Source organism: Enterobacter cloacae complex sp. P18RS, from assembly GCF_014982105.1.
In the GTDB taxonomy this organism is placed as follows: domain Bacteria; phylum Pseudomonadota; class Gammaproteobacteria; order Enterobacterales; family Enterobacteriaceae; genus Enterobacter; species Enterobacter hormaechei_C.
Window position 1 is genome coordinate 1 of sequence record NZ_JADCKV010000006.1, and the last position, 56,632, is coordinate 56,632.

A 56,632-nucleotide genomic window follows, 5' to 3' on the forward strand; every position below is an offset into this window, starting at 1 on the left:
TGCCTGATAAAAAGGATGAATGGCTACGTGATGTCGACCCGTTACGATGAGAAGTTGATACCCCGCTTCCTGGGCTCGTTTGAGGGCCTCAAGAGAAGAGGGGAGCAGGGTTTTCTGAGGGGTAAGCAGTGTTCCGTCTAAATCCAGGGCAATCACTCGCGAGGTCATTTTTTCTTCCGGGTTAATGTTGAATTTAAGGTCTGTCGGGATGGTACACCGAGAGCGGAACCCTGCAAAATCCCGGACTACAATTCAGCATTCACCGTTAAAAATAATCAGGAGTATTCATGAAACAAACCGTTTATACCGCCAGTCCTGAAAGTCAGCAGATCCATGTCTGGCGTTTGAATACAGAAGGTTCGCTTACGCTGGTTCAGGTTGTTGATGTGCCAGGCCAGGTGCAGCCGATGGTCGTCAGCCCGGATAAACGTTTTCTTTATGTCGGCGTACGCCCGGAATTCCGCGTGCTGGCATACCGCATCTCCCCGGACGACGGCGCGCTGACCTATACCGCAGAAGCCCCGCTGCCGGGCAGCCCGACCCATATTTCCACTGACCATAAAGGCAACTTTATCTTCAGCGGCTCCTACAATGCAGGCTGCGTGAGCGTCACCCGCCTGGAAGACGGTATTCCCGTTGAAACCGTCGACGTGGTAGAAGGGCTAGAAGGTTGCCACTCCGCCAACATTTCGCCGGATAACCGCACGCTGTGGGTGCCAGCGCTTAAGCAGGACCGCATCTGCCTGTTCACCCTGAGCGATGACGGCCATCTGGTCGCGCAGAGCCCGGCGGAAGTCACCACCGTGGAAGGCGCAGGCCCGCGCCACATGGTCTTCCATCCGAATCAGCAGTATGCCTATGTCGTTAACGAGCTGAACAGCTCGGTAGACGTGTGGGAGCTGAACGATCCTAACGGGCAGATCGAGTGCGTACAGACGCTGGACATGATGCCATCTGATTTCTCCGACACACGCTGGGCGGCAGACATTCACATTACGCCGGATGGCCGTCACCTGTATGCCTGTGACCGTACCTCCAGTCTGATCACCGTCTTCAGCGTCTCCGAAGACGGCAGCGTTCTGGCAGTTGAGGGCTTCCAGCCGACAGAAACCCAGCCGCGCGGCTTTAATGTCGATCACAGCGGCAAATACCTGATTGCGGCGGGGCAGAAATCCCACCACATTGCGCTCTATGAAATCCAGGGCGTGCAGGGTCTACTGGAAGAGAAAGGACGCTATGCGGTCGGACAAGGGCCGATGTGGGTTGTAATTAACGCTCATTGATCCGTAGACGAAAAAAAACCTCGCAAATGCGAGGTTTTTTTATGCGCGGTTAATGCATGAGGTAGGCCGGGTAAGGCGCAGCCGCCACCCGGCAGCAGACATTTTACTGCTTCGGCTCAGCAACCACTTTGCTACCCAGACCGCGGTTGTTGTATTCCCACATGCGGTTAAAGTTAGCGTCGTTCAGGTTACGCTGCACATTGTCTTTATCATCCACCGTGCCGGTGTTGCCGGAGAAAGGACGTTTCGAGATCGCCGCATCCGCCCACGGTTTTGCCATGTTAAAGCCTTCGTTAATCACGCTGTCGCGGATCACGACCTGGCCGTTAGTGGCGGAGTCCACGTCCAGAGAGCGACCAAGCTGCGCCACGCCATCGCCAGCAGCAGTAAAGCGGCTATTCACGGCCAGGAAGCCATAGAACAGGTTAGACTGCGTGGCCGGGGCAAAGACGTAACCTTCCTGCTGCGTACGTGAATTCACCACGCGGAAGTCGGTGTTATCAAATACCACCGCGCCGCGGCCAGAGACCATATCCACGTCGCCTTCAATGTAGCTGTTGGTGACCAGAGTACGCGTCAGACGGTTGTTCTGAAGGGTATTCTGCACGCCGCTGTTGGTCACGAAGAAGGTGTTCTGGCGGCCCAGGATATTGACGTTGTTAATCTGTACCTTGTCGCCATCGCTACGCAGCGCCACGGCCTGATGATTACCTGCGTCAACGCTGTCGCCCAGGGTGTTCTGAATGGTCAGGTTCTGCAATTGCAGGCCATTGTTCTGTGACCAGAATACCGCTGAACACATCACGCCAATGGTGGCGGCACGCTTGCGCTGGCAGTTATCAAACATATACCACGCCGGTTTACCTGGCATGTATTTACCGGCCGGGTTCACCAGATGGCGCCAGGTGGTGCTGTCGATCTCTGAATCAATCGCCAGGCCAATTTTTACGTCGACCGCTTTTTCGCCCAGGCCGTAAAGCGTAATGCTTCCCGGTGCCGCCGGAACATAAACGGTTCCTTCGTATTCACCCGGCAGGATGGCAATGTACTGACGAGATGCGCTGTGTTTGGTAATTGCGGCATCAACGGCTGCCTGAATAGAGGTGTGTGTAACGCCCTCTGCCCCGGCCGGGCCGACAACGAAGTCTGGCTGTTTCGGCAGGTTAATAGAAGAAGGCGTCCACGGGGCTGCATTGGGATCCATCGCCGAGAAATAGTGCGCACGGGTGAAGTTCTTCGCTTCAGCCGCTGACAGGATCGGACGGGAAGCGGTGCCCGGAGCAACCTGCTCAGAAGGTTGCTGATCCGGTGGTGTTGAACTGCAAGCGGATAAAGTCACGCCAAAGGCGAGTGCCAACGCCAGACGGGAAATCCTGGAAATATTCAAGGTAATGCTCCTGGGTATGCAAGTCTTATCTGGATAGACGAAATAGCCTGCTTTTTTATACTAAGTTGAGCGAAACGGGAAGATAAAAACCGGAAAAGTTGCATTTTTGCCCGCAGGCGACGGGAAAGTCATCACAAATAAATAACATTTTCCCCCAATGCGGTTGACAGCGGGCGGCAGATGAAAATAAATGTCTATACAACCCATGACAAGTGGAAGGCACATGCAGCAGCTTCATCCCGATGATGTGATATGGCGAAATGCGCGACTGGCAACCCTGGCGACAGGTGAGGCGGAGCCCTACGGCCTGAGAGAACAACATGCCCTCGTTGTGCGCGGCCAGACGATTCTGGCCATTATTCCTGAATCCGAGATCCCCTCCGGGCATCGTCAGTGTGTCGATCTCGACGGGCGTCTGGTTACCCCCGGCCTGATCGATTGCCACACCCATCTGGTGTTCGGCGGCGATCGCGCAGCGGAATGGGAGCAACGGCTTAACGGCGTGTCATATCAGACCATTAGCGCGCAGGGCGGCGGAATTAACGCCACGGTCACGGCCACCCGCAACAGTTCGCCGGAAACGCTCCTGACGGTGGCGCAGCAGCGACTCCAGCGGCTGATGAATGAAGGCGTAACGACCGTTGAAATCAAATCGGGATACGGACTGAATGCCGAAGCCGAAGAGAAAATGCTGCTGGTTGCCCGCCAGCTCAGCCTGAATAATCTGGTCGATATCAGCCCGACGCTGCTGGCCGCGCACGCCGTTCCTGCCGAGTACCGACAGGATCCGGATGCCTATCTGGCGCTGGTCTGTGAGCAGATCATGCCCACGCTGTGGCAAAAAGAGTTATTTGAAGCGGTGGACGTGTTTTGTGAAAACGTCGGCTTTACCCCGGCGCAAACCGAGCGCCTGTTCCGGGCCGCCGCCGCGCTCGGGATCCCGGTAAAAGGGCATGTAGAACAACTGTCGAATCTCGGCGGCGCGGCGCTGGTCAGCCAGTATAAAGGGCTGTCGGCCGATCATATTGAGTATCTCGATGATTCAGGTATTCAGGCGATGGCGCAAAGCGGCACGGTGGCGGTATTGCTCCCCGGCGCGTTCTATTTTCTTCAGGAGCGCCAGCGTCCGCCGGTGGCGCAGCTGAGAGAGCAGGGCGTGCCGATGGCGGTGGCTACCGACTACAATCCGGGCACCAGCCCGTTTGCCAGCCTGCATCTGGCAATGAACATGGCCTGCGTCCAGTTTGGCCTCACGCCGGAAGAGGCCTGGGCTGGCGTGACGCGGCATGCGGCGCAGGCGCTAGGACGTGGTGCGACGCACGGGCAGTTAAAGCCCGGTTATGTGGCTGATTTCGTCGTCTGGGAGGCGAATCATCCGGTTGAGATGGTTTACGAGCCGGGGCGGAATCCTATGTATCAACGCGTGTTTCGGGGGCAGGTAGCATGAAACTGTGGCATCCCGTCTCTCCGCAGGTCTGGCAGGGTCGTGACGACAGCGCCGAGTCCAGCACCGCGAAACGTCTCTTCCAGACCATACAACAGCGCGAACACTTTTCTCCCGCGCCGTCAGGCATCGCCCTGCTGGGCTTTGAATGTGATGAAGGGGTTAAGCGTAACCAGGGCAGGCCCGGTGCTGCACAGGCGCCCGATGTGTTGCGTGGCGCGCTGGCGAATATGGCGAGCCATCAGGGTCATGCGCGCCTCGTGGATATGGGCGCTATTTATGTTGAAGGCCACGCGCTGGAGGCGGCACAGCAGGCGCTGAGCGAGGCCATAACCGCGTGCCAGCAATCCGGGATGCGTACTCTGGTTTTCGGTGGTGGACATGAAACCGCCTGGGCGCACGGGCGCGGCGTGCTGGACGCCTTTCCGAACGATCGCCTTGCGGTGATCAACCTGGATGCGCACCTCGATTTACGCAAGGCCGAACGGGCAACGTCCGGCACGCCGTTCCGCCAGCTGGCGCACTACTGCGCGTCTCAGTCGCGGGTGTTTCACTACGCCTGCCTGGGGGTAAGCCGTGCGGCGAATACTCAGGCGCTGTGGGAGGAAGCTGAGCGGTTGAACGTGACGCTGGTTGAAGATCTCGATTTTCGCCGGGATACGCTATCCGTGCTGGATAACGTGCTTGCGCAGGCAGACCGGGTTTATCTCACCGTTGACCTTGATGTGCTGCCTGCCGCAGAAATGCCCGCCGTGTCCGCCCCTGCGGCGTTGGGGATCCCGGCGCTGGATCTGTTCCCGGTGATTGAGCGTATCTGCCGAAGCGGTAAACTACAGGCGGCGGATCTGGTGGAATTTAATCCGCACTACGATCGGGACGGACAGGGGGCGAAGCTTGCCGCCCGACTGGCCTGGCAAATTGCTCACTGGTGGGCATAACAACATTCAAGGAGTCATGATGTTTTCACGCTCGCCCCTGCCGCAGCCGAGCCCTCCCGCGCCTTTTTACGAAAAGGTGAAGCAGGCGATCAGCGAAAAAATCGCCGCCGGCGTCTGGCGCCCGCACGACCGCATTCCGTCCGAGGCCGAGCTGGTGGCGCAGTTTGGCTTTAGCCGAATGACCATCAACCGCGCACTGCGTGAACTGACCGATGAAGGGTTGCTGGTGCGTTTGCAGGGTGTCGGAACCTTTGTCGCCGAGCCAAAAGGACAGTCGGCGCTGTTTGAAATCCGCAGCATTGCCGATGAAATTGCCGCCCGCAACCATCAGCACCACTGCGAGGTGCTGGTGCTTGAGGAGACGCAGGCCAGCGCCGAACAGGCCATCGAGCTGAACGTTACCGAGGGCACCCGGATTTTCCATTCGGTGATGGTGCATTATGAGAACGACATTCCGGTCCAGATTGAAGATCGCTGCGTCAACGCGGAGCGGATACCGGACTACCTGAGCCAGGATTACACCCAAACCACACCGCATGCGTATCTCTCGCTCGTCGCCCCGCTGACGGAAGGGGAGCATATCGTGGAAGCCGTGCGCGCCACGCCGCAGGAGTGCGAGCTGTTGCGTATTAAAGAGCACGATCCCTGTCTGCTGATCCGCCGTCGTACCTGGTCGTCCTCGCAAATTGTGTCGCATGCGAAGCTGCTATTCCCGGGGAATCGCTACCGGTTGCAGGGCCACTTTATGTCATAAGTTTTATAAGCGTGATCGCTAACGCAATATAGCAAAATTGTATCTTTTTTGTTAAACCCGACCTTGTGTGTGCTTGTCTATACAAGTATATCTAAATGCATCACCTGTCCCTTATGAGGAACACACAATGTCGTCAGATAAATACCGCAAGCAGGATGTCCGCGCCGCGCGCGGCACCACGCTCACCGCAAAAAGCTGGCTCACCGAAGCACCGCTGCGCATGTTGATGAACAACCTTGATCCTGAGGTAGCAGAAAATCCCCACGAGCTGGTGGTCTACGGCGGCATTGGCCGCGCCGCGCGCAACTGGGCGTGCTATGACGCGATTGTCGAGTCTTTGACGAATCTCGAAAACGACGAAACGCTGCTGGTGCAATCCGGCAAACCGGTTGGCGTATTCAAAACCCATAAAAATGCGCCCCGCGTGCTGATTGCCAACTCCAACCTGGTGCCGCACTGGGCGACGTGGGAACACTTCAACGAACTGGACGCAAAAGGGCTGGCCATGTACGGCCAGATGACCGCGGGTAGCTGGATCTACATCGGCAGCCAGGGGATTGTGCAGGGCACGTATGAAACCTTCGTGGAAGCGGGCCGTCAGCACTATAACGGATCACTGAAAGGCCGCTGGGTGCTCACCGCCGGACTTGGCGGCATGGGCGGCGCGCAGCCGCTGGCCGCGACGCTGGCGGGCGCGTGCTCCCTGAACATTGAGTGCCAGCAGAGCCGCATCGATTTCCGTCTGCGTACCCGCTATGTCGATGAGCAGGCCGACAACCTCGATGACGCGCTGGCGCGCATCAAAAAGTACACCGCTGAAGGCAAAGCCGTGTCGGTTGCCCTGTGCGGCAACGCGGCGGATATTCTGCCGGAACTGGTGGCGCGCGGCGTGCGTCCGGATCTGGTCACCGACCAGACCAGCGCTCACGATCCGCTCCACGGCTATCTGCCAAAAGGCTGGACGTGGGAAGACTACCAGCAAAAAGCGGAAACCGATCCTGAGGGCACGGTACTGGCGGCCAAACGCGCCATGGCGGAACACGTCTCCGCGATGCTGGCCTTCAGTAAGATGGGTATTCCGACCTTTGATTACGGGAATAACATCCGCCAGATGGCGAAAGAGATGGGGGTGACTAACGCCTTTGACTTCCCCGGCTTCGTGCCCGCCTATATTCGTCCTCTGTTCTGCCGCGGCATTGGGCCATTCCGCTGGGTTGCCCTGTCCGGCGACCCGGAGGATATCTACAAAACCGACGCCAGAGTGAAAGAGATTGTCGCCGATGACGAACACCTGCATCGCTGGCTGGATATGGCGCGCGAACGCATTAACTTCCAGGGCCTGCCGGCGCGTATCTGCTGGGTCGGGCTGGAGTGGCGGCAAAAACTCGGCCTCGCCTTTAACGAAATGGTGCGCAGCGGCGAAGTCTCCGCGCCGATCGTCATTGGCCGCGACCACCTGGACTCCGGCTCTGTCGCCAGTCCGAACCGTGAAACCGAAGCCATGCGCGACGGCTCGGATGCGGTCTCCGACTGGCCGCTGCTGAATGCCCTGCTGAACACCGCCAGCGGCGCGACCTGGGTATCGCTGCACCACGGCGGCGGCGTCGGGATGGGCTTCTCCCAGCACTCCGGGATGGTCATCGTCTGTGACGGAACTGATGAAGCGGCCGCGCGTATCGCTCGCGTGCTGCACAACGACCCGGCAACCGGCGTGATGCGTCACGCGGATGCGGGTTACGAGATTGCCATTGATTGTGCCAAAGAGCAGGGCCTGAACCTGCCGATGATCCCTGCCACACAAGGAAAGCCTGCATGAACGCGTTAACACTTACTCCCGGCTCGCTGACGCTCAAACAGCTGCGTCACGTCTGGCGTCAGCCGGTGACACTCTCCCTTGATGAAAGCGCCCACCGTGCCATTAACGACAGCGTGGCCTGCGTGGAGGCGATTGTGGCGGAGGGGCGCACCGCCTACGGCATCAATACCGGGTTTGGCCTGCTGGCGCAGACCCGCATCGCCACGCACGATCTGGAGAATTTACAGCGTTCGCTGGTGCTGTCGCACGCGGCGGGGGTTGGCCAGCCGCTGGACGATGAGATCGTCCGCCTGATGATGGTGTTGAAAATCAACAGCCTGGCGCGTGGGTTTTCCGGCATTCGTCTGAGCGTGATCCAGGCGCTGATGGCGCTGGTCAATGCGGAAGTTTATCCGTGGATCCCGGCGAAGGGCTCCGTCGGCGCCTCCGGCGATCTGGCGCCGCTGGCGCATATGTCGCTGCTCCTGCTGGGTGAAGGCCAGGCGCGCTGGCAAGGGGAGTGGCTGCCTGCGAAAGAGGCGCTGAAAAAAGCTGGCTTAACGCCGATCACCCTCGCGGCAAAAGAGGGGCTGGCGCTGCTCAACGGCACGCAGGCGTCGACCGCTTTCGCGCTGCGCGGTCTGTTTGAAGCGGAAGATCTGTTCGCCTCGGCGGTGGTGTGCGGTGCACTGACCACTGAGGCGGTGCTCGGCTCGCGTCGTCCGTTCGATGCCCGCATCCACGAGGTGCGCGGCCAGCGCGGTCAGATTGATGCCGCCGCCATGTACCGCCACGTACTTACCGATACCAGCGACATTGCCGATTCGCATCACAACTGTGAGAAGGTGCAGGATCCGTATTCCCTGCGCTGCCAGCCGCAGGTGATGGGCGCATGCCTGACGCAGCTGCGCCAGGCGGCAGAAGTGCTGCTGGTCGAAGCCAATGCGGTGTCCGATAACCCACTGGTATTTGCTCAGGAAAACGAGGTGGTTTCTGGCGGTAACTTCCACGCCGAGCCGGTGGCGATGGCCGCAGATAATATCGCCCTGGCGATTGCCGAAATCGGGGCGCTGTCTGAGCGTCGAATCGCGCTGATGATGGATAAGCACATGTCCCAGCTGCCGCCATTCCTGGTGCGCAACGGCGGCGTGAACTCGGGCTTCATGATAGCCCAGGTCACCGCCGCGGCACTGGCAAGTGAGAACAAAGCCCTGTCGCATCCGCACAGCGTGGACAGCCTGCCAACCTCAGCCAACCAGGAAGATCACGTTTCGATGGCCCCGGCTGCCGGGCGTCGCCTCTGGGAGATGGCCTCTAACACCCGCGGCGTGCTGGCGGTGGAGTGGCTGGCGGCGTGTCAGGGTATTGATTTGCGCGAAGGGCTAAAATCCAGCCCGCTGCTGGAGCAGGCGCGCCAGGAACTGCGCGAGCACGTTACGCACTACGATGACGACCGCTTCTTTGCGCCGGATATTGATAAGGCGATGCAGCTTCTGGAGGAAGGACGGCTGGTGGGGCTGTTACCTTCGGTGCTGTGATTTTATGCCCGGTGGCGCTGCGCTTACCGGGCCTACGAGTGCGAAATGTAGGCCGGGTAAGGCGTAGCCGCCACCCGGCTTTTTTTACGAATACATCGCCGTAATCGACGCGCTGCCCAGCGAATGGAAATGCACGTTAAAGCCTACCATCGCGCCGCTCGCCCCTTCGTCGACCTCAATCTTGTCCACATCCAGCGCGTGCACGGTGAAGATATAGCGGTGCGTTTCCCCTTTTGGCGGCGCCGCGCCGCCGTAGCCCGCTTTGCCAAAGTCAGTGCGCGTCTGAATCGCACCGTCAGGCAGAGCAACCAGATCGGAACCGGAGCCCTGCGGCAGCACGCGCGTGTCGGCGGGCAGGTTTGCCACGATCCAGTGCCACCAGCCCGACCCGGTTGGCGCATCCGGATCGTAGCAGGTCACGACAAAACTTTTGGTTCCCGCTGGCACATCGTCCCACGCCAGATGGGGAGAGATATTATCCCCCTGATAACCCATCCCGTTAAACACGTGACGTTCCGGCAGCTTTTCGCCGTCGCGCAAATCTTTACTGATGATTTTCATCCGATTTCCCTCGTTACTCACTCATTCAGAAAGTGTAACGCATGGGGTTAAATCGCGAAATGCGCTGAAGTGTTAACGGCTTCAACCACTGCCCCGGTCAGCTTGCGGAGCTGATCCGCAGAAATGCTGTACGGCGGCATGAGGTAAATCAGCTTACCGAAAGGTCGCACCCACACGCCCTGGTCAACGAAGAAGCGCTGCAACGCGGCCATGTTCACCGGATGCGTTGTCTCGATTACCCCGATGGCGCCCAGTACGCGGACGTCCGCGACGTATTCCGCCTCCGCCGCCGCGCTTAACTGCTGCTTCAGCTGCGCCTCAATCGCCGCCACCTGCGTCTGCCATGCGCCGCTTTCCAGAATGGCGAGGCTTTCGCTTGCCACGGCGCAGGCCAGCGGGTTGCCCATAAACGTCGGGCCGTGCATAAAGCAGCCCGCGTCGCCGTCGCTGATGGTATCGGCAACCTGGCGGGTGGTAAGCGTGGCGGAGAGCGTCATGGTGCCGCCGGTGAGCGCTTTCCCCAGGCACAGAATATCCGGCGCGATCCCCGCATGCTCGCAGGCGAACAATTTCCCGGTGCGGCCAAAGCCGGTGGCGATCTCATCGGCAATCAGCAGGATCCCTTCGCGGTCGCACATCTTCCGAATGCGCCTCAGCCACTCGGGATGGTACATCCGCATTCCGCCCGCGCCCTGCACAATCGGTTCGAGAATAACGGCGGCAATCTCGTGGCGATGGGCCGCCATCAGCCGCGCGAAGCCCACCATGTCCATCTCGTCCCATTCGCCGTCGAAGCGGCTCTGCGGGGCTGGCGCAAACAGGTTTTCCGGCAGATAGCCTTTCCACAGGCTGTGCATGGAGTTGTCCGGATCACATACCGACATCGCGCCGAAAGTGTCGCCGTGATAGCCGTTGCGGAAGGTAAGGAACCGCTGGCGCGTTTCGCCCTTCGCATGCCAGTACTGCAACGCCATTTTCATCGCCACTTCCACGGCCACCGAGCCGGAGTCGGCCAGGAAAACGCACTCCAGCGATTCAGGCGTCATCGCTACCAGGCGACGGCATAAATCCACCGCGGGCTGATGCGTGATCCCGCCAAACATCACGTGTGACATCTGGTCAATCTGCGCTTTCATCGCCGCGTTCAGTCGCGGGTGGTTGTAGCCATGGATCGCCGCCCACCAGGAGGACATCCCGTCAACAAGCCGCTCGCCGCTGGCAAGATGCAGCTCGCAGCCGTGGGCCGAGGCTACCGGATAGACGGGAAGGGGGCGGGTCGTGGAGGTGTAAGGGTGCCAGATATGCTGCTTGTCGAAGGCGAGATCGTCCTGGGTCATAATCGACTTGTAAACCATTTTGAAAAGTTTTAGGTTTACAAGTATAAACCGAACCGACAATTAACAAAACCCTTTGGAGAAGCCCGATGGCTCACCACGCACGCTGGACGATGTCGCAAGTCACTGAATTATTCAACAAACCTTTCCTGGAGCTGATGTTTGAGGCGCAACAGGTGCACCGCCAGCACTTCGATCCGCGTCATGTTCAGGTCAGCACGCTGCTGTCGATCAAAACCGGGGCTTGCCCGGAAGACTGCAAATATTGCCCGCAAAGCGCGCGCTATAAAACCGGTCTCGAATCCGAGCGCCTGATGGAAGTCGAGCAGGTGCTCGACTCCGCGCGCAAGGCCAAAAACGCTGGCTCGACCCGCTTCTGCATGGGCGCGGCGTGGAAAAATCCGCATGACCGCGACATGCCCTATCTGGAGCAGATGGTGAAGGGGGTGAAGGAGATGGGGCTTGAAGCCTGCATGACCCTTGGTACGCTGAACGAAGAGCAGGCGCAGCGTCTCTCGGCGGCGGGGCTGGATTACTATAACCACAACCTCGATACCTCGCCGGAATTCTACGGCAACATCATCACCACGCGCACCTATCAGGAGCGTCTGGACACGCTGGATAAAGTGCGTGATGCGGGGATCAAGGTCTGTTCCGGCGGGATCGTGGGACTGGGAGAGACGGTAAAAGATCGTGCCGGCCTGCTGTTACAGCTGGCAAACCTGCCGACCCCGCCGGAAAGCGTGCCCATCAACATGCTGGTGAAGGTAAAAGGGACGCCGCTGGCGGATAACGAGGACGTGGATGCCTTCGATTTCATCCGCACCATCGCGGTGGCGCGCATCATGATGCCGACCTCTTACGTTCGCCTCTCTGCCGGTCGCGAGCAGATGAGCGAGCAGACCCAGTCGATGTGCTTCATGGCCGGGGCCAACTCCATCTTCTACGGCTGCAAACTGCTGACCACGCCAAACCCGGAAGAGGACAAAGATGTCCAGCTGTTCCGCAAGCTGGGGCTGAACCCACACCAGACCGAGGTACAGGCGGGGGATAACGAGCAACAGCAGCAGCTGGAGCAGCAGATTTTTAACGCCGACACCGACCAGTTCTACAACGCGGCAGCCGTATGACCTGGCAGGCACGTATCAGGACCGCGCTCGACGAGCGGCGGGCGGCGGATGCGTTTCGGGTGCGCAGGGTAGTGGAAAACGGTGCAGGCCGTTTTCTCTCCCGGGAAGGAGAGCGGTTCTGTAATTTCTCCAGCAACGATTATCTGGGCCTGAGCCAGCACCCGCAGATCGTTCGCGCCTGGCAGCAGGGCGCGGATCGTTACGGCGTAGGCAGCGGTGGCTCCGGGCACGTCAGCGGCTACACCACGGCGCATCAGGCGCTGGAGGAAGAGCTGGCCGACTGGCTGGGCTACCCGCGGGCGCTGCTGTTTATCTCCGGTTTTGCCGCGAATCAGGCGGTGATTGCCGCCCTGATGGGCAAAGACGACCGCATCATCGCGGACCGCCTGAGCCACGCGTCCCTGCTTGAAGCGGCCAGTCTCAGCCCGGCGCAGCTGCGGCGTTTTGCCCATAACGATGCCTCTCAGCTGAACGTCCTGCTGGGTAAACCCTGTTCAGGGCTTCAGCTGGCGGTGACGGAAGGGGTATTCAGCATGGACGGCGACAGCGCGCCCCTTGCCACCTTGCATGACGTCGCAAAACAGCAGAACGCCTGGCTGCTGGTCGACGATGCCCACGGCATTGGCGTCACCGGCGAGGAGGGGCGCGGAAGCGCGCACCAGCAACGCGTCAGGCCGGAACTGCTGGTGGTCACTTTTGGCAAAGGCTTTGGCGTCAGCGGCGCCGCGGTGTTGTGCAGCGAGCCGGTGGCCGATTACCTGGTGCAGTTCGCCCGGCACCTGATCTACAGCACCAGCATGCCCCCGGCGCAGGCCGTGGCGCTCTCTGCGTCGCTTGCGGTGATCCGCGGCGAAGACGGCGCTGAACGCCGGGCGCGCCTGGCCGACCATATTCAGCGTTTTCGCCGGGGGGTAAGCGCACTGCCTTACCGGCTTACCGACTCGCACAGCGCCATTCAGCCCGTGATTGTGGGTGAAAACCATCGGGCGCTGATGCTGGCACAGGCGCTACGAGAGCGGGGGCAGTGGGTCACGGCGATCCGCCCACCCACCGTGCCGCCAGGCACCGCGCGCTTGCGTCTGACGCTCACGGCAGCGCACGAGCCGCAGGATATCGATACGCTTCTGGAGGCACTGTATGTCTCCTGTCAATAAACAGGCCGTTGCCGCCGCGTTTGGCCGGGCAGCGCAAAGCTATTCACAGCACGATGAGCTGCAACGCCTGAGCGCCCGCGGGCTGCTGGCCGCGCTCGGTGAGGGGCGTTTTGCGCAGGTGCTCGACGCTGGCTGCGGGCCTGGCGGCAATAGCCGCTACTGGCGCGCAACGGGTAGCCACGTCACGGCGCTGGATTTATCCGCGCAGATGCTGGATGAGGCCCGCCAGCAGCAGTCAGCAGACCGTTATCTGGTGGCCGATATCGAGGCCATCCCGCTGGAGGATGCGCTGTTTGACCTTGTCTGGAGCCATCTGGCGGTGCAGTGGTGCGCCAGCCTGCCGCAGGCCCTACGCGAGCTATACCGCGTGGCGCGGCCCGGCGGAGCGGTGGCCTTTACCACCCTGCTGGAAAGTTCGTTGCCAGAGCTGAATCAGGCGTGGAGGGCAGTGGATGCGCAGCCGCACGCCAACCGGTTTCTCTCGCACCAACAGGTCACTCAGGCGCTGGCAGGCTGGCGCTATCGCAGCATGGTCCAGACCGTCACCCTCGAATTTAGCGATGCGTTAAGCGCCATGCGATCGCTTAAGGGCATAGGCGCGACGCACCTGCACGCCGGACGGGAGAAGAAACCCCTTACCCGTGGCCAACTCCAGCGTCTCGAGCTGGCCTGGCCGCAGGAGCGGGGCCGGTTCCCGCTCTCTTATCATCTTTTTCATGGGATTATTGAACGTGACTGAACGTTATTTTGTTACCGGCACGGACACTGAAGTCGGTAAAACGGTTGCCAGCGCCGCGCTGTTGCAGGCGGCGCGTCTGCTGGGGAAAACTACGGCCGGGTATAAGCCCGTAGCCTCCGGCAGCGAGATGACGCCGGAAGGCTTACGTAATACCGATGCGCTGGCGCTACAGCGTAACAGCAGCCTTACGCTGGCCTATTCTGCGGTGAACCCCTATACCTTTGCTGAACCCACCTCGCCGCACATCGTCAGCGTCGATGAAGATCGTCCGATTGATTTTTCGGTGCTCTCTTCCGGGTTACGCGTCCTGGAAACGCAGGCCGACTGGGTGCTGGTGGAGGGGGCTGGCGGCTGGTTTACCCCGCTGTCCGACGAGCAGACATTTGCTGACTGGGTGCAGGCCGAGCAGCTTCCGGTCATTCTGGTGGTTGGCGTGAAGCTTGGCTGTATCAATCACGCCATGCTGACCGCCCAGGCCGTGCAGCAGGCCGGGTTGCGTCTGGCAGGGTGGATTGCCAATGACGTGGTAGCGCCGGGTAAACGTCATGCTGAGTATCTGGCGACGCTGAAGCGGGTGCTGCCTGCGCCGTTTCTCGGCGAGATCCCGTGGCTTGCCGACGGCGCAGAGCAGGCGGAAACCGGACGCTATCTCGACCTCAGCGCCTTATGTCCCGCGCCATCCAGTGCGCAATAAGGTCGTCATCCAGCTCGTTAACGTGGCCCTGTGCCACGTTACGTCCGCGATAGAGCATGCAGAAACGATCCGCTACCCGGCGGATAAACGACAGCTGTTGCTCCGCTAACAGCACCGTCATTCCCAGCTCCCGATTCAACCGCACCAGCAACTGCCCCAGCCTGCGCGCGAAACCGTGCCCTGCGCCATGCATGGGCTCATCCAGAATCAACACGCGCGGACGATTAACCAGCGCACTGGCGAGGGCCAGCTGATACTGGTCGTCAGGGGACAGCGCAGAGGCACGGCTCTGTCGCAGCGGATAGAGCTCCGGAAACAGGGCATACACGTCACTTTTAGATGCCGGATCGGGTTTCCCCGTCGCCCGCATAGCGATATGCAGATTTTCATCGACGGTGAGCTGGGAAAATATTCGCCGATCCTGCGGGACGTAGCCTATCGTCGGCGGCGCCGGGAATGCTGACGCAGGGTTGAGCAAGTTATGCGGCGGCGCGCCAGCCTCATGCCAGATGATGGTGCCGCTCTCGACGGGCACCTTTCCGGTAATGCAGTTCATAAGCGTGGATTTGCCCATGCCAGGCAGGCCAACAATGCCCGTACAGATGCCTTGCGGGAAATCGATATTCACGTTCCATAGCGTATGTTGGCTTCCGTAAAACTGATTTACAGCACGCAGACTCAACATCTTTCTCTCCTTAAAAATGTGTGGGGTGATGCACAGAGTGATGTCTGCAAAACGCCTGCCAGGAACTTCATAATGATTAAAAAAAGGCCATTTTTAGGAATAACTCACTATCAAAAGCTGAACGTTTATACGAATTGCACACTCCCGGTGCTGCGTATGTCGAATTGTGGTGCAGGAGAAATGACAGAATTGTGATTAAGATCTCGCCAGTCGCTTATGAAAAAATGAACGTTTTCCAGGCAAAAAAGAGTGATAAAAATTTTTTACTGCCGCTTCGTGGGAAAAACCGGGAATTAGCTGGAGTGCATGCTGTACGGGCTGGAGGCAGTTATCCACTATTCCTGTGGATAACCTTGTGCATTAGAGTTAGAAAACCCGCGATAAGCGAGAGAATACGCGGGTTACAACCAAATTGATGCGAAACGCGGCTTAATAAATTAGTCTTTATTTTTTAACGAATTAGATAAAAGCAATTCCCTCAACGCCAGCGAGACCTGTTGCCATAAAACTTTCATAACCGCCCTTGACAAATGTTAAAAAAGTAATAGTTCTGGGGATAACCCCCTGAGGCTGGTGTTTTATTTTGTCACAGTCGAAATTTGGCTCGCGAACGCACTAATCCTCTCTGCGCTACGCTAAATATCCTGACACGCTACTGGTTTTTCATCCAGTGTTTTTTACTGGCAATCCTGGCCACAACGAGTAAAATTACTCACCTGCCGCTTATTCTGTCATCAGGTCGTCGCCCATGAGTAAACCGTTTAAACTGAATTCTGCTTTCCGTCCTTCCGGGGATCAGCCCGAGGCTATTCGTCGCCTGGAAGAGGGGCTGGAGGACGGGCTGGCGCACCAGACCCTGCTGGGGGTTACCGGTTCGGGCAAAACCTTCACCATTGCCAACGTCATTGCCGATCTCCAGCGTCCGACGATGGTTCTCGCGCCGAACAAAACGCTGGCGGCGCAGCTGTATGGTGAGATGAAAGAGTTCTTCCCGGAAAACGCGGTGGAGTATTTCGTCTCCTACTATGACTACTACCAGCCGGAAGCCTACGTTCCCAGCTCCGACACGTTTATCGAGAAAGATGCCTCGGTGAACGAACATATCGAGCAGATGCGTTTGTCGGCGACCAAGGCGCTGCTGGAGCGTCGTGATGTGGTGGTGGTGGCCTCGGTGTCGGCGATCTACGGCCTGGGCGATCCGGATCTCTATCTCAAGATGATGCTGCACCTGACGCAGGGGATGATCATCGATCAGCGTGCGATTTTGCGCCGTCTGGCGGAGTTGCAGTACACCCGTAACGATCAGGCGTTCCAGCGCGGGACCTTCCGCGTGCGCGGCGAGGTGATTGATATCTTCCCGGCGGAGTCGGACGATATGGCGCTGCGCGTGGAGCTGTTCGACGAAGAGGTTGAACGCCTGTCGCTGTTCGATCCGTTGACCGGTCACGTCGAGTCGGTGATCCAGCGCTTCACCATCTACCCGAAAACGCACTATGTAACGCCGCGCGAGCGTATTGTGCAGGCGATGGAAGAGATCAAAACCGAGCTGGCGGACCGCCGCAAGGTGCTGCTGGCGAACAATAAGCTGCTGGAAGAGCAGCGCCTGAGCCAGCGTACCCAGTTCGATCTGGAGATGATGAACGAGCTGGGCTACTGCTCCGGCATCGAAAACTACTCGCGCTACCTCTCCGGGCGCGGGCCGGGCGAAGCGCCGCCGACGCTGTTTGACTACCTTCCGGCGGACGGCCTGCTGGTGATCGACGAATCCCACGTTACGATCCCCCAGATCGGCGGGATGTACCGCGGTGACCGCGCGCGTAAAGAGACGCTGGTGGAGTACGGGTTCCGACTGCCGTCAGCGCTGGACAACCGTCCGATGAAGTTTGAAGAATTTGAGGCGCTTGCTCCGCAGACCATCTACGTATCGGCCACGCCGGGCAACTACGAGCTGGAAAAATCCGGTGATGACGTGGTGGACCAGGTGGTGCGTCCGACCGGGCTGCTGGATCCGATTATCGAGGTGCGTCCGGTGGCGACGCAGGTGGACGATCTGCTCTCGGAAATACGTGCCCGCTCCGCCATCAACGAGCGCGTGCTGGTTACCACGCTCACCAAACGTATGGCGGAAGATTTGACGGAGTATCTGGAAGAACACGGCGAGAAGGTGCGGTATCTGCACTCGGATATCGATACCGTGGAGCGTATGGAGATCATCCGCGATCTGCGTCTGGGCGAGTTCGACGTGCTGGTCGGTATTAACCTTCTGCGAGAAGGGCTGGATATGCCTGAGGTGTCGCTGGTGGCGATTCTGGACGCGGACAAAGAGGGCTTCCTGCGTTCCGAGCGCTCGCTGATCCAGACCATTGGCCGCGCCGCGCGTAACGTCAACGGGAAGGCGATCCTGTACGGGGATAAAATCACCCCGTCGATGGCCAAAGCGATTGGCGAAACGGAACGTCGTCGCGAGAAGCAGCAGCGCTACAACGAAGAGCACGGCATCACGCCGCAGGGGCTGAACAAGAAGGTGGTGGATATCCTGGCGCTGGGTCAGAACATTGCGAAGACCAAAGCGAAAGGCCGCAGCAAGGCCCGTTCAGTGGTGGAAGAGGATACCGTCGCGCTGACGCCGAAAGCGTTGCAGCAGAAGATCCACGAGCTGGAAGGGCAGATGATGCAGCATGCGCAGAACCTGGAGTTCGAAGAGGCCGCGCAAATCCGCGATCAGCTGCATCAGCTGCGGGATCTGTTTATTGCGGCATCGTAGTTTTTTGCCCGGTGGCGTTTTCTCCCTCTCCCTGTGGGAGAGGGCCGGGGTGAGGGCATCAGGCCGCACAAAACGAACCTAACCTAATGCCTGAATCGCCTTCTCCAGCGCCTCGCGCAGCAGATGGCGGTCGTGGCGATATTTAATATCGCTGGCTTCCAGCGGCTCCTGCACCACCACGCGATCGCCAATCCCCGATACATCCACTTTCGGCCCGACCACGACACCATCGATAATTTTCTTACCAACGTACTGTTCCATCAGGTCCAGCTTATCCGCCAGCGACAGGCTTGCCGCCGCCGGGCTGAGTTCGCGGCCTAAATTACCGATATAGACCATGGGCGCAGGTGTTCTGCGCAGCGCCTGCGCCAGCTCTTTCACCAGCAGGATCGGCATCAGGCTGGTATAAAAACTTCCCGGCCCAATCAGGATCAGATCGGCCTCGGCAATCGCTTCTACCGCTTCACGCGTTGCGGGTACGCTGGGGTAGGTCATCAGCTCTTTTGGCGGAAGAAGAAGCTGGTCGATATTCACTTCACCATACACTTCGTGATCGTCGGCATCGATCGCCATTAAATCCACCGGCTGTTCAGACATCGGGATCAGGAATGCATCCACCTTTAACAGGTTACGAATTAAATTGATCGCTTCCAGAGGGCGCACGCTCAGGTGATCCAGCGCCTTTAACATCAGATTTCCAAGGTTATGGCCTGAAAGTTCACCATTTCCGCCAAAACGGTACTCAAACATCGCCGAGGCCACGCTTGGCTCCGTGATAAGCTGGTTGAGGCAATTGCGCATGTCACCCCAGGCAATCCCGCCTTCAGCACGTCGGATCCGCCCGGTTGAGCCGCCGTTGTCCGTTGTTGTCACGATGCCCGTCAGGCGCGAGCCCAGTGACGATAACGACGACATCACTCGTCCCAGACCGTGACCTCCGCCAAGAGCGACCACGCGGTCCAGATCCGCAAAAGTGCGATTGCGCATACCTATTCCTTATCCTGTTAAGCTTGCGTCACAGTAACGCAACTACTCCTAAAAGACGATGCCTCTCACAAACCATAATGACGTATATCAATGCGAAAGCGCTGTTTTTGCGTATTCTGTAGTGAAAATGCACGATAACACCGTTATATATAAATTTATATAGCGAAAAGCGACAATGGCGAAGTGGCGATTTCCACGCTACTATCGCCATAACCCCGTTTTCAAAACTGAAAACATACACTCTAGCCCTGGCGCCTGTGTCGAGAGATATGGCGCCCTGGCCGTGGCGGATTTGCCACCAGGGTACAGAAAGAAATGACTGTGCCTCCCGATCTGGAAAGGTGTACATGGCTTCACAACTTACTGATGCTTTCGCGCGTAAGTTTTTCTACTTACGTTTGTCGATTACCGACGTGTGTAACTTCCGTTGCACCTACTGCCTGCCCGATGGCTACAAGCCGGGCAGCGTCACCAATAATGGCTTTCTCTCCGTGGATGAAGTACGCCGCGTCACGCGCGCGTTCTCTGAACTTGGCACGGAAAAAGTGCGTCTTACCGGGGGAGAGCCCTCCCTGCGCCGTGATTTCCCTGACATCATTGCCGCCGTGCGTGAAAACGAACGTATCCGCCAGATCGCGGTGACCACCAACGGTTACCGCATGGCGCGTGACGTGGCGAACTGGCGCGATGCGGGGCTGACGGCGATCAACGTCAGCGTCGATAGCCTGGACGCCCGTCAGTTCCACGCCATTACCGGCCAGGATAAGTTCCAGCAGGTGATGGGCGGCATCGATGCCGCGTTCACCGCCGGTTTCGACAAGGTCAAAGTCAATACCGTGTTGATGCGTGATGTGAACCACCATCAGCTGGACACTTTCCTGGCGTGGATCAAACCGCGCCGCATTCAACTGCGTTTTATTGAGCTGATGGAGACCGGGGAGGGCAGTGAGCTGTTCCGTCGCCATCATATCTCCGGCATGGTTCTGCGCGACGAACTGCTGAAACGCGGCTGGATCCACCAGATCCGCCAGCGCAGCGATGGCCCGGCGCAGGTCTTTTGTCATCCGGATTATGAAGGCGAAATCGGCCTGATCATGCCCTATGAAAAAGACTTCTGTGCCAGCTGCAACCGCCTGCGCGTCTCCTCCGTCGGCAAGCTCCATCTTTGCCTGTTCGGGGATGGCGGCGTCGATCTGCGCGATTTGCTGGAAGATGACGCCCAGCAGGACGCGCTTGAAGCACGTATTTCCGAGGCGCTGATGCACAAAAAGCAGACCCATTTCCTGCATCAGGGCAACACCGGCATTACTCAGAACCTGTCCTATATCGGCGGGTAATCAGGCTTTAGAAGGAACCAGAAGATGAGTCAGGTAAGCGCGGAATTTATCCCGACACGCATTGCTATTCTTACCGTTTCCGAACGTCGTGGTGAAGAGGATGATACCTCTGGCCACTGGCTGCGCGAGGCGGCACACGAAGCCGGACACCAGATTGTTGATAAAGCGATCGTCAAAGAAAACCGTTACGCCATTCGCGCTCAGGTCTCACAGTGGATTGCGGGTGATGACGTCCAGGTTGTGCTGATCACTGGCGGCACCGGCTTTACCGCAGGCGACCAGGCACCGGAAGCGCTGCTCCCGCTGTTCGATCGCGAAGTGGAAGGCTTCGGCGAAGTGTTCCGCATGCTCTCCTTTGAAGAGATTGGCACCTCTACGCTTCAGTCCCGTGCCGTCGCGGGGGTGGCGAATAAGACGCTGATCTTCGCCATGCCGGGGTCGACCAAAGCCTGCCGCACCGCGTGGGAAAACATTATTGCCCCGCAGCTGGATGCCCGTACCCGTCCGTGTAATTTTCATCCCCATTTAAAGAAATAAGCTATGTCACAACTGACCCACATAAACGCCGCTGGCGAAGCGCATATGGTGGATGTCTCCGCCAAAGCCGAAACGGTGCGCGAGGCGCGTGCTGAAGCGTTCGTCACCATGCTGCCGGAGACGCTGGCGATGATTATCGACGGCAGCCATCACAAGGGTGACGTGTTTGCCACCGCCCGCATCGCCGGTATTCAGGCCGCTAAACGTACCTGGGACCTCATCCCGCTCTGCCATCCGCTGATGCTCAGCAAAGTGGAGGTAAATTTGCAGGCGCAGCCGGCGCATAACCGTGTGCGTATCGAGTCCCTGTGCCGCTTAACCGGGAAAACCGGCGTGGAGATGGAGGCGTTGACGGCGGCCTCCGTGGCGGCGCTGACCATCTACGACATGTGTAAAGCGGTACAGAAAGATATGGTGATTGGCCCGGTGCGTCTGCTGGCAAAAAGCGGCGGCAAATCCGGTGATTTTAAGGTGGAAAGCCATGATTAAGGTGCTCTTTTTTGCCCAGGTCCGTGAGCTGGTCAATACCGACAGCCTGACGCTGGACGGCTCTTTCGAAAATGTCGCCGCCCTGCGTGCGCATCTGGCGGCGCAAGGCGACCGCTGGGCGCTGGCGCTGGACGAAGGCAAACTGCTGGCCGCCGTGAACCAGACGCTGGTGGAGTTGACCCACCCGCTGGCCGATGGGGACGAAGTGGCCTTCTTCCCGCCGGTCACAGGGGGTTAAGATGACGGAAACCCGAATTCTGGTCGGCCATGAGCGTTTTAACGTGGGCACGGAATATGACTGGCTGGCCGGGCGCGACGAAGACGGCGCGGTCGTGACGTTTACCGGGAAAGTGCGTAATCATAATCTCGGCGACAGCGTAAAAGCGCTGACGCTGGAGCACTATCCGGGAATGACCGAAAAATCGCTGGCGGCCATTGTGGAAGAGGCGCGAGGCCGCTGGCCACTAGGGCGCGTTACGGTTATCCATCGCATCGGCGAAATGTGGCCCGGCGAAGAGATTGTGTTTGTCGGCGTCACCAGCGCCCATCGCGGGAGTGCTTTTGCGGCGGGGGAGTTCATCATGGATTACCTTAAAACCAAAGCGCCGTTCTGGAAGCGTGAAGCGACGCCGGAAGGTGAGCGCTGGGTGGAATCACGCGACAGCGATAAACATGCCGCCAGCCGTTGGTAGTTGGTTTACGCGGATGTGTTACTCTTAACGTGTGTGTTTACTTAATCAGGAGTGAATCATGGACCGATTTCCGCGTTCCGATTCGATAGTTCAGCAGACCCGTAGCGGGCTGCAAACCTACATGGCTCAGGTGTATGGCTGGATGACGGTTGGCCTGCTGCTTACCGCGTTTATCGCGTGGTATGCGGCAAATACGCCTGAACTGATGATGTTTATCTTCTCAAGCAAAATCACCTTCTTTGGGCTGATTATTGCGCAACTGGCGCTGGTGTTCGTGCTCTCCGGGCTGGTGCACAAGCTCAGCGCGGGTATGGCGACCACGCTGTTTATGCTCTATTCGGCGCTGACCGGGCTGACGCTCTCCAGTATTTTCATCGTTTACACCTACTCTTCCATCGCCAGCACGTTTGTGGTGACCGGCGGGATGTTCGGTGTGATGAGCCTGTACGGTTACACCACCAAACGTGACCTGAGCGGCTTCGGCAACATGCTGTTTATGGGGCTGATTGGGATTGTGCTGGCGTCGCTGGTGAACCTGTGGCTGAAGAGTGACGCGCTGATGTGGGCGGTGACCTATATCGGGGTGGTGATCTTCGTGGGCTTAACCGCTTACGATACCCAGAAGCTGAAAAACATCGGTGAACAAATTGATGTTCGCGACAGTTCAAACCTGCGCAAATACTCGATTCTGGGCGCGCTGACGCTTTATCTGGACTTCATCAACCTGTTCCTGATGCTGCTGCGTATCTTCGGCAACCGTCGCTAGTTATTTCCCCCTCACCCTAACCCTCTCCCTCAGGGAGAGGGGATTGCACGGTGCGGGCTTTTCTCCCTCTCCCCGTGGGAGAGGGCCGGGGTGAGGGCATCAGACCGCAGCGCTACCCGACACAACTCACTTCGCCAACATCCTCTCGTTCTTCGCGCGCAGCTTCTTCGCCCGACTCTCCAGCACCAGATAACAGACCGTTGCCAGCGCCAGCGGCAGGAAGTAGTAGATCATGCGGTACGCGAGCAGGGCGGCGATAATCGTCCCGTGAGACACATGCTCCCCCGCAAGCAGCGCGATAAACACCGCCTCCAGTACGCCAATACCCGCCGGAATATGCACAATCACCCCGGCAATACTGCTTACCAGCAGCACGCCCAGCACGAAGAAGTAGTTCACATCTTCGCCAATCAACAGCCAGATAATGGCCCCCATCGCCATCCAGTTAGCGCTGGAAACCACCATTTGCAGGACGGCAAACTTCCATGACGGCAGCACCAGCTTCTGGCCTTTAATGGTCATGTGACGACGTTTGGCAAAGGCGCAGGCCCACAGGTAGGCGGTGATGATCAGCAGCAGTACGATGCCCAGGATGCGCAGGGTAGCCTCATCGATGTACCAGTGCGCAGGCAGCTGCACCACGCCGATGGTGAAAATCACCCCGCCCAGCAGGATATACCCCAGCCAGTTGGTGGTGATGCTTAAGGAGAAAATACGCGTGATGGTGCCGCCCGGTAAGCCAAGGCGGGAGTACAGGCGATAGCGCATACCAATCCCGCCCACCCAGGTGCTCAGCGTCAGGTTAAAGGCATAGCAGATGAATGACACCAGCATAACCTGCCGTTTGGCAAGCTTATGTCCGCAGTAGGCACGTCCCAGCAGGTCATAGCAGCCGTACATCAGGTAGCTCACAATCACCAGCCCAACGGCCCCCAGCAGGACTGTCCGGTTGTAGTTGCGAATAACTTTCCACACCTCTTCCCAGTCCACCTTTTGGGCATACACCACCAGCAGGACCGCGACGGCAATGAAGAACAGCCAGGTCAGGATTTTTTTCGCCAGCCGCCAGCGAGGATGAGATTTCGACATCAGGTTTTCCCTCCATCTTCCGCCTCTACGCGGTCCTGGGTTTCCATTTCGGGTTGCACAGGCGGATCCACCAGCGCCAGTTTCGGCGTATGCGCGGGCAGCCAGCCCACCATGGCCGGGAAGTGGCGCAGGAAGTGGAACACCACCACGCCGATGCCCACGTTCCACCAGCTCCGTTTCGGCACCATGGACTCATCCACACGCACGCAGTCTTTATTGATAAGACCCTGAAGGTTATCGCGCAGGGTCTGATTAAACTGGCGATCGTGGATGATCAGGTTCGCTTCCAGATTGAGCGATAAGCTCAGCGGATCGAGGTTGCTGGAGCCAACGGTCGCCCAGTGGTCATCCATCACGGCGACTTTGCCGTGCAGCGGGCGGCGGCGATATTCATAGATCTGCACGCCGCTTTTGACCAGATAGCGATAGAGCAGACGCGCGCCGACCTTCACAATTGGCATATCGGGCTCACCCTGCACGATAAGCTTCACGCTCACGCCGCGTCGGGCCGCGTTGCGCATGGCGTGCAAAATCCGGTAACCGGGGAAGAAATAGGCGTTGGCGATAATCACCTCGCGCTTCGCGTTCGCCAGCATCTTCAGGTAATGACGCTCGATATCGTCCCGGTGCTCCTCGTTATCCCGCCAGACGAACAGCGCCTGCGCCTCGCCGGGCTTGCGGTTCTCTTCCGGGCGATGACGGCGTCGCCACCAGCGGCGAGCGGCCTCTTTGCCGGGTAAGTTTTCCAGCACGAACAGCTGGATGTCCTGAACCACCGGCCCTTCGATACGGATCGCGTAGTCCTGTTTAGCTTCGGGACCGTAATCCGACATATGCTCGGCGGAGTAGTTAATGCCGCCAACGAAGGCCACCGTTTCATCCACCACCACAATTTTGCGGTGCATTCGACGGAACAGGTTGGTGCGCATGCCGAACAGACGCGGGCCGGGATCGTAATAGCGGAACACCACCCCTGCGGCGGTGAGCTCGTTAACAAATTCGTCGCTGAGATCCGGCGAACCATATCCGTCGAGCAGAACCTCGATTTTTACACCGCGACGGGCGGCATGCAGCAGTGCGCTGTGCAACTGCCTGCCCACGTCGTCTTCAAACCAGATAAACGTTTCGAGAAAGACTTTCTGCTGTGCGTGGCTAATCGCCTCAAAAACCGCCGGATAAAAGTTATCGCCATTTTCCAGCAGCGTAATACGGTTACCTTCATGCCATGTGCATTTCATAAGTGGATCTCCGCGCTGAGTGGGGCATGGTCGGAGAGATGTCGCCAGTTGAGTAAAGCCAGCGCCGTCGGGCTGCTGGCGTGGGCATTTTTTACGTAGATGCGGTCAAGGCGCAGCAGGGGAAAGCGCACCGGAAACGTCCGCGCGGGACGACCGCGTGAGCGGGTAAAGATCTCCTCCAGCCCCGCCTTCGCCTTCAGCGGATGGTTGGCCCGCTGTCGCCAGTCGTTGAAATCACCGGCCACCACTACGGGCTCGCCCTCCGGCAGCGCATTGGTCCAGTCTGCCAGCATCTGTAGCTGGGCCTGACGGTGGGCTTCACGCAGGCCAAGATGAACACAGCCCACATGAATGGGAAAATCGAGCGCCGGGGGGGTGATACGACAGTATAACAGCCCGCGTTTTTCGCTCTCGCCAACGGAGACGTCGCGGTTCTCATAATGCTCGATAGGAAAACGCGACAGCACCGCGTTACCGTGATGCCCCTCCGGGTAGACCGCATTGCGCCCGTAGGCGTAATCGCTCCACATGGTATCCGCCAGAAACTCGTAGTGGGGCGTGTCGGGCCAGTTTTCGAAATGCATAGGGTGCACTTCGTGCGCGCCCATGACCTCCTGGAGGCAGACAATATCGGCGCTGACGGTGCGTACCGCGTCGCGCAGCTCCGGTAAAATGAAGCGGCGGTTAAATGCTGTGAAGCCCTTATGAATGTTTATCGTCAGCACCTTAAGCGAGAAATGCTGCGTTTTTTTGCTCATAAACACCTTCCTGGGTGACTATCCCGATGAAAATAAAGTGTAGTAGGCGTCACAAAAAGATGCGGCGTTACGGAATTTTCCGTAAAGTGCGGTAGTCTGAATTAGCAGAGAAAAATCCTTCAGGAGAGAAGCCATGAAGTGGCAACAACGCGTTCGTGTCGCAACCGGTTTGAGTTGCTGGCAGATAATGTTGCATTTACTGGTCGTGGCCGTACTGGTGATGGGCTGGATGAGCGGCACGCTGGTGCGTGTCGGCTTAGGGTTATGCGTGGTTTACGGCGTGACCGTGCTGTCGATGCTGTTTTTACAGCGTCACCACGACGCGCGCTGGCGTGAAGTGGGTGATGTGCTCGAAGAGCTCACCACCACCTGGTATTTTGGTGCGGCAATGATCGTCCTATGGCTGTTGTCACGCGTGCTGCAAAACAACCTGCTGCTGGCCCTGGCGGGTCTGGCTATCCTCGCAGGGCCTGCGGTGGTGTCATTGCTCACCAAAGAGAAAAAACTACGCGATGTTTCGTCTAAACATCGCATAGGCCACTGAGCCCGTTGTGGCCGCGATGACCAGTAGCGGCCACAAACTTCCCCATACAATATCCAGACTCGCATCCTTCAGATAGATTTGCTTGGTGATATCCGTGAAGTGACGAATCGGGTTTATCCACGTCAAATCCTGTAACCACACCGGCATGTTCTCCACTGGAGAAACGTACCCTGAAAGCAAGATCGCCGGCATCATAAAGACAAACACCCCGATAAACGCCTGCTGCTGCGTTGAGCAGAGCGCGGAAATCAGCAGCCCAAACCCCACCAGCGACAGGCCGTAAATCACCATCGTGAAGTAAAACAGCGCCAGCGATCCGGCAAACGGGATCTGGTACGCCCATATTCCCACCCCCAGCACGATGGTGGCCTGGAACGTCGCGACAATCAGTGCCGGCACCGCCTTGCCGACAAATATCTGCCAGGTGGCGAGCGGTGAGACCAGCAGCTGATCCAGCGTACCTTGCTCACGTTCGCGCGCCACGGACAGCGAGGTGACAATCATCACGCCAATGGTGGTGATCATGGCGATCAGCGACGGCACCACAAACCATTTGTAGTCCAGGTTCGGGTTGTACCAGTTGCGCACCACCAGCTCGCTGTTGTTGGGTTTGGGTTTGCCCGCCATCAGCTCCTGCTGGTAATCCTTCACCACCTGTTGCAAATAGTTCGCCGCAATCTGGGCGCTGTTGGAGTTACGTCCGTCGAGGATCAGCTGCATCGGCGCGGTCTGGAATGTGTCCAGGTTGCGGGAGAAGTCCGCCGGGAAGCGTACCAGCAATAATGCTTTTTGCGTGTCGATGGTGGGCTGGATCGCCTGCGGGCTTTCCAGAAGCAGGACATGGGTAAAGGCTTTGGCGCGGGCGAAACGCTGCGTCAACTCGACGGAATGCTTGCCGTTGTCTTCGTTGTAAATGGCGATGGTGGCGTTGGTGACCTCCAGCGTGGCGGCAAACGGAAACAGTACAACCTGAAGCAGCACCGGCAGCACCAGAATGGCGCGGGTCTGCGGCTCGCGCAGCAAGGATTGCAGCTCTTTGCGGATCAATGTCCATAAACGGTGAAACATCGCGTCGTCCTCCTGTCGGGTGGCGCTTGCGCTTACCCGACCTACAAAATCCGATGGCTAATCTAATCTTCTTTTCGTTTTCATCCACGTCAGCCCGATAAACATCACCGCCGACGCCAGCAAAAACAGGGTGTTGATAATCAGCACCACCGGAATATTTCCCGCCAGGAACAGGCTTTGCAGGGTGCTCACAAAGTAGCGCGCCGGAATGATGTACGTCACGGCGCGGATCACCGCCGGCATACTGTCTATCTGGAAGATAAAGCCGGAGAGCATAATCGACGGCAGGAAGGCGGCATTAAGCGCCACCTGCGCGGCGTTAAACTGGTTGCGGGTGATGGTGGAAATTAACAGTCCCATCCCCAGCGTGCTGAGCAAAAACAGGCTGGTAATAAAGAACAGCAGCACCAGCGAGCCGCGGTACGGCACGCTAAGAATAAATACCGAGACCAGCATACACAGTAGCATCGCCAGCATGCCGAGGAAGTAGTAGGGGATCAGCTTGCAGAGCAGCAGCTCGACGCGCGTCACTTCGGTCGAGAGCAGCGCCTCCATGGTGCCGCGCTCCCATTCGCGGGCGATCACCAGCGAGGTGAGGATCGCGCCAATCACCGTCATGATGATGGTGACCGCCCCCGGAATAATAAAATGCTGGCTGATGGCGGCGGGGTTAAACCAGTAGCGCGTCTGCACGTCAATCAGCGGTTCAAACTCCTCCCCCCGGTCTTCGGCGCGCTGCATCTGCCAGAGCTGCCAGATACCCTCCGCATAGCCCTGCACGAAGTTGGCGGTGTTCGGCTCGCTGCCGTCGGTGATCACCTGAATTGGCGCATCGGCGCCCGGGCGTGCCATATTGGCGGCAAAATCGACCGGAATGACGATCAGACCGCGAATTTTTCCGGCCTGCATTTTCTGGATCAGTTCCTGCCGGTTGTCGCTGATGGTGGCATCGATGTAGGGCGAGCCGGTCATGGCGTGGGTGAAGTCCAGCGCCTCTTCGCTCTGCTGCTCCAGCAAAATCCCGACCCGCAGCTTGCTGGAGTCGAGGTTAATCCCGTAGCCGAAAATAAACAGCAGCAGCAGGGGGATCACCACCGCAATCAGCCAGCTGCTGGGGTCACGCACGATCTGGCGCGTCTCTTTAATGCATAGCGCGCGCACCCTGCGCCACGAAATCGCATTACTGTGCATGGGCATTCTCCTTATCCCAGTCGTGGATGAGGGTGATAAACGCCTGCTCCATGGTCGGGTCTGGCTGTGCGTCGTCGGCGGCCTGGTTTTTCAGGTCGTCCGGCGTGCCGTGGGCAATCAGCTTGCCGCGATACACCAGCCCGATGCGGTCGCAGTACTCCGCCTCGTCCATGAAGTGGGTGGTCACCATCACGGTCACCCCTTTTTCCACCATGCTGTTGATGTGCAGCCAGAACTCGCGGCGGGTAATGGGATCAACACCAGAAGTGGGTTCATCAAGAAATAGAATATCCGGCTCGTGCATCAGCGAGCAGGCCAGCGCCAGCCGCTGCTTAAAGCCGAGCGGCAGCTCGTCGGTGGCGTGGGACGCAATGTTGGTTAACGCGAAGGCGTCGCTCATGCGGCGGATTTTTTCGTTCTGCGCCCGCCCGCGCAGGCCGTACACGCCGGAGAAAAAGCGCAGATTCTGCTCGACCGTCAGGTTGCCATACAGCGAAAACTTCTGCGCCATATACCCGAGATGCTGGCGCGCCTTGCCGGAGCTGACTTTCAGATCCATATCCAGCACCAGTGCCTTGCCGGACGTCGGCACCAGCAGGCCGCACATCATCTTAAAGGTGGTCGATTTCCCCGCGCCGTTCGGCCCGAGCAGGCCAAATATCTCGCCGCGCTTCACGGCAAAATTGACGTTATCGGTGGCGGCGAAATCGCCGAATTTTTTGGTGAGCGATTTCGCTTCAATGACCGTTTCGCCCGGCGTGCCTTCCACCGTGTGCAGGATGGCGCCAAGCGGTGATTCTGAGGTTCCCGCCCCGCCCAGCAGATCGATAAACGCATCTTCAAAGCGCGGCGCGGTCTCTGTCATGTCGATCTCAGGCATACCCTGCGCACGGCGGATATCGTCGGCGGTAGTCTCTTTTTTGAGGATCACGCGCACCGAACGGCCCTGAATCATCCCATCGCTCACCTGCGGCAGCTTCAGTACCCGTTGCAGCAGCTTGCGGTTGGACTCCTGCGCGCTGTGCAGCAGAAAACTGCGCCCGGCCATGGTTTGCGTCAGCTCGGTGGGTTCGCCCTGATAGAGCAGTTCGCCTTCATTCATCAGCAGCACGTCGCGGCACTGCTCTGCTTCATCAAGGTAAGAGGTACTCCAGAGGATCAGCATGCCGTCACCCGCCAGCTCGTGCACCATCTGCCACAGCTCGCGGCGGGAAATCGGGTCCACGCCCACGCCGGGTTCATCCAGCAAGAGCACCTTCGGTTCGCCCACCAGCGTGCAGGCCAGCCCCAGCTTCTGCTTCATCCCGCCGGAAAGTTTGCCCGCCAGCCGGTCGGTGAACGGGCCGAGGGAGGTAAACGCCAGCAGACGCTGGAAGGTTTTCTGCCGGGTTTCGCCGGTAACGCTGCGCAGATCGGCATACAGGTTGAGGTTTTCCATTACCGTCAGATCTTCGTACAGACCAAACTTCTGCGGCATATAGCCGAGCATGCCGTGGAGCGCCGCGTCGTCTTTGATCGGATCGAGGCCAAGCACGCTGGCACTGCCTTCATCCGGCTTCAGCAATCCCGCCAGCATCCGCATCAGCGTGGTTTTACCCGCGCCGTCCGGCCCCACCAGCCCGGTCACATAGCCTTTCTGAATCGTACAATTCAGCGGTGCGACCGCCGGTTTGGCCATTCCCGGGAAGCGTTTGACCAGATTGTTGAGCTGGATAACCGCATCATTCATGTCGTTCCCCGTCGTTTAAGGTCACGGTAACAGGCATGCCCTGACGCAGCGCGTCGTCCGCATCGGTGACGATGATGCGCAGGCGATACACCAGGTCGGTACGCAGGTCCGGGGTTTCAACGGTTTTTGGCGTGAACTCGGCGGTAGGGGAGACGAAGCCCACTTTGCCGTGATACGGCTTGTCCGGGCGACCGTCGGTATAGAGCAGCAGTTCGCGGCCCGGCTGCATCTGGCCAAGATTTGGCTCATCAATGTAAGCGCGCACCCACACCGGACGGGTTAAGGAGAGCGTTAACACGGTGCTGCCCGCGCTGAGCATGCTGCCCGGCTCCACGGCGCGGGTCATCAGCGTGCCGTCAGACGGGGCGATTAACGTGGTGTCGTGCAGATCCAGCTCCGCCTGGGCTAACTGCGCCTGCGCCTGCTCAAGGCTGGCCTTCGCCTGGGCAATGTCCTGCGCACGGTTACCGGTGCGGTACTGGCTTAGCTTATCCTGGGCAGATTTCAGCGTCGCCTGCGCCTGGTCGCGGGATGAGCGCGCGTTTTCCAGGTCGTTGGCGGAAATAGTGCGGCTTTTCCATAAGCCTTGCTGACGGTTATAGAAATTCTGCGCATAGTCATAGGCGGCTTTTGCCTGCTTAACGGCAGCGGCCGCCTGGGAGATCTCTTCGTCACGGTAGCCCGCCAGCATCAGGTCGTATTGCGCCTGTGCGACGGAAACGCCTGCTTTTGCCTGCATCAGCGCGTTCTCAAACGGGGCTTTGTCCAGCATTCCCAGCGTCTGCCCGGCTTTGATGGCATCGCCTTCGTCAACGTTCAGCGAGGCCAGCCGTCCGCCGACGCGGAAGCTCATGTTCACGGTGCGGATATCCACGTTGCCGTACAGCGTCAGGCCACGATCCTGCTGGCTCTGATACCACAGCCAGCCACCGATTCCCGCAGCAAGTAACACAACAACCACCAGAATGATGGCGACAGGTTTTTTCATGACTTCTGGCTCCTTTGCGTTAAGCCTTGCAGGATCAGATCAACGTGACAGGTAATGACCTGGCTAATTTGCGCGGCTTTATCCTCATCGAATTGTGTCCAGCCCGTACGTAACAGGATGGTCTCACGCCCCAGACGGAAGGCGAGCACTTCGCCCAGCAGGGCGTGGGTATGCAAAATGGTGTCGGTATCGCTGGCGTCCCGTCCGGTATAGGCGGCGATCAGCCGGGTCAGATGGCTGTGCATCGGGGCGATCACCTGATCGTGCACCAGCTGGTACGCTGTAGTGGGGGAGAGCTGCTCGCGGGAGATAAATTTGCTCAGGTTCAGCGTATCGTCGTGCGTCAGCAAGCGGATCATGTTGTGACAGGCGTTAAGGATCAGCTGGCGGATGGCAGCCCGGTCAGGCTCTGGCTGGCTGAACAGCGCGGTGGCTTCTTCCACGTGCGGGCGAAAGCTGGTGCCGATAAAATCCGCGATCCACTGGGCGCAGGCGAGGTATAAATCCTCTTTTGAGCCAAAATAGTAGGTGATGGCCGCAATATTCTGCCCGGCCTGAGCGGCGATATCCCGCGTGGTGGCATGCAGACCATACTCGCCAAACTGCGCCAGCGCGGCGGCGATAAGCTGACTTTTCGCCTGTTCGCCTTTGGTTGTCGTTGGGGTTGTATTCATAGCAGCATTAAAAATTAATCAATCGATTGATTAAGATTATGCCTGATTTGCGCAAACGTCGAGTCATGGCCGGGGATATTTTATGCGCCACGTCACAAAAGCTGCTACACTCCGCTCCTTCGCGACATTGTGGTTTTTGTCCTTCTATTCGTTATATCTCCCTGAAAACTACACCTGTGATGGTCGGGGCGGTTCGGAGTTTTTATGTCTTTTGATTCCCTTGGTCTGAACCCGGAAATTCTGCGCGCCATCGCAGAGCAGGGCTACGTTGAGCCAACCCCTATCCAGCAGCAGGCCATTCCGGCCGTTTTGCAGGGCCGTGACCTGATGGCAAGCGCGCAGACCGGTACCGGTAAGACCGCGGGCTTTACCCTGCCGCTGCTGGAGCTGTTGGTAAAAAACCAGCCGCACGCCAAAGGCCGTCGTCCGGTGCGTGCGCTGATCCTCACCCCAACCCGCGAACTGGCGGCCCAGATTGGCGAGAACGTGCGTGAATACAGCCGCTACCTCAACATTCGTTCGCTGGTGGTTTTCGGCGGGGTAAGCATTAACCCGCAGATGATGAAGCTGCGCGGCGGCGTGGACGTGCTGGTGGCAACGCCGGGGCGTCTGCTGGATCTGGAACACCAGAACGCGGTGAAGCTCGATAACATCGAAATTCTGGTGCTGGACGAAGCCGACCGTATGCTGGATATGGGCTTCATCCACGATATTCGCCGCGTGCTGGCGAAGCTGCCGACGCGTCGTCAGAACCTGCTCTTCTCGGCAACCTTCTCCGACGAGATCAAGGCACTGGCGGAAAAGCTGCTGCATAACCCGCTGGAAGTGGAAGTCGCGCGCCGCAATACCGCCTCCGAGCAGGTGACGCAGCACGTGCACTTTGTGGATAAGAAGCGCAAGCGGGAACTGCTCTCCCAGATGATCGGCCAGGGCAACTGGCAGCAGGTACTGGTCTTTACCCGCACCAAGCACGGCGCTAACCACCTGGCGGAACAGCTCAATAAAGACGGTATTCGCAGCGCGGCGATCCACGGCAACAAGAGTCAAGGTGCGCGTACCCGCGCGCTGGCTGATTTTAAATCCGGCGACATACGTGTGCTGGTGGCAACCGACATCGCCGCCCGTGGCCTGGACATTGAAGAGCTGCCGCACGTGGTGAACTACGAGCTGCCAAACGTGCCGGAAGACTACGTGCACCGTATCGGCCGTACCGGCCGTGCGGCGGCAACCGGGGAAGCGCTCTCTCTGGTCTGCGTGGATGAACACAAGCTGCTGCGCGACATCGAACGCCTGCTGAAGAAAGAGATCCCGCGCATTGAGACCCCGGGTTATGAAGTGGACCCGTCGATCAAAGCTGAGCCAATTCAGAACGGTCGTCAGGGCGGCGGTCGCGGTCAGGGCGGCGGCGGTCGCGGTCAGCAGCCGCGTCGTGCCGAAGGTGGCGCGCCGAAATCTTCGGGCAAACCGCCGCGTCGTAATAACGACAGCAAACCAGCCGGTGAAAACCCGTGGCGTAGCGGCGAAGGGAAACCGGCAGGCGAGGGGCAGCGCCGACGCCGCCCGCGTAAACCTGCTAACCCGCAGTAATCTGGAAGCCCGGTCGTAAAGCCGGGCTTTTCTTTTTGCGGCAGCGGAGAGAAAGTGCCACAATAGTGGCTGTTTATACAGTATTTCAGGTTTTCCGATGGCTTTAACCGCTGCGCTCAAGGCGCAAATTGGCGCATGGTATAAGGCGCTACAACAGCAGATCCCCGACTTTATCCCCCGAGCCCCGCAGCGGCAGATGATTGCCGACGTGGCCAAAACGCTCGCCGGGGACGACGGACGACATCTGGCGATTGAAGCCCCGACCGGCGTCGGGAAAACCCTGTCGTATCTCATTCCCGGCATTGCCATCGCGCGGGAAGAAGACAAAACGCTGGTGGTCAGTACCGCTAACGTGGCCTTGCAGGATCAGATCTTCAGCAAAGATTTGCCGCTGCTGCGCAAAATTATCCCCGATTTACGGTTCACCGCCGCCTTTGGTCGCGGGCGCTACGTCTGCCCGCGCAATCTGGCGGCGCTGGCCAGCAGTGAACCCTCCCAGCAGGATCTGCTCGCGTTTCTTGATGACGAGCTGACGCCAAACAACAAGGCGGAGCAGGAGCAGTGCGCAAAGCTAAAGGCCGATCTCGACGGCTACAGGTGGGACGGCCTGCGGGATCACACCAGTCAGGCGATCGGCGACGACCTGTGGCGCAGGCTCAGCACCGATAAAGCGAGCTGCCTGAACCGCAACTGTCATTACTATCGCGAGTGCCCGTTCTTTGTCGCCCGGCGTGAGATTCAGGAAGCGGAGGTGGTTGTCGCCAACCATGCGCTGGTGATGGCTGCCCTGGAGAGTGAAGCGGTCCTGCCGGAGCCCAAAAACCTGCTGCTGGTGCTGGATGAAGGTCATCATCTGCCCGACGTGGCGCGGGATGCGCTGGAGATGAGTGCGGAAATTACCGCCCCGTGGTTTCGCCTGCAACTCGATCTGTTCTGCAAGCTGGTGGCAACCTGCATGGAGCAGTTCCGCCCGAAAACCACGCCGCCGCTGGCGGTCCCGGAGCGGTTGAGCGAGCACTGTGAAGAGGTGTACGGCCTCATCGCCTCGCTGAATAACATTCTCAACCTGTATCTCCCCGCCACCCAGGAAGCGGAACACCGCTTTGCGATGGGTGAGTTGCCACAGGAAGTGATGGAGATTTGCCAGCAGCTGGCGAAGCACCTTGAAAAGCTGCGCGGGCTGGCGGAGATGTTCTTAAACGATCTCAGCGAGAAAACCGGTACCCATGACGTGGTGCGCTTGCACCGCATTCTGCTGCAAATGAACCGCGCGCTGGGCATGTTTGAGGCGCAGAGCAAACTCTGGCGGCTGGCCTCGATGGCGCAGGCGTCCGGGGCGCCAGTGACAAAGTGGGCCACCCGCGAAGTGCGAGACGGACAGGTACATCTGTTCTTCCACTGCGTGGGCATCCGCGTGGCCGATCAGCTGGAAAAGCTGATCTGGCGCAGCGTGCCGCACGTGGTAGTGACGTCGGCGACCCTGCGTTCACTGAACAGCTTCTCAAGGTTGCAGGAAATGAGCGGCCTGAAAGAGAAAGCGGGGGACCGTTTTGTGGCCCTGGACTCGCCGTTCAACCACTGTGAGCAGGGCAAGCTGGTGATCCCGCGCATGAACTATGAGCCGCTTATCGATAACGAAGAGCAGCATATTGCGGAAATGGCGGCCTACTTCCGCGAGCAGGTTGAGAGTAAAAAATACCCCGGTATGCTGGTGCTGTTTGCCAGCGGCCGCGCGATGCAACGCTTCCTGGAGCACGTCACCGATCTGCGCTTACTCCTGCTGGTGCAGGGCGATCAGCCGCGCTATCGGCTGGTGGAAACCCACCGTAAACGCATTGATAACGGCGAGCGTAGCGTGCTGGTGGGGCTACAGTCCTTTGCGGAAGGGCTGGATTTAAAAGGCGACTACCTGACGCAGGTGCATATCCATAAAATTGCCTTCCCGCCCATCGACAGCCCGGTGGTGATCACCGAAGGCGAATGGCTGAAAAGCCTTAACCGTTATCCGTTTGAAGTGCAAAGCCTGCCTGCGGCGTCGTTTAACCTGATCCAGCAGGTCGGGCGCTTGATCCGTAGCCACGGCTGCTGGGGCGAGGTGGTGATTTATGACAAACGCCTGCTTACCAAAAACTATGGCCAGCGGCTGCTGAATGCGCTGCCGATCTTCCCGATTGAGCAGCCAGAAGTGCCGGAGGTAAAAAAACGCCCGGCAAAACCCTCTGCCGGGCGTACAAAAAGCATCCGTGCAAAGAGGCGCGGTCCTACTGGTAAGTGAATGTCACCTGAATCACGCTGCTGAACGTCCCGGCAGTGACGGGCATTGAGGTGGCGTAGTAGCGTGCGGACAGAGGAAAGGTTGCCGTGTGGTCGCTCGGATTGATGGCGGCGTTAAAGGCGGCCTGCGGGGCAATCAGTATTTTGTCCTGTCGGTCTGCCAGCTCCAGCGCCAGTCCCTTTGCGCTACCGATATTGGCAAATTTGGTCGGATGCACGCTGTCTGCCTGGCCATAGAAAAAGGCCGTGGCAAGCGCCAGCGTGGCTGGGCAGTGCGATACTGACAGGGAAAAGTCTTTCCACTCGCCGGTATCCCCCACGTCTCTAAAACTGCCCGACACCGCCTGGCCTAAGTCCACCGTCAGGTTGCGGCTGGCGCTGTCAATGACGCAGGTATTGGCGTAAATATTTCCCGTCATCTGGATCTGAATGTCGTCTGCGTGAGCCTGGGCCAGTAAGCCCACCGCCAGAAACGCGATTGTCTTTTTCATGTTTGTCACTTATAGGCGAGAGTGATGGTTGCTACGGTGTTGGCGGGGCCGGGCGTCACCACATCGCTGGTCTGCTCGTAGCGAACCTGAAAGGGGATATCCAGCGTTTCATTGGCAACGGCCTGGCTTTGGGTGTTGACGTAGGAGTCAAAGGTCGCGATATGGTCATCAAACAGCATTCTTACCCCGACGCCCCTTGCCATGCCCGTCTGCTTCGTCAGTTTGATCACTCCCTCAAATGCCGTTTCGTACCCGTTAGCACTGGTGATTTTTAGCTCAGGCTGAACGGTTGTGTCACAGTTAACGGTGATATTAAACGTCTGAGCGGGGCTGGATAAAAACCCCACGCTCATAAAATCACTGACGGGAAAATCGCCCAAATTAACGGTGAGATTTTTTGGCGAAACAGAGCAGGTGACCTGATGCAAAATGACGTTACCTGCATACGCAATATGATTAGGGCTGCCGATCCCTTCATGGCCAAAAACGCCAATGCCGAATTCGGTCTGAGACTGCACCAGCGTGCCGGATGTCACGGCGTCGCTTGTTTTCACCAGTTCAAGCGTGACGTCAAAGTTAAACGACTGTGTGCCATCGGTAGAAACATAGGCAACAGGCGTTCCGCGTGAATCGCACTGTACTCCGCCTGCTCCGCTGATTCGCTGACCCTGATCGTTCATTAGTGCGACCCCAATCCCCGGTACGCCGGAATCATAAACGCCCCTGAGCCCAGGAATTTCCGCGCCGGTGCCGTAGTAGCAGGAAACAATTTCCAGACCGCTGTCGATACTCTGATCGCAGTGCCCGGCAACATGAACGCTTTGCTCTGTACCCGGGATAGTTGCGCCAACGGCCAGCGTCGTGGGGACAGAGATGGAGGCCACGTTAATCATTTTGGGCAGATCCGGCGTGGTGCAGGTCGCCTTCGCATGCGGCATAAATAACGCGGCGGTTCCCAGAACCAGTAAGAAAAAGCACTGTTTAATCATTTGCATAATCGTTAGCCTGAACGGTAATCAATGACACTGCGCGGCAGCGTTAATGATGCTGGTTTTCTCTTTCTCATCCGTTAGCGCATAGTCAGCGACGCAGTGCTCGCTCGCCTCCTGTCCCCAGGAAACGTTGAGATGCCCTTGCTGTGGCAGACCCGATAGGTAAGTCTGGCCGTCATTTCCGACAATAAATTCGCTGTCCTTATCCCCGGTGGTGACCGTTGCGCCGAAGGGCAGCGGTTTACCATTTTGTGTAAGCGTCATCAGGACGCGGTTACCCACGCGGGTAGTAAAGCTGGCGCGCACCACGGCCCCGCGGGTTGGCGTCACAATTTGCGCCGCGTGGGTGACGTCGGCATCCTCCGGCAGCGTTTCGGTATCCAGCGCGATGGTATTGTGACGATAAGCGGTCACGAACGGCACGACGGTATAGCCGCGGAAGTCAGTCTCCACGCCTGTCTGGTTGGTGATATGGGTGCCGTGCGTACCTGGCGCTTTCACCAGCGCGATGGTGTCACCGAGCGGCTGGCTCAGGGTTATCCCGTTAGCGTGGGCCACCACGCCGCCCTGCAAACCGACGTTCAGGGTCTGCTGATACTTATCCTGACTGACGCCTGCGCTCACTTCGCCGTAGGTCGCTTTGTAATCGGTGTTGATGCTGGTGGAGTTACCGCTGCCGGTGCTGCTGAGCCCTTCCTGGATATTCCAGTTCAGGTTGTCTTCTTTCAGGGCCGTACCGTTAAGACCGATGTTCTGCGTGGTGCCATCTTTGGTGTTGTTCAGGTTGTACGTGGCCCAGGTGTTATGCATCCAGCGATCCAGCGGAACCGAAACGCTCAGCGAGAACTGGTTGTCGTTTGTTACCTCATTACCGTCTTCATCGCTGTCGTGAGTGTTTTTGTTCATGCTGTAGCTGAGGCTGTAGCTCACGCCGTGCCAGCTGTTGTTGTAGCTGACGCTCAGGGAGGTCATGTTCTGGCTCTGGCTCCAGTAAGTTTCCTTCACCATGCTCAGCGTCACCGACCCCCAACCTTCTGGCAGCGTCTGGTCAATGGTGGCTTCTGTACGGGCGCGGCGCTGCTGGGGAGCAGACCAGTCGTCGGCGCGGGTATACGACTCCATAGTGTCGTCCAGGGTGTAAAACCCCTTGCTGTTATAGCGATAGCCCGCAAGCGAAAAGTTGGTGCCTGAACCGGCGAAATCTTTGCTGTAGCGTACGCGCCACGACTGGCCATTGCTGGACTGCTGTTTTTTCAGCAGGGCTCTGGCGCGGGTCACGTCAATGGAGAACGCCCCGAGATCGCCCATGTTTTTCCCGGCGCCGAGCGCCTGGGACTGATAGTGGCTGCTCTGCTGCACGCCGCCGTAGGCCGTGAAGCCGTGAGGTAAACCGTAGATGGCGCTTCCCTGGGCAAACGGGGTCTTTTCAACGTCTTTGTCATAAGAGCGATAACGCCCGGCGGTTACGCTGTAGCGCAGGTTTTTTTCACGCTGCAATACCGGCACGGAGGCAAACGGCACCACGAAATGACTTTCGCTGCCGTCAGTTTCTTTCACCGTGACCTGGAGGTCGCCGCTGCTGCCGGTGGGGTAGAGGTCGTTAATTTCGAATGCGCCCGGCGCGACCGTGTTCTGATAAATCACGTACCCGTTCTGGCGGACCATCACCAGCGCGTTACTGTGGGCGGTGCCGCGAATAATAGGGGCATAGCCTTTTTCGCTGTCCGGCAGCATGTCGTTGTCGGATTTCAGCTCCACGCCGGTGTAGGGGACGCTGTCAAAAACGTCGGAAGGTGAGGTGCTTTGACCCACCGTCACGTCACTTTTCATCGCCACAATATCGCGTTGCGCATAGGTATAAACGGAGGTGAATTTCTGTTCCTCCTCGTGGCCCGTGGTGCTGCGATTCCAGGTGGAGTAGTTACGAACGCGCCATGCCCCGAGGTTGAAGCCGGGACGCAGGTTAACGTACTGGCTGCTGCTATCCTCTTCACCCTGCTGGCGCGCATGGCTCTGGCTGGCGTTGACGCTGTAATTAAGCAGGCCCGCGTTGATCCCTTCGTCAAACTCTTTCGGGTCGATGTAACCGCGTGGCACCTGTCCGAGCGCCTTTTGCGGAATGCTCAGCAGCAGCTGCTGATTGCGTACGCGAAAGGTCGCGGATGCCGAAGGGATGGCGTGTAGATCGGCGCATTGACCTTCTGCCCTCAGCTGCGGATATTTTTGCGTTTTGATCCCGAGGCTCTTTAATTCGTCCAGTGTAAAACAAGGCTGAAGCGTGCTGGTGCCCTGCGGATCTTTAACTACGTTAAAGGTCACGTCACGGGTATCAATTTTATTGTTATTGATAAATACCGCGACCTGATATTTACCTGGCGCCTGACCGGGACCTTTTTCATAGACAGACAGATCGGTCTTTTCCTGCTGCGGGTTATCAATGTCCAGCAGGGCAGGGTTAAAATAATCATCAGCCAAAACCTGCTGCGCAAAGATCGCCATTGCCAGGCAACAAAAAGTCATCAGCAATGACGAAAATCGGCAGGTGAACGGCTTTTTATGGCGGTACATGATGATTTTATTACCGGGCAATATTATTAATGAACGGGTTTAGACCATGTCTGGCTGATGCTGCCGTAATCCGTAATAATGGAATACACGACGGTCGAGCCTCCGACATTGCCAGGTAAAGCAAAATGCGTTTCAGTTTTCGGCACAGCCCAGGTGGCTTTCGTGATTTTCTGACCATTCAGGGTGACGGCCTGAAAATTCATATAGAAAGGCGTGGGATTGTTCACCACTAAATCATTCCCTTCGCGATGCCATTCAAGTTTATCGGCCATATCTTCTGGTTTGCCTTTTACCGCTGACGGGCGATAGAGCAATTTAATTCGGGTGTTAATGGCAATTTGCAGCGTATTTACGCCTTCAACCTGCTTTGAGGAAGGGATCGCTTTAATATTCAGCCAGTACAGAGATTCCCTGTCTTCCGGTAAATTTCCTCCCGTACGCACCACGCGTAGTACGTTATCTTCTTTCGCATCCAGTCGGAAAAGCGGCGGGGTGATCAGGAACGGGGCTTTGGCCAGGTTTTTACCGCCGGAATCGACCCAGGACTGCACCAGATAATCCGTGGTATCTGGGTTTGAAAGACCAAGAGATGATTCCTTTTTATCTCCCTGATAGACCAGACGGGTGCCATTGATCACGACACCCGCCTGTGCCGAGGCTGCTACCAGTAAAAGAGTGCTCAGTAAATAACCGTGGCGCATAAAGATTTCTCAATAAAAAGATGAGATATTAATGCCCGCAAGAGCATTAATATCTCAGGATTGATAAGATCAGTTATAAATAACGGTGAAGGTCGATACAGAGTTAGCAGGGCCCGCAGTAACTGCCGCCTGAGTTTGAATATAACGCGCACCGAACTCCAGGTCGTTAACCTCCGTTCCGGAGGCTAAAGGATATTGCTTCGAAGGGGTATACAGAGTGACAGGCTGCCCGGAAGCATCCATTAGCTGAATAGCTACACCAGTAGCCGCATCGGTATCGGGCGTTAATGCCAGCGTGGCATTATTATCCGCATCCGGGGTACCACCGAAGTTAATCGCAGCCGAGGTTACGGTTTCCGGACAATTGGTTAACTTAATATCAAACTTCGTGAGTGTGCTGGTAGAGCCTGCGCCGGTAAATACCGTTTTAGATACTTTTCCTAACTGAACATCTAATGGATTACTTAATCCATTCACGACCTGGCAAGCAGAATCGATAATTTCTCCGGTGAAATTAATCTGCCCTTCACCGTTGGTTGCCGCAAATGCGGATGCAGAACATCCCACCGTTGTGGCGATAAACAACCCTAATGCAACCTTGTTCATAGTAAATCCCAATGTGTTACTGGCAAAAACGTTGCCTGGACGTTTTTACCGTTGACCCTTAATAACTTTCCGATGTTTATTTAATCAAAAAAAGGGCAGGTACGAATCTTTAGTTCCAATCACAAATAATGCAAATAGTGCTTGAGTTTATTTTTTTACCTGAAAACAGCAGGTTGATAATGATCACAAAACACTATCGGGTGCGTGTTCATCGGGCTATATTGTTAACAAGATGATGCTGTCAGGAGAAATGTCGTGGATTACCGCAAAATTATCAAAGAGGTAGGGCGTGGGAAAAACCATGCTCGCGATCTGGATCAGGAAACGGCCCGTGCGTTGTACACGCATATGCTGAATGGCGACGTGCCGGATCTGGAAATGGGCGGCATTCTGATTGCGCTGCGCATCAAAGGGGAAGGTGAGGCGGAGATGCGCGGTTTTTATGAGGCCATGCAGTCGCAGACGATGCGTTTAACCCCGCCCGTCACGAAGCCGATGCCGATTGTGATCCCGACCTACAATGGCGCGCGTAAGCAGGCAAACCTCACGCCGCTGCTGGCTATTCTGTTGCAGAAACTCGGTTTCCCGGTGGTGGTGCATGGCGTGAGCGAAGATCCGACGCGCGTGCTGACAGAAACCATTCTGGAATTATTAGGCATCGAACCCACTCTCCATGCTGGCCAGGCGCAGGCAAAGCTGGAGGGGAACCAGCCGGTCTATATTCCCGTGCGCGCGCTCTGCCCGCCGCTGGAAAAGCAGCTGGGCATGCGCTGGCGCATGGGGGTACGTAACAGCGCCCATACCCTGGCGAAGCTGGCGACGCCGTTTGCCGAAGACGCCGCGCTGCGTCTTTCCAGCGTCTCCCATCCGGAGTACGTGACGCGGGTCGGTCAATTCTTTGCCGAAATCGGCGGGCGAGCGCTGCTGATGCACGGGACTGAAGGGGAGGTTTACGCCAACCCGCAGCGTTGTCCACAGCTGATGCTAATTGAGCCTGCCGGGACGCGGGTCGTGCTCGAACGTGGGGAAGAGAACAGCGATGTGATCCTGCCTGAGTCGAAAGATCCGCAAGTCACCGCGCACTGGATCGTACAGTGTCTGGCCGGAAAGGTGCCGGTTCCGCAGTCTATCAAGCTGCAAATGGCCTGCTGTCTGCTGGCGGCAGGGGAAGTGGCGTCCGTGGACGCCGGGTTGCAGCGCGTGGCGCAGTCGTTTTAAGCAAAAAAAAGCCCGTCCAGTGGCGGACGGGCAAACAAGGGTAACAACAACAGGGTCAATGAGGGTTGGAGCATCTCACCAGAGGGTAGGGTGAGGGTGGAGCATAATTCGTTCGATTACTTGTAGATAACCGCAGTACCGCTCAGTTTGTTATTACCGTTAGTGGAGGTGATGGTGTATCCACTTGCGCCGGCAGCGGCAGCTTTTTCCGCCAGTTTGGCTTCCAGACCGTCCAGCGTGGTCGCGCCTTCAGCACTCACCACCCCGATTTTATTCAGATCCTGTGCCTGAGTAGAGGAGACTGGCTCTACGGCGAAAGCGCCGAAAGACAGAGCGGACAGGGCAACAGCGGCAACAGCATATTTGATGGTTTTCATAGGTCAATTCTCGCAGGTTATTCTGTTAAGGGGACGATGTTCCGTCGATGTGATAAGTATCACGGTTTTTAGTGGAAGATAAAATCGAAGAGAATTGACGTGGTTACTCAAAAAAATTGAATGACAAATAACTTATTGATTATTAATAAATTCAGAAGCGCAATTGACATTTCTTGGGGATGCGCTTTACAGAAGCCATCGGAAGGGCACGTTTTGCTACGCGTTTCGCTAAAAGTCGTGAGCGTAAAGTAAACGGCTGGCGCGGTTAACTTCGGTAAAGGAAAGTCAACGTAACTGGCTGTCTTTCGATCCTCTACGATTATATCCTGAATGTGCCGCATTTTTTGAATCTTTCTCCTGCTGACAGGCAATGCATAGCCGTACGCCAGGAATGGCTTTACGCCGTGCTTCAGGAATCGGATCCCCGCACTCTTCGCATTCCGTCAAACTTTCGCCGCGCGGAATTTCACCGCGAGCACGCGCGACCGCATCTTCAATGGTACTGTTGATCTGTTCGTTAACGGCGTCGTCATTCGCCCAGCCGGAAGCCATCATGTTCTCCTGATCTGTTTAAGCCATTCATCTTAATATGGGGTTAAAAAACGCACAGTCAAGGCGAAGGAAGGAAATGAGAACTGCATCTGCCTTGCAGATGCAGTGTGGGAAAAGAGGGCGTTATTTATAGATAGTCGCGGTGCCGTACATATGGTTATCGCCACCGGCGGCGTTCACCACGAAGCCTTTAGCCCCTTCCTGACGCGCTTTTTCGGCCAGCTTGTCCTGAAGGTCATCAAGGTTGCTTGCCCGGCTGACAGAGACCGTCCCGGCCGCACGTAGCTGGCTGGTGTCGTTGCTGTCGGTCAGAGGTTGAACGGACCAGGCTGAGAACGATGCGCCTGCCAGCGCACCCGCAATAATAAAGGTCAGATACTTTTTCATAATCACATCCTCAGGGGAAACAACAGGTGATTCCTCTTAAGTTTAGAAGCCTGACGCGCGTGATTTAGCGCAAAAATTTGATGATGATCTGCTTATTTTTTGAACGATAAATTCTGACAATTTGCTGACAGATCATAGACATACAGGTTGCTGATTTTCGTCGGTTTTTTGTGCAGCGCAGACAGATATTTACCCCCGCGCCGTCACAGGGTATCTTACGCGGCTGTCTAAAGGAGAATGCCATGACTTCCCAAAAGCCGGGATTGCACCCGCGTAACCGCCACCGTAGCCGCTACGACATGAAAGCCCTGTGCCTGAGCTGCCCGGAATTGCAGGATTTTATTGTTCAGACACCAGCCGGTGAACCGTCGGTAAACTTTGCCGATCCGCTGGCGGTTAAGACGCTGAACAAAGCGCTGCTGGCCCATTTTTATGGCGTTACGCACTGGGACATCCCGGATGGCTTTCTCTGCCCACCGGTGCCAGGCCGTGCGGATTATGTCCATCATCTTGCCGATCTGCTGGCAGATGATAATGGCGGCGTGGTGCCGAAACAGGCCACCGTGCTTGATATCGGTACGGGCGCGAACCTGATCTACCCCCTGATAGGCGCACATGAGTACCAGTGGCGGTTTACCGGCAGCGAGATCGGCGCCGAGGCCTTTGCCAGCGCACAGGCCATTATCAACGCTAACCCAGGGTTAAGCCGGGCCGTTCGTTTGCGTCGTCAAAAGGATCCCGCTGCTATTTTCAACGGCATTATTCACAAGAACGAACAATATGATGCCACCCTGTGCAACCCGCCATTCCACGACTCCGCCGCCTCCGCACGTGCGGGCAGTGAACGCAAGCGGCGTAACCTGGGCCAGGCTGAAGATGGCGCGCTGAACTTTGGCGGCCAGCAGCAGGAGTTGTGGTGCGAGGGCGGGGAAGTGGCATTTATTTTGCGCATGATTGCCGAGAGTAAGGGCTTCGGTCGTCAGGTGAAATGGTTTACCACGCTGGTTTCCCGTGGCGATAACCTGCCGCCGCTTTACCGCGCCCTGACCGACGTCGGCGCGGTGAGAGTGGTCAAAAAAGAGATGGCGCAGGGCCAGAAGCAGAGCCGCTTTATCGCCTGGACCTTTATGGACGATAACAAACGCCGCAAATAGCCCCCCATCGCAGGCCGGGTAAGGCGAAGCCGCCACCCGGCTCGGTTACAGCGTCGGCTCCTGCGGAGGCAGCGGCGAAGCGGGCGGCGACAATACCTGATACGTCTGCACCGGCGCTCTCACGTTCGCCAGATCGAAGTGTTTTTTCACCATGCTGTCGAGGGCGAAGCGCACCGTCCACTGCTTAAGGGGCTGGGTGGTGAACGACACGCGCAGGGTAAAGGCAGTGTTCGTCAGCCCGACGATACCCGCGAACGACGGTTCACCAATCACCAGCCCGCGAATATCCTCCATCTCCATCAGTTCGCTCACCGCATCCCGCAGCGCCTGCTTCGCCTTATCTGCATCCTCATGACGATCGACATCATAATTCGCCACCACCGAACCAATGCCGCGCACAAAGTTGGCAAAGGTGGTGATCGATGACCACGGAATAATGTGATACGCGCCGGTATCCTGACGTACGCCGACGGAGCGAATGGACATGCGTTCCACCGTGCCGGTGAGCGGTCCTATGGTCACCAGATCCCCGGTGTTCATCCCGTTCTCAAACTGGATAAAAATGCCGGTGATAATATCCTTCACCAGCGTCTGCGAACCAAAGGAGATCGCCAGCCCAAGCGCACCGGCACCCGCCAGCAGCGGGGCGATATTCACGCCGATTTCCGACAGTACAATCATGATGGTGATGGTGCTGATGATCACCGCCAGCGCGTTGCGGCACAGGGTCAGCAGCGTGCGGGCGCGGGCGCTCGGCAGCGGCCTGCCGTGGACATCCGACACCAGACGGTTTTCGATAAGGCTTGCCAGCAGCGTCCAGCCGACGGCGGAGAAGAACAGGATCAGCGCGATACGAATAAGAATATCAACGGTCTTTTCCCCCGCGCCGTTATGCAGCCAGTTCCAGAAATCAAACAGCCCCCACGCGTTCAGCAGTAGCATAATTGCCACGCAGACCGTCAGAATACGCGCCACCTTCAGGGATACCGTCATCCAGCCATTTACCCGCTTTTGCAGTTCCGGGTAGTTACGCTGAACCTGCGGCGACAGGGTGATCGTTTTCGACAGCCAGCGGGAGAGCAGGCCAGAGACAAAGGCCGCAATGCCGATAATCGCCAGGCTTTTGAACGTCGCCCCCATCATAAATTTCAGGCTATTGCCCGGATCGAACAGGGAGAAGAAACAGAGCACAATAAAATAGGCGCTGGCCAGCCAGTGCCACACCAGCGCAAAGGCGCGAATAAAGAGGCTGAAAAAGGAGAGGGAGCGATCGGCCAGGTGCAGCAGGCTGTCGGTGATCGCTTTTTTATTGTGGAAGATGAGGTACAGCGCCCAGACGGTAATGCACAGCATGATCAGCACGTTCGCCAGCGCCCCGAACTGCACGTTAACCTGGTTGGAAATAATCGGCACGGCAACCAGCAGGCCATAACCAATCAACCCGCTCAGCACGCTGAGCCGCACCGCCCAGTATTTGGCGCTCTGATCCGAAATGGCGAAGGGGCGAAGGTCCGGCACGCGCGGGCAGAAGATCAGCCGCAGGAGGGCTTTAAAGAACTCAATCAGGGCAAATGCATTGAGGAACAGTCCCTGCTGAAACGCGATGGTTTTGTTTCCGGTATTAAGTCGGTCGGCCAGCATCTGGCCGACAAACAGCGTCAGGGCCAGCAGCAGCAAATCGATGACAAACGCCCCGGTAATCATTGCCGGAAGATGCAGCCAGCTGCTTTTATGCTGATTCTTTTTGCGTCCCCACTGGCCCATTTTCCGGTAAAGCGGCCAGACAGACAGGCGCAACAGCCAGTAAAAAATGAAGACGGCGCCAGCCAGAATAGCAAACTGGGTGGCGGCTGCGGAAAAGGTGTGAGGATTAAAAGGCTTATGTGAGGTGCCAACCAGGTTGCGATAGAGCTGGGCAAAACGCGACGACAGGGCTTCCCCGTAGCGGCGACTGATGTCGGTGACGTTTTCCAGCACCGTTTTTTCTTCTTCGGCTTCCGGCGGCGCAATAGCAGGAACCGGATCCTGAGGCGGCGTGGCAGCCACCTTCCTCAGCTGATCGATCAGCTCCTGTCGGGACGTGTCGTTCTCAAGCACGTCGGCCAGCGCGCCGTAGGCGGCTTTTTTCTTTTCTGCGTCTGGCTCTGGCGGCGCATTTTGCTGGGTGGCGGTGGCTCCGGTGGTGACGCCGGGAAGGGTTACAGCAAGTGATGGCGCGCTTAACAGGCTAAACAGTAGCAACAGGATCCACGGCACGGCGTCCTCCGACAAAAATATCGTGCAAAATGATAAGTATAGAGCGCGGGGGGCGGAGGGGATTTTTTGGGAACAATCCGGCGTAAAAAAGCCGGGCATGCCCGGCTCTGGGTGTGTCTATCAGGAGACGTGTTGCAGGAACTCCTGGAGGCGCTGGCTTGGTGGGTTCGCAATCAGCGCCTGCGGATTCCCGTCTTCCGCGATACGGCCCTTATCAATGAAGATCAGACGGGACGCCACCTTTTCGGCAAAGCCGATTTCGTGGGTAACGATCACCATCGTCATGCCTTCTTCCGCCAGATCCTGCATAACTTTCAGCACTTCGTGACGCAGCTCCGGGTCGAGTGCCGACGTTGGCTCATCGAACAGCATCATCTTTGGCTTCACCGCCAGCGCACGGGCAATGGCCACGCGCTGCTGCTGGCCGCCGGACAGCTCGGAAGGATAGTGGTGGGCACGCTCCGCCAGACCAACCTTCGCCAGCAGATCTCTTGCCAGCGCTTCCGCTGCCGCTTTGCTGGCCCCGCGCACGCGCAGAGGACCGAACATCACGTTTTCCAGCGCCGTGAGGTGCGGGAACAGGTAGAACTGCTGGAACACCATGCCCGCTTCCTGGCGGATCAGGCGCTCGTCCACTTTCGGATCGTTAACCTTCAGACCATCGACGATCAAATCGCCGCTGGTGATCTCCTCAAGCTTGTTAATGCAGCGCAGCAGGGTGGATTTACCGGAACCGGACGGCCCGATGATCACCACCACTTCGCCCTGCCTGATGTTCAAATCGATATTGTGCAGCACCTGGGTTGGGCCAAAGTGCTTGGAAACGTTTTTAAATTCAATCACAGGATTTTCATCCTTCTTTCAAGACGACGCAGAACAAAGCTCAGGACAAGCGTGATAATCAGATAGACAACGGCGACCGCACTCCAGATTTCCAGAGCGCGGAAGTTACCCGCGATGATCTCCTGGCCCTGACGGGTCAGTTCGGCCACGCCGATAACAATAAACAGCGAGGTGTCTTTAATGCTGATGATCCACTGGTTACCCAGCGGCGGCAGCATGCGGCGCAGCGCCAGCGGCAGGATCACGTGACGAATGGTTTCGCGACGGGAAAGACCTAACGCCAGGCCGGCTTCGCTGAAGCCTTTATGAATCGACAGCACCGCACCGCGGGTAATTTCCGCAATGTAGGCGCCGGAGTTGATCATGATGGTAACAACGGCGGCGCTGAACGGGTCGATGCGCAGGTCGGTGAAGGCCATCGGCAGGGCGAAGTAGATGAACATGACCTGCACCACAATGGGGGTGCCGCGGATCACTTCGATGAAAACCAGTGCGATGTGGTTTGCAATCCAGCCGCCGTAGGTGCGGGCGAAACCGGCCACCAGACCGATAATCAACCCGCCAACCAGACCGAGGACCGAAATCCACAGGGTCATTTTAGCGCCTTCAAGCAAGAGAGGAATGGCAGGCCAGATGGCGCTCCAGTCAAACTGCATGATGTATTCCTGTATACCGTGGTGAAAAACAAAAAACGTAGGCCCGGTAAGCGGAAGCGCCACCGGGCGTTACAAACCTGAAGTCAGGTGAAATTATTTAGGCTCGGTACCGAACCATTTTTTGTAGATTTCGTTATAGGTGCCGTTCTCTTTCAGGGTTTTCAGCGCGCCGTTAACTTTGTTACGCAGGTCGTCGCTGCCTTTCGGGAACGCAATACCGTACTGCTGAGCTTCCAGGGAATCACCTACCGCTTTGAACTTGCCATTACCGGCGGTTTTGATGAAGTAAAGGATGTTAGGCGTGTCGTGCAGCACCGCGTCAGCGCGGTTGGTGCCCAGTTCCATGTAAGCGTTGTCGATGTTCGGGAACTGACGCAGGTCTTTGGTTTTGATGTTGGCTTTCGCGTAATCAACGGAGCCGGTGCCGCTCTTCACGGCGACCACTTTACCGTCGAGATCTTTCACGCTTTTCACGTCGTTGTTATCCGCTTTCACCATCACCAGCAGGCCGCTTTTGTAGTAGCCGTCAGAGAAATCGATGGCTTTTTTACGTTCTTCGGTAATGGTGATGCCTGCCAGCGCCAGGTCAACGTTTTTGGTTTGCAGTGCCGGGATAATGCCGCTGAAATCCATTGGCTTCAGGGTGTAATCCAGTTTGAGTTCTTTTGCGACAGCGGCCCACAGATCCACGTCAAAACCAACGTATTTATCACCCTGTTTGAATTCAAACGGTACGAACGCCGTGTCAGTCGCCACAACCAGTTTGTCGGCAGCCTGCGAGGACACCGCAAACGCCAGGGTAAGTGCAGCCAGTGAAACTTTTAATACAGACTTCATAGCATTTCCTTTTATATCCACGGGGCGATCCCCTGCGAGAACCTCAGGCACAATGAAAAAATCGTGCCAATTTTACAAGCTGTTGTTTTGCAAAGGGGATGATGTCACGCATTGCACAAAAAGCGTGGCAATTCTGCCAGGTTGCACCAGAATGGAGCACCGTTTTGGTGCGCTTCGTTAAGGTCTTCTGACAGGGGGATATTTAGCGCAGAATCTGACGAAAAAACAATCTTCCGTTAACGGTTGTGTGAGGTGATTATTACATTTTATTCACTTTTGCGGCCGTCGCGGGCAAAAGTGCGCACCATAAATGTGCAAAACCCCCGCCAGGGGCGAGGGTTATTCGGACAATCCGCAGGGATTATTCGATGTTGGACTCGATGAACCACAGGAACTGATCCAGGTCGCGTGATGCGGCAGTGAAGATATCAGCGGTATCTTCATCTTTGGCTTCGCCAATCGCTTTACGAACATCGTTCGCCACAATCGCATAACGATCCGCCAGCTCTTTCAGGTGATCCTGAACGGTATGGATATCCAGCGGATAGCTTTTCAGTGGCGTTTTGCTGTTGATCACCTGTGTGGTACCCAGTGCCACGCCACCCAGCTGTACGGCGCGTTCGGCCATGGTATCCAGGTGAGTCACCAGTGCTGTGCGGAAGCCATCCAGCATTTCATGAACGGCAATAAAGTTTGCACCGCGCATATTCCAGTGGGCCTGTTTGGTGATCAGCGAAAGATCGATGAACTGGACCACCTGGCGATTCAGCAACTCGATGGTCGCTTTTTTATCGCTATCCGATACATCGTTACGGGTATAAAGCAGATTAGACGCTTTCGTTTTCACCAGTTTAGCGGTACTCATAATCTCATATCCTCTTGATGTTTGTGTCCCAGGTAATTACGGGACTAAGTATAGCACCGGATTTTTTCTCTGCGATTTGGCTCTGCCTATTGGTTTAATAGTGAAAGGAAGGTGGTATTCTCAATCCTTTGAAAAATAAGTGTTTTATTTAAATTGATACAGATCAATCTTAATTCACTTTCCAGGAAGGCGAGCAGGTGAAATATTTTGGCAATATGAGAGAGTTTGTAAGAAATTATTTGAGCTACTGACGTGGCGTATATTCTGCATGGCGGGTTAGCCATGCAGAATTTAAGGCTTAGTTGAGGTCTATTTTTTCCACTTTAGGTTCCGGACGCATGGTCAGGGTGGAGCCCATTGACGCCGCGATAATGGAACAGAGCGCCAGCGTTTGTACCAGGGTCAGGGTTTCACCGAGGAAAATCATTCCTGAGATGGCGGCCAGCGCGGGCTCCATGCTCATGAGCGTACCAAAAATGCGTGTGGGCAGGCGCGTCAGGGCGATCATCTCCAGAGAGTAGGGCAGCGCCGTGGAGAGAATGGCAACCGCCAGCCCAACCGGCAGGATTGACCATTGCCATATTGAGTCTGTCGCTTGTGCCATTCCAATCGGGACAAAGATAACGGCGGCAATCAGCGAGCCTAAGGCGACCGTCGCGGGGCCGTGCTCTTCCCCCGCACGCTGGCCAGTGAGAATATACACCGCCCAGCATGCCCCCGCGCCCAGCGCCAGAGCTGCCCCTGTCAGATCGATTTGTGAAACGCTTTGCCCGAGCGGCAGCAGGAACCATAGCCCCAGCACGGCCAGTACGACCCAGATAAAGTCTACCGGACGACGAGAAGAGAAGAGGGCAACCGCCAGCGGGCCGGTAAATTCAAGCGCGACCGCGATCCCCAGCGGGATCGTCTGAATAGAGAGATAGAACATGTAGTTCATCCCTCCCAGCGCCAGCCCATAAAAAAGCAGTGGCAGTCGCTGCTCCTTTTTAAACCGTAGCCGCCAGGGTTTAAAAACAACCACGAGGATCAGGGTGCCTAATGCGATACGCAGCGCCGTGACGCCGGGCGCACCAACCAGCGGAAACAGCGATTTTGCCAGCGACGCGCCGCTTTGTATGGACATCATCGCGATAAGTATGACTGCCACCGGCATCCAGACCGACGATTTACGAGGTAAACCTGGCATCCTTTCTCCTGTCAATTTATGTCAAATGAGGTAAAAGTCGCAGTGTAATGGAAATAAGCTGCAACGGTTGAGCTACTGTTGAAAAAAATCCAGGGAAAATCCGTAAAATGAGAAAACGTTGATGATTTTATCGCCTGAAAGATTAGGAATAATCTGGATGAACTAAATGGCGATGACGCGCACTATTAGCATTTACAGGTGAAAATCTGGAGTTATTTGAACGAGATAGCTGGTGCTGGAAATGTTCTGTTACAGGAAAGGTCGAATTAGACATCGTGAATGACAAAGAGTTTCACAGAATTTTTTGATATATTTAAAACTTACGGACTTACTTGAAGCACATTTGAGGTGGTTATGAAAAAAATTGCATGTCTTTCAGCACTGGCAGCTGTTCTGGCTGTTTCCGCAGGTACCGCTGTAGCGGCAACTTCTACTGTAACCGGTGGTTACGCTCAGAGCGATATGCAGGGCGTGATGAACAAAACCAACGGTTTCAACCTGAAGTACCGTTACGAGCAAGACAACAACCCGCTGGGTGTGATCGGTTCTTTCACTTACACCGAGAAAGATCGTACTGAAAATGGCTCTTACAATAAAGGTCAGTACTACGGCATCACCGCGGGTCCTGCTTACCGCCTGAATGACTGGGCAAGCATCTACGGTGTTGTAGGTGTTGGCTACGGTAAATTCCAGCAGACCGAAAACCAGGGTCTGAACCGTACTGCAAGCAACAGCGACTATGGTTTCTCCTATGGCGCAGGTATGCAGTTCAACCCAATCGAAAACGTTGCTCTGGACTTCTCCTATGAGCAGAGCCGTATCCGCAACGTTGACGTTGGCACCTGGATCGCGGGCGTAGGTTACCGCTTCTAATCACTTCGGTGAGCCAGTAAAAAATCCGCCCAATGTGGCGGATTTTTTTTGTTTGTACCCTCTCCTCGTGGGAGAGGGCCGGTGAGGGCATCAGCCCGCACGAAACGGCAGAAATTACTTACTCTTAATATCGAAAATATCCGTCCCAAGATGGTTATAGTCGACTTTCTGTAACTTAAAGTTGGTAATGTAAACTGGCGGGCCCTTCTTCCCGGAGATAAACGGGTAATCATTTTTTATCTCTTTCGCCTTAATCCCCGTCCATTGTGAGAAGAATTTCAGGAAATCGTTCGCGGAACGGCGCGCTTTGATGATGCGATGCGTTTTGTCATCACTCGACAGCACCATAAACGGTACCTGGAAGTTTTGCTGGAACTTGTCATCGTGTGCCAGATACTGCACCTGTTTACCGCGCTCCTTAAATGCCAGACCGTGGTCAGAGAAATAGACCATCGAGAAGCTGTCGCCGCTGTTGCGCAGCTGTGCGTACAGCTTGCTGAGCAGATCGTCGGTTTGCGTCATGGTGTAGAGATAACACGAGGTCTCTTTGGATTGCACAAACTCCGCATATTTTCCCCCGGTACGATCGCATGCCTGCGGGTGTGACCCCATCAGGTGCAGGACAATCAGCTGCGGCTGGGTGCGCTGAGTAGCAAAGACCTGCGCCGTCATTTTTAGCAACGCTTCATCTTTTGTGTTTTTATCGGCTTCGAAATCACCGCTTTTCAGGAACTGTACCTCGTCGGCACGCTTCGCGATGCTGGCGATGGCGGTATCATACTCGCCGATCTGTCCCTGGTTAGAGAACCACCATGTCTGAAAACCTGCCCGGTTGGCCAGGGTGACAAAATTATCCTGAAACTGCGGTTTTCCATCCACCACGCGGTTGAGCGTCAGACCGAGTGATTTCTGCGTCGAGCCGCTGGCCGCCACGTAGTCGGTAAACAGCGTACCGTTAACGGCGCTGGCAAACGGCGTGTTATCCCAGTGACCGCCAAACGCGCCGAGCGCATCGCGACGCGCGCTTTCCCCGATCACCACCACGTAAGTGTGATACTTCGGTTTCACCGCCAGCACGTTCCAGGTATCTTTCATGGTGGAAAGCTCGGCCATACGCGCCTGCTCGTCGAGCACTTCCTCGTTATTCACCACCACGTCTTTGACGAAGCGAAACACCGGATACCCGGTATCTTTAAGCTTAAACACGCCGCCCCAGGCCAGATTTTGTACCGGTGCAACAAAAAACGTCACCACGCTAAAGGCCAGGCACAGGCTTTCAATTTTACCCCATGCCTTTTTCCCGACGGGCTTACGACGAACCGCAATCACGCCGAGGGCAAAAATGAAAAGGCCAACCACGTAGTTGTACCAAGGAAAGATCGTCAGGATCTCTGTGGACTCTTCCATATTGGTGGAGTGAAGCGCCAGCAGAGTATTAAAGTTCGGCGCGCCATAGGCCTGGCCAAACGGGAAATAGGCGGCAGCAATCAGAGAACAGATCCCGATAAGCACTTTCTGCACGCGCGGTGCGCTTCGCCAGAGCAGGTGAAGAATACAGGTGAATCCGACGGCATAAAGCAGGCTAAAGGGGTAGCCAAGAGCAAAGTTAATCAACAGCGATTGCAAAAAATAGAATCCCGTCCACGGGCTTAAGGCCCGGCTGCGGGTAACAAGTGTATCAATCAGGGTTACGTTCATAGATCACTATCACGAAAACGCCATGTGCTCACCCTGGCGTCAAGGGTCAAAGCCTGCCGGACAGTGCGTGGAAAGGGAATGAGAGGTCCGCTTCAGCGAGCCGCAAATTGTGCAGGGCTGCAAGAAGATAGTGCGAGCGTGAATTAAGGTCAACAGTTGCTAAACAGATGTTTTGCGAAGGGGGCTGCAAATCCGCAAAAATAATCGGGAACAGGCCAGTTTACAACGTAAGTGTGACGTGAAAATGAAGCGGCGTACCGCGACGCCGCTTAGTGGGAAGAATTGTCGTCCTGCTGCGGTTTGGCGTTAAACATATCGCACAGCATGTTCAACAGCATCAGGCGCACTTTAAAAGGAGAGTGGGTAAACACGTTCATACACCTCTTGAATTCATTCATAAGACCTCCTGATTCATGATCCCTTCGATCCGTGAAGGGTGACTGCATTACATACAGATATAGCACAGGCTATATTGTATAGCTATGGCTAATTCGTTAATTTTTTGTGCTTGTAGAGCTATGGTTTACAATGTGCGCTCCGTTACAGGGCGCTGGAAGCGTCAACCCCATTGAGGAAGCACAATGAACCGTCGCGCAGGTAAGCCAACAACAAAAAAAACGACGCAACTGGTGAACGTTGAAGAGCATGTGGAAGGCTTCCGCCAGGTGCGTGAGGCGCACCGCCGGGAGCTGATTGATGATTATGTCGAACTGATCTCTGATCTGATCCGTGAGGTTGGAGAAGCGCGCCAGGTGGATATGGCCGCACGCCTGGGGGTGTCGCAGCCAACCGTTGCCAAAATGTTAAAACGTCTGGCGTCGGTCGGGCTGATCGAAATGATCCCCTGGCGCGGGGTGTTTCTCACCGCTGAGGGCGAGAAGCTGGCGCAGGAGAGCCGCGAGCGACACCAGATCGTCGAGAATTTTTTACTGGTGCTGGGCGTCAGCCCGGAAATTGCCCGTCGGGATGCCGAAGGTATGGAACACCACGTCAGTGAAGAGACGCTGTTGAAGTTCCGCGAGTTTACGCTCAAATACGGTCCCTCCGCTGAATGAACATCCCCGGCTTGCAGGCCCTGAAACGCGATCGCTTTTTCCATCTTTTACTGATCACTGGCGTTGGGCTCAGCGTCTTTGTGCCCTTCACGCCGCACACCTGGCCGGCGGCCATAGACTGGCGCACCATTATTACTCTGAGCGGTTTGATGATGCTCACCAAAGGCGTGGAGCTGAGCGGCTATTTTGACGTGCTGGGGCGCAAAATGGTGCGCCGCTTCGCCACCGAGCGCAAACTGGCCCTGTTCATGGTCTTTTCGGCGGCGCTGTTGTCGACGTTTCTCACTAATGACGTGGCGCTTTTTATCGTGGTGCCGCTTACGCTCACGCTGCGTAAGCTGTGCGAAATACCGGTTACCCGTCTGATTATCTTTGAAGCGCTGGCCGTCAATGCGGGCTCGCTGCTCACGCCGATCGGTAACCCGCAGAACATTCTGCTGTGGGGACGCTCCGGCCTGTCGTTTACCGCGTTTACCGGGCAGATGGCGCCGCTGGCGCTGGCGATCGTGGCGTCGCTGCTGGCGGTGGGCTGGTTTGCTTTCCCGAATAAATCGTTGCAGTACCACAGCGGTACAACCGGCCCCCAGTGGCAGCCGCGTCTCGTCTGGAGCTGCCTGGGGCTGTATATCGTTTTCCTTATCGCTCTGGAGTTAAACCTGGCGCTGGCGGGCGCGCTGCTGGTGGCGTGCGGCTTCCTGTTCCTCGCCCGGCGGGTGCTGGTGAGCGTTGACTGGACGCTGCTGCTGGTGTTTATGGCGATGTTTATTGACGTCCATCTCCTGATCCAGCTTCCGGTATTGCAGAACGTTCTCCATAGCGTCAGCGGTCTGTCGCAGCCGGGATTATGGCTGACGGCGATTGGTCTCTCGCAGGTGATCAGTAACGTGCCGTCCACCATTTTGCTGCTTAACTATGTTCCCCCAACGGTACTGCTGGCGTGGGCGGTCAACGTCGGCGGCTTTGGGCTGCTGCCCGGCTCGCTGGCTAACCTCATCGCCCTGCGGATGGCCAACGATCGCCGCATCTGGTGGCGCTTCCATTTATGGTCAATCCCGATGCTGCTCTGGTCAGCGGCGGTCGGTTTCGGACTATTCCTTCTCATATAGTGCGCAATTTGTCAGTTTTTCCTGGCAAATGTATAGCAACGTCCTAGCTTTAGTGAACGGCAT

The 56,632-nt window shown here is 57.0% G+C and carries 55 protein-coding genes and 1 riboswitch; of the genes, 25 read left to right on the forward strand and 30 right to left on the reverse strand.

Annotated features, from left to right (window positions below):
• Positions 1-168, reverse strand: a 168-nt coding sequence (locus INF61_RS02425; protein ID WP_193547496.1) for an HAD hydrolase family protein, incomplete at its 3' end; no start/stop codon positions are given.
• A 119-nt stretch (positions 169-287) separates the two neighbouring features.
• Between INF61_RS02425 and pgl the strand changes: the two genes are divergently transcribed.
• Complete coding sequence (gene pgl, locus INF61_RS02430; RefSeq protein ID WP_017694123.1) at positions 288-1,283, forward strand: 6-phosphogluconolactonase; 996 nt, start codon at positions 288-290, stop codon at positions 1,281-1,283.
• 103 nt (positions 1,284-1,386) lie between these two features.
• On the opposite strand, the gene INF61_RS02435 is transcribed toward pgl, so the two are convergent.
• Positions 1,387-2,670, reverse strand: coding sequence for a putative acyl-CoA thioester hydrolase (locus tag INF61_RS02435; RefSeq protein WP_017384948.1), 1,284 nt, complete (start codon positions 2,668-2,670; stop codon positions 1,387-1,389).
• A 223-nt stretch (positions 2,671-2,893) separates the two neighbouring features.
• Between INF61_RS02435 and hutI the strand changes: the two genes are divergently transcribed.
• The 5 genes from hutI (at position 2,894) to hutH (ending at position 9,139) form a co-directional block, all read left to right on the forward strand.
• On the forward strand, positions 2,894-4,117 hold the full coding sequence (gene hutI / locus INF61_RS02440; protein WP_032670311.1) for an imidazolonepropionase: 1,224 nt from the start codon (positions 2,894-2,896) through the stop codon (positions 4,115-4,117).
• On the forward strand, positions 4,114-5,052 hold the full coding sequence (gene hutG, locus INF61_RS02445) for a formimidoylglutamase (protein ID WP_193547497.1): 939 nt from the start codon (positions 4,114-4,116) through the stop codon (positions 5,050-5,052). The genes hutI and hutG overlap by 4 nt, the downstream gene beginning before the upstream one ends.
• A gap of 19 nt (positions 5,053-5,071) precedes the next feature.
• Positions 5,072-5,806 (forward strand): histidine utilization repressor, encoded by a 735-nt coding sequence (locus tag INF61_RS02450; RefSeq protein WP_017384945.1) that lies wholly within the window; start codon positions 5,072-5,074, stop codon positions 5,804-5,806.
• 127 nt (positions 5,807-5,933) lie between these two features.
• Positions 5,934-7,622, forward strand: a complete 1,689-nt coding sequence (hutU, locus tag INF61_RS02455; protein ID WP_032671286.1) for a urocanate hydratase — start codon at positions 5,934-5,936, stop codon at positions 7,620-7,622.
• Positions 7,619-9,139 (forward strand): histidine ammonia-lyase, encoded by a 1,521-nt coding sequence (gene hutH, locus INF61_RS02460; RefSeq protein WP_015571090.1) that lies wholly within the window; start codon positions 7,619-7,621, stop codon positions 9,137-9,139. The genes hutU and hutH overlap by 4 nt, the downstream gene beginning before the upstream one ends.
• An 84-nt stretch (positions 9,140-9,223) precedes the next feature.
• Here the strand turns inward: hutH and INF61_RS02465 are convergent, their stop codons facing one another.
• Both INF61_RS02465 and bioA read right to left on the reverse strand, forming a co-directional pair.
• A complete protein-coding gene (locus INF61_RS02465) occupies positions 9,224-9,700 on the reverse strand; it encodes a kinase inhibitor (RefSeq protein WP_003858531.1) in 477 nt (158 codons plus the stop codon).
• A gap of 47 nt (positions 9,701-9,747) precedes the next feature.
• Positions 9,748-11,055: an adenosylmethionine--8-amino-7-oxononanoate transaminase gene (bioA, locus tag INF61_RS02470; RefSeq protein WP_047727119.1), complete on the reverse strand. Its 1,308-nt coding sequence runs from the start codon at positions 11,053-11,055 to the stop codon at positions 9,748-9,750.
• 68 nt (positions 11,056-11,123) lie between these two features.
• Between bioA and bioB the strand changes: the two genes are divergently transcribed.
• Genes bioB through bioD form a run of 4 tightly spaced genes read left to right on the forward strand, consistent with a single transcriptional unit; the run spans position 11,124 to position 14,751 of the window.
• Entirely contained in the window at positions 11,124-12,164 is a 1,041-nt protein-coding gene (bioB, locus tag INF61_RS02475; protein WP_193547498.1) for a biotin synthase BioB, read from the forward strand.
• A complete protein-coding gene (gene bioF, locus INF61_RS02480) occupies positions 12,161-13,318 on the forward strand; it encodes an 8-amino-7-oxononanoate synthase (RefSeq protein WP_032102637.1) in 1,158 nt (385 codons plus the stop codon). The genes bioB and bioF overlap by 4 nt, the downstream gene beginning before the upstream one ends.
• Positions 13,302-14,057 carry a malonyl-ACP O-methyltransferase BioC gene (gene bioC / locus INF61_RS02485; RefSeq protein WP_040117398.1) on the forward strand — a complete coding sequence of 252 codons (756 nt, stop codon included), beginning with the start codon at positions 13,302-13,304 and terminating at the stop codon, positions 14,055-14,057. The genes bioF and bioC overlap by 17 nt, the downstream gene beginning before the upstream one ends.
• Positions 14,050-14,751 (forward strand): dethiobiotin synthase, encoded by a 702-nt coding sequence (bioD, locus tag INF61_RS02490; RefSeq protein ID WP_023303329.1) that lies wholly within the window; start codon positions 14,050-14,052, stop codon positions 14,749-14,751. The genes bioC and bioD overlap by 8 nt, the downstream gene beginning before the upstream one ends.
• On the opposite strand, the gene INF61_RS02495 is transcribed toward bioD, so the two are convergent.
• Positions 14,714-15,436: an ABC transporter ATP-binding protein gene (locus INF61_RS02495; protein ID WP_015571086.1), complete on the reverse strand. Its 723-nt coding sequence runs from the start codon at positions 15,434-15,436 to the stop codon at positions 14,714-14,716. The two genes, bioD and INF61_RS02495, sit on opposite strands and share 38 nt — an antisense overlap.
• Positions 15,437-16,184: 748 nt before the next feature.
• Here INF61_RS02495 and uvrB point away from each other — a divergent pair.
• The gene (gene uvrB / locus INF61_RS02500) at positions 16,185-18,200 is read left to right on the forward strand and encodes an excinuclease ABC subunit UvrB (protein WP_023303330.1); all 2,016 of its coding nucleotides are present in this window, start codon (positions 16,185-16,187) and stop codon (positions 18,198-18,200) included.
• Between the two features lie 78 nt (positions 18,201-18,278).
• Here the strand turns inward: uvrB and yvcK are convergent, their stop codons facing one another.
• Complete coding sequence (gene yvcK, locus INF61_RS02505) at positions 18,279-19,187, reverse strand: uridine diphosphate-N-acetylglucosamine-binding protein YvcK (RefSeq protein WP_017384936.1); 909 nt, start codon at positions 19,185-19,187, stop codon at positions 18,279-18,281.
• 226 nt (positions 19,188-19,413) lie between these two features.
• Positions 19,414-19,547, forward strand: a riboswitch (molybdenum cofactor riboswitch).
• Between yvcK and moaA the strand changes: the two genes are divergently transcribed.
• The 6 genes from moaA (at position 19,535) to INF61_RS02535 (ending at position 23,008) form a co-directional block, all read left to right on the forward strand.
• A complete protein-coding gene (gene moaA / locus INF61_RS02510; protein WP_047364671.1) occupies positions 19,535-20,524 on the forward strand; it encodes a GTP 3',8-cyclase MoaA in 990 nt (329 codons plus the stop codon). It overlaps the preceding riboswitch by 13 nt.
• Before the next feature lie 24 nt (positions 20,525-20,548).
• On the forward strand, positions 20,549-21,061 hold the full coding sequence (gene moaB, locus INF61_RS02515; RefSeq protein ID WP_015571084.1) for a molybdenum cofactor biosynthesis protein B: 513 nt from the start codon (positions 20,549-20,551) through the stop codon (positions 21,059-21,061).
• A gap of 3 nt (positions 21,062-21,064) precedes the next feature.
• Positions 21,065-21,550 (forward strand): cyclic pyranopterin monophosphate synthase MoaC, encoded by a 486-nt coding sequence (moaC, locus tag INF61_RS02520; RefSeq protein WP_017384934.1) that lies wholly within the window; start codon positions 21,065-21,067, stop codon positions 21,548-21,550.
• On the forward strand, positions 21,543-21,788 hold the full coding sequence (moaD, locus tag INF61_RS02525) for a molybdopterin synthase sulfur carrier subunit (RefSeq protein WP_003858510.1): 246 nt from the start codon (positions 21,543-21,545) through the stop codon (positions 21,786-21,788). The genes moaC and moaD overlap by 8 nt, the downstream gene beginning before the upstream one ends.
• A 1-nt stretch (position 21,789) precedes the next feature.
• Positions 21,790-22,242 carry a molybdopterin synthase catalytic subunit MoaE gene (gene moaE, locus INF61_RS02530; RefSeq protein WP_015571082.1) on the forward strand — a complete coding sequence of 151 codons (453 nt, stop codon included), beginning with the start codon at positions 21,790-21,792 and terminating at the stop codon, positions 22,240-22,242.
• A 58-nt stretch (positions 22,243-22,300) separates the two neighbouring features.
• Positions 22,301-23,008, forward strand: a complete 708-nt coding sequence (locus tag INF61_RS02535) for a Bax inhibitor-1/YccA family protein (RefSeq protein ID WP_015571081.1) — start codon at positions 22,301-22,303, stop codon at positions 23,006-23,008.
• Positions 23,009-23,134: 126 nt separating this feature from the next.
• On the opposite strand, the gene INF61_RS02540 is transcribed toward INF61_RS02535, so the two are convergent.
• Genes INF61_RS02540 through INF61_RS02550 form a run of 3 tightly spaced genes read right to left on the reverse strand, consistent with a single transcriptional unit; the run spans position 23,135 to position 26,093 of the window.
• Complete coding sequence (locus INF61_RS02540; RefSeq protein ID WP_193547499.1) at positions 23,135-24,097, reverse strand: YbhN family protein; 963 nt, start codon at positions 24,095-24,097, stop codon at positions 23,135-23,137.
• The gene (clsB, locus tag INF61_RS02545) at positions 24,097-25,335 is read right to left on the reverse strand and encodes a cardiolipin synthase ClsB (RefSeq protein WP_193547500.1); all 1,239 of its coding nucleotides are present in this window, start codon (positions 25,333-25,335) and stop codon (positions 24,097-24,099) included. Before clsB ends, INF61_RS02540 begins: the two co-directional genes overlap by 1 nt.
• The gene (locus INF61_RS02550) at positions 25,332-26,093 is read right to left on the reverse strand and encodes an endonuclease/exonuclease/phosphatase family protein (protein ID WP_023296149.1); all 762 of its coding nucleotides are present in this window, start codon (positions 26,091-26,093) and stop codon (positions 25,332-25,334) included. The genes clsB and INF61_RS02550 overlap by 4 nt, the downstream gene beginning before the upstream one ends.
• A gap of 133 nt (positions 26,094-26,226) precedes the next feature.
• Between INF61_RS02550 and INF61_RS02555 the strand changes: the two genes are divergently transcribed.
• Positions 26,227-26,637, forward strand: a complete 411-nt coding sequence (locus tag INF61_RS02555; RefSeq protein WP_003858499.1) for a YbhQ family protein — start codon at positions 26,227-26,229, stop codon at positions 26,635-26,637.
• Here INF61_RS02555 and INF61_RS02560 read toward each other — a convergent pair.
• Genes INF61_RS02560 through cecR form a run of 5 tightly spaced genes read right to left on the reverse strand, consistent with a single transcriptional unit; the run spans position 26,599 to position 32,287 of the window.
• A complete protein-coding gene (locus INF61_RS02560) occupies positions 26,599-27,705 on the reverse strand; it encodes an ABC transporter permease (protein ID WP_017384932.1) in 1,107 nt (368 codons plus the stop codon). The genes INF61_RS02555 and INF61_RS02560 overlap by 39 nt on opposite strands.
• Before the next feature lie 57 nt (positions 27,706-27,762).
• Entirely contained in the window at positions 27,763-28,896 is a 1,134-nt protein-coding gene (locus INF61_RS02565; protein ID WP_165747240.1) for an ABC transporter permease, read from the reverse strand.
• Entirely contained in the window at positions 28,886-30,625 is a 1,740-nt protein-coding gene (locus INF61_RS02570; RefSeq protein ID WP_047637487.1) for an ATP-binding cassette domain-containing protein, read from the reverse strand. Before INF61_RS02570 ends, INF61_RS02565 begins: the two co-directional genes overlap by 11 nt.
• The gene (gene hlyD / locus INF61_RS02575; RefSeq protein WP_017384929.1) at positions 30,618-31,613 is read right to left on the reverse strand and encodes a secretion protein HlyD; all 996 of its coding nucleotides are present in this window, start codon (positions 31,611-31,613) and stop codon (positions 30,618-30,620) included. The genes INF61_RS02570 and hlyD overlap by 8 nt, the downstream gene beginning before the upstream one ends.
• Complete coding sequence (gene cecR, locus INF61_RS02580; RefSeq protein ID WP_017384928.1) at positions 31,610-32,287, reverse strand: transcriptional regulator CecR; 678 nt, start codon at positions 32,285-32,287, stop codon at positions 31,610-31,612. The genes hlyD and cecR overlap by 4 nt, the downstream gene beginning before the upstream one ends.
• Before the next feature lie 204 nt (positions 32,288-32,491).
• On the opposite strand from cecR, the gene rhlE reads away from it, so the two are divergent.
• Positions 32,492-33,874 carry an ATP-dependent RNA helicase RhlE gene (rhlE, locus tag INF61_RS02585; protein ID WP_017693771.1) on the forward strand — a complete coding sequence of 461 codons (1,383 nt, stop codon included), beginning with the start codon at positions 32,492-32,494 and terminating at the stop codon, positions 33,872-33,874.
• A gap of 97 nt (positions 33,875-33,971) precedes the next feature.
• On the forward strand, positions 33,972-36,149 hold the full coding sequence (gene dinG / locus INF61_RS02590) for an ATP-dependent DNA helicase DinG (RefSeq protein WP_015571073.1): 2,178 nt from the start codon (positions 33,972-33,974) through the stop codon (positions 36,147-36,149).
• Here dinG and INF61_RS02595 read toward each other — a convergent pair.
• The 5 genes from INF61_RS02595 to INF61_RS02615 form a co-directional block, all read right to left on the reverse strand.
• On the reverse strand, positions 36,136-36,639 hold the full coding sequence (locus INF61_RS02595) for a fimbrial protein (RefSeq protein WP_015571072.1): 504 nt from the start codon (positions 36,637-36,639) through the stop codon (positions 36,136-36,138). The genes dinG and INF61_RS02595 overlap by 14 nt on opposite strands.
• Positions 36,640-36,644: 5 nt before the next feature.
• Positions 36,645-37,634, reverse strand: coding sequence for a fimbrial protein (locus tag INF61_RS02600; protein ID WP_017384925.1), 990 nt, complete (start codon positions 37,632-37,634; stop codon positions 36,645-36,647).
• A gap of 21 nt (positions 37,635-37,655) precedes the next feature.
• Positions 37,656-40,199, reverse strand: coding sequence for a fimbria/pilus outer membrane usher protein (locus INF61_RS02605; protein WP_193547501.1), 2,544 nt, complete (start codon positions 40,197-40,199; stop codon positions 37,656-37,658).
• 26 nt (positions 40,200-40,225) lie between these two features.
• Positions 40,226-40,900: a molecular chaperone gene (locus tag INF61_RS02610; RefSeq protein ID WP_017693767.1), complete on the reverse strand. Its 675-nt coding sequence runs from the start codon at positions 40,898-40,900 to the stop codon at positions 40,226-40,228.
• Positions 40,901-40,969: 69 nt separating this feature from the next.
• Complete coding sequence (locus INF61_RS02615) at positions 40,970-41,506, reverse strand: fimbrial protein (protein ID WP_023303332.1); 537 nt, start codon at positions 41,504-41,506, stop codon at positions 40,970-40,972.
• Positions 41,507-41,761: 255 nt separating this feature from the next.
• Between INF61_RS02615 and ybiB the strand changes: the two genes are divergently transcribed.
• Positions 41,762-42,724, forward strand: coding sequence for a DNA-binding protein YbiB (ybiB, locus tag INF61_RS02620; RefSeq protein WP_023303333.1), 963 nt, complete (start codon positions 41,762-41,764; stop codon positions 42,722-42,724).
• A 116-nt stretch (positions 42,725-42,840) separates the two neighbouring features.
• On the opposite strand, the gene ybiJ is transcribed toward ybiB, so the two are convergent.
• The 3 genes from ybiJ to mcbA all read right to left on the reverse strand — a co-directional run bounded on the left by ybiJ (position 42,841) and on the right by mcbA (position 44,040).
• Positions 42,841-43,101 carry a DUF1471 family protein YbiJ gene (gene ybiJ / locus INF61_RS02625; RefSeq protein WP_003858474.1) on the reverse strand — a complete coding sequence of 87 codons (261 nt, stop codon included), beginning with the start codon at positions 43,099-43,101 and terminating at the stop codon, positions 42,841-42,843.
• Between the two features lie 285 nt (positions 43,102-43,386).
• Entirely contained in the window at positions 43,387-43,653 is a 267-nt protein-coding gene (locus INF61_RS02630; RefSeq protein ID WP_017693765.1) for a DksA/TraR family C4-type zinc finger protein, read from the reverse strand.
• A gap of 123 nt (positions 43,654-43,776) precedes the next feature.
• Positions 43,777-44,040: a DUF1471 family periplasmic protein McbA gene (gene mcbA / locus INF61_RS02635; RefSeq protein WP_003858470.1), complete on the reverse strand. Its 264-nt coding sequence runs from the start codon at positions 44,038-44,040 to the stop codon at positions 43,777-43,779.
• A gap of 242 nt (positions 44,041-44,282) precedes the next feature.
• Here mcbA and rlmF point away from each other — a divergent pair, with 242 nt between their 5' ends.
• Positions 44,283-45,194, forward strand: coding sequence for a 23S rRNA (adenine(1618)-N(6))-methyltransferase RlmF (gene rlmF, locus INF61_RS02640; RefSeq protein WP_023296156.1), 912 nt, complete (start codon positions 44,283-44,285; stop codon positions 45,192-45,194).
• Between the two features lie 45 nt (positions 45,195-45,239).
• Here rlmF and ybiO read toward each other — a convergent pair whose 3' ends face one another.
• The 6 genes from ybiO to rhtA form a co-directional block, all read right to left on the reverse strand.
• Positions 45,240-47,450, reverse strand: a complete 2,211-nt coding sequence (gene ybiO, locus INF61_RS02645) for a mechanosensitive channel protein (RefSeq protein WP_023296157.1) — start codon at positions 47,448-47,450, stop codon at positions 45,240-45,242.
• A gap of 120 nt (positions 47,451-47,570) precedes the next feature.
• On the reverse strand, positions 47,571-48,293 hold the full coding sequence (glnQ, locus tag INF61_RS02650) for a glutamine ABC transporter ATP-binding protein GlnQ (RefSeq protein ID WP_023296158.1): 723 nt from the start codon (positions 48,291-48,293) through the stop codon (positions 47,571-47,573).
• The gene (gene glnP, locus INF61_RS02655) at positions 48,290-48,949 is read right to left on the reverse strand and encodes a glutamine ABC transporter permease GlnP (protein ID WP_003858462.1); all 660 of its coding nucleotides are present in this window, start codon (positions 48,947-48,949) and stop codon (positions 48,290-48,292) included. Before glnP ends, glnQ begins: the two co-directional genes overlap by 4 nt.
• A 93-nt stretch (positions 48,950-49,042) precedes the next feature.
• Entirely contained in the window at positions 49,043-49,786 is a 744-nt protein-coding gene (glnH, locus tag INF61_RS02660; RefSeq protein ID WP_003858455.1) for a glutamine ABC transporter substrate-binding protein GlnH, read from the reverse strand.
• 361 nt (positions 49,787-50,147) lie between these two features.
• Positions 50,148-50,651 (reverse strand): DNA starvation/stationary phase protection protein Dps, encoded by a 504-nt coding sequence (gene dps, locus INF61_RS02665; RefSeq protein WP_000100801.1) that lies wholly within the window; start codon positions 50,649-50,651, stop codon positions 50,148-50,150.
• A gap of 298 nt (positions 50,652-50,949) precedes the next feature.
• Complete coding sequence (gene rhtA / locus INF61_RS02670; protein WP_017384917.1) at positions 50,950-51,837, reverse strand: threonine/homoserine exporter RhtA; 888 nt, start codon at positions 51,835-51,837, stop codon at positions 50,950-50,952.
• Positions 51,838-52,191: 354 nt separating this feature from the next.
• Between rhtA and ompX the strand changes: the two genes are divergently transcribed.
• The gene (ompX, locus tag INF61_RS02675) at positions 52,192-52,710 is read left to right on the forward strand and encodes an outer membrane protein OmpX (RefSeq protein WP_003858450.1); all 519 of its coding nucleotides are present in this window, start codon (positions 52,192-52,194) and stop codon (positions 52,708-52,710) included.
• A gap of 114 nt (positions 52,711-52,824) precedes the next feature.
• On the opposite strand, the gene INF61_RS02680 is transcribed toward ompX, so the two are convergent.
• Both INF61_RS02680 and mntS read right to left on the reverse strand, forming a co-directional pair.
• Positions 52,825-54,408, reverse strand: coding sequence for a phosphoethanolamine transferase (locus tag INF61_RS02680; protein WP_017384916.1), 1,584 nt, complete (start codon positions 54,406-54,408; stop codon positions 52,825-52,827).
• A gap of 269 nt (positions 54,409-54,677) precedes the next feature.
• Positions 54,678-54,806 carry a manganase accumulation protein MntS gene (mntS, locus tag INF61_RS02685; protein ID WP_017384915.1) on the reverse strand — a complete coding sequence of 43 codons (129 nt, stop codon included), beginning with the start codon at positions 54,804-54,806 and terminating at the stop codon, positions 54,678-54,680.
• A 183-nt stretch (positions 54,807-54,989) separates the two neighbouring features.
• Between mntS and mntR the strand changes: the two genes are divergently transcribed.
• Positions 54,990-55,463 (forward strand): manganese-binding transcriptional regulator MntR, encoded by a 474-nt coding sequence (mntR, locus tag INF61_RS02690; protein ID WP_015571059.1) that lies wholly within the window; start codon positions 54,990-54,992, stop codon positions 55,461-55,463.
• Positions 55,460-56,569, forward strand: a complete 1,110-nt coding sequence (locus tag INF61_RS02695; RefSeq protein WP_047740613.1) for an SLC13 family permease — start codon at positions 55,460-55,462, stop codon at positions 56,567-56,569. The genes mntR and INF61_RS02695 overlap by 4 nt, the downstream gene beginning before the upstream one ends.
• Positions 56,570-56,632 lie beyond the last annotated feature (63 nt).

Excerpts from the sequence above, each read along its gene's own strand:
- pgl (WP_017694123.1), top strand. The coding sequence starts at position 288 with ATGAAACAAACCGTTTATACCGCCAGTCCTGAAAGTCAGCAGATCCAT.
- hutI (WP_032670311.1), top strand. The coding sequence starts at position 2,894 with ATGCAGCAGCTTCATCCCGATGATGTGATATGGCGAAATGCGCGACTG.
- hutG (WP_193547497.1), top strand. The coding sequence starts at position 4,114 with ATGAAACTGTGGCATCCCGTCTCTCCGCAGGTCTGGCAGGGTCGTGAC.
- INF61_RS02450 (WP_017384945.1), top strand. The coding sequence starts at position 5,072 with ATGTTTTCACGCTCGCCCCTGCCGCAGCCGAGCCCTCCCGCGCCTTTT.
- hutU (WP_032671286.1), top strand. The coding sequence starts at position 5,934 with ATGTCGTCAGATAAATACCGCAAGCAGGATGTCCGCGCCGCGCGCGGC.
- hutH (WP_015571090.1), top strand. The coding sequence starts at position 7,619 with ATGAACGCGTTAACACTTACTCCCGGCTCGCTGACGCTCAAACAGCTG.
- INF61_RS02465 (WP_003858531.1), bottom strand. The coding sequence starts at position 9,700 with ATGAAAATCATCAGTAAAGATTTGCGCGACGGCGAAAAGCTGCCGGAA.
- bioA (WP_047727119.1), bottom strand. The coding sequence starts at position 11,055 with ATGGTTTACAAGTCGATTATGACCCAGGACGATCTCGCCTTCGACAAG.
- bioB (WP_193547498.1), top strand. The coding sequence starts at position 11,124 with ATGGCTCACCACGCACGCTGGACGATGTCGCAAGTCACTGAATTATTC.
- bioF (WP_032102637.1), top strand. The coding sequence starts at position 12,161 with ATGACCTGGCAGGCACGTATCAGGACCGCGCTCGACGAGCGGCGGGCG.
- bioC (WP_040117398.1), top strand. The coding sequence starts at position 13,302 with ATGTCTCCTGTCAATAAACAGGCCGTTGCCGCCGCGTTTGGCCGGGCA.
- INF61_RS02495 (WP_015571086.1), bottom strand. The coding sequence starts at position 15,436 with ATGTTGAGTCTGCGTGCTGTAAATCAGTTTTACGGAAGCCAACATACG.
- uvrB (WP_023303330.1), top strand. The coding sequence starts at position 16,185 with ATGAGTAAACCGTTTAAACTGAATTCTGCTTTCCGTCCTTCCGGGGAT.
- yvcK (WP_017384936.1), bottom strand. The coding sequence starts at position 19,187 with ATGCGCAATCGCACTTTTGCGGATCTGGACCGCGTGGTCGCTCTTGGC.
- moaA (WP_047364671.1), top strand. The coding sequence starts at position 19,535 with ATGGCTTCACAACTTACTGATGCTTTCGCGCGTAAGTTTTTCTACTTA.
- moaB (WP_015571084.1), top strand. The coding sequence starts at position 20,549 with ATGAGTCAGGTAAGCGCGGAATTTATCCCGACACGCATTGCTATTCTT.
- moaC (WP_017384934.1), top strand. The coding sequence starts at position 21,065 with ATGTCACAACTGACCCACATAAACGCCGCTGGCGAAGCGCATATGGTG.
- moaD (WP_003858510.1), top strand. The coding sequence starts at position 21,543 with ATGATTAAGGTGCTCTTTTTTGCCCAGGTCCGTGAGCTGGTCAATACC.
- moaE (WP_015571082.1), top strand. The coding sequence starts at position 21,790 with ATGACGGAAACCCGAATTCTGGTCGGCCATGAGCGTTTTAACGTGGGC.
- INF61_RS02535 (WP_015571081.1), top strand. The coding sequence starts at position 22,301 with ATGGACCGATTTCCGCGTTCCGATTCGATAGTTCAGCAGACCCGTAGC.
- INF61_RS02540 (WP_193547499.1), bottom strand. The coding sequence starts at position 24,097 with ATGTCGAAATCTCATCCTCGCTGGCGGCTGGCGAAAAAAATCCTGACC.
- clsB (WP_193547500.1), bottom strand. The coding sequence starts at position 25,335 with ATGAAATGCACATGGCATGAAGGTAACCGTATTACGCTGCTGGAAAAT.
- INF61_RS02550 (WP_023296149.1), bottom strand. The coding sequence starts at position 26,093 with ATGAGCAAAAAAACGCAGCATTTCTCGCTTAAGGTGCTGACGATAAAC.
- INF61_RS02555 (WP_003858499.1), top strand. The coding sequence starts at position 26,227 with ATGAAGTGGCAACAACGCGTTCGTGTCGCAACCGGTTTGAGTTGCTGG.
- INF61_RS02560 (WP_017384932.1), bottom strand. The coding sequence starts at position 27,705 with ATGTTTCACCGTTTATGGACATTGATCCGCAAAGAGCTGCAATCCTTG.
- INF61_RS02565 (WP_165747240.1), bottom strand. The coding sequence starts at position 28,896 with ATGCACAGTAATGCGATTTCGTGGCGCAGGGTGCGCGCGCTATGCATT.
- INF61_RS02570 (WP_047637487.1), bottom strand. The coding sequence starts at position 30,625 with ATGAATGATGCGGTTATCCAGCTCAACAATCTGGTCAAACGCTTCCCG.
- hlyD (WP_017384929.1), bottom strand. The coding sequence starts at position 31,613 with ATGAAAAAACCTGTCGCCATCATTCTGGTGGTTGTTGTGTTACTTGCT.
- cecR (WP_017384928.1), bottom strand. The coding sequence starts at position 32,287 with ATGAATACAACCCCAACGACAACCAAAGGCGAACAGGCGAAAAGTCAG.
- rhlE (WP_017693771.1), top strand. The coding sequence starts at position 32,492 with ATGTCTTTTGATTCCCTTGGTCTGAACCCGGAAATTCTGCGCGCCATC.
- dinG (WP_015571073.1), top strand. The coding sequence starts at position 33,972 with ATGGCTTTAACCGCTGCGCTCAAGGCGCAAATTGGCGCATGGTATAAG.
- INF61_RS02595 (WP_015571072.1), bottom strand. The coding sequence starts at position 36,639 with ATGAAAAAGACAATCGCGTTTCTGGCGGTGGGCTTACTGGCCCAGGCT.
- INF61_RS02600 (WP_017384925.1), bottom strand. The coding sequence starts at position 37,634 with ATGCAAATGATTAAACAGTGCTTTTTCTTACTGGTTCTGGGAACCGCC.
- INF61_RS02605 (WP_193547501.1), bottom strand. The coding sequence starts at position 40,199 with ATGTACCGCCATAAAAAGCCGTTCACCTGCCGATTTTCGTCATTGCTG.
- INF61_RS02610 (WP_017693767.1), bottom strand. The coding sequence starts at position 40,900 with ATGCGCCACGGTTATTTACTGAGCACTCTTTTACTGGTAGCAGCCTCG.
- INF61_RS02615 (WP_023303332.1), bottom strand. The coding sequence starts at position 41,506 with ATGAACAAGGTTGCATTAGGGTTGTTTATCGCCACAACGGTGGGATGT.
- ybiJ (WP_003858474.1), bottom strand. The coding sequence starts at position 43,101 with ATGAAAACCATCAAATATGCTGTTGCCGCTGTTGCCCTGTCCGCTCTG.
- INF61_RS02630 (WP_017693765.1), bottom strand. The coding sequence starts at position 43,653 with ATGGCTTCCGGCTGGGCGAATGACGACGCCGTTAACGAACAGATCAAC.
- mcbA (WP_003858470.1), bottom strand. The coding sequence starts at position 44,040 with ATGAAAAAGTATCTGACCTTTATTATTGCGGGTGCGCTGGCAGGCGCA.
- rlmF (WP_023296156.1), top strand. The coding sequence starts at position 44,283 with ATGACTTCCCAAAAGCCGGGATTGCACCCGCGTAACCGCCACCGTAGC.
- glnP (WP_003858462.1), bottom strand. The coding sequence starts at position 48,949 with ATGCAGTTTGACTGGAGCGCCATCTGGCCTGCCATTCCTCTCTTGCTT.
- glnH (WP_003858455.1), bottom strand. The coding sequence starts at position 49,786 with ATGAAGTCTGTATTAAAAGTTTCACTGGCTGCACTTACCCTGGCGTTT.
- dps (WP_000100801.1), bottom strand. The coding sequence starts at position 50,651 with ATGAGTACCGCTAAACTGGTGAAAACGAAAGCGTCTAATCTGCTTTAT.
- rhtA (WP_017384917.1), bottom strand. The coding sequence starts at position 51,837 with ATGCCAGGTTTACCTCGTAAATCGTCGGTCTGGATGCCGGTGGCAGTC.
- ompX (WP_003858450.1), top strand. The coding sequence starts at position 52,192 with ATGAAAAAAATTGCATGTCTTTCAGCACTGGCAGCTGTTCTGGCTGTT.
- INF61_RS02680 (WP_017384916.1), bottom strand. The coding sequence starts at position 54,408 with ATGAACGTAACCCTGATTGATACACTTGTTACCCGCAGCCGGGCCTTA.
- mntS (WP_017384915.1), bottom strand. The coding sequence starts at position 54,806 with ATGAATGAATTCAAGAGGTGTATGAACGTGTTTACCCACTCTCCTTTT.
- mntR (WP_015571059.1), top strand. The coding sequence starts at position 54,990 with ATGAACCGTCGCGCAGGTAAGCCAACAACAAAAAAAACGACGCAACTG.
- INF61_RS02695 (WP_047740613.1), top strand. The coding sequence starts at position 55,460 with ATGAACATCCCCGGCTTGCAGGCCCTGAAACGCGATCGCTTTTTCCAT.